Raw genomic sequence first — 55,023 nt, 5'->3', positions numbered from 1 at the left:
GCCCAGTCCCACGACATCACCGCGTCCGTCACGCGCGCCGGCGCCCGGGTGGTACGGGGACGAGGCCGGCTGGAGGGCATGCAGGCCCTGGACGGGTCGCGCAAGGTCGTCGTACGGGCCGCGGACGGCAGCGAGGAGACCCTCACCGCCGACGCGGTGCTCATCGCCACCGGCGGTCACCCGCGCGAGCTGCCCGACGCGCAGCCCGACGGCGAGCGGATCCTCAACTGGACCCAGGTCTACGACCTCGACGAGCTGCCCGAGGAACTCATCGTCGTCGGGTCCGGTGTCACCGGTGCCGAGTTCGCCGGGGCCTACCAGGCCCTCGGGTCCAAGGTCACGCTCGTCTCGTCGCGCGACCGGGTGCTGCCCGGCGAGGACCCCGACGCCGCCGCCGTCCTCGAGGACGTCTTCCGCCGTCGTGGCATGAACGTCATGGCCCGCTCGCGTGCGCAGTCCGCCAAGCGCGTCGGCGACCGGGTCGAGGTCACCCTCTCCGACGGGCGCGTGATCACCGGGTCGCACTGCCTGATGGCCGTGGGCGCCGTCCCCAACTCCAGTGGGATGGGCCTGGAGGAGGCCGGGGTCAAGCTGCGCGAGTCCGGTCATATCTGGACCGACAAGGTCTCCCGTACGACCGCTCCGGGCGTCTATGCCGCCGGCGACGTGACCGGCGTCTTCGCCCTCGCGTCCGTCGCCGCCATGCAGGGACGCATCGCCATGTACCACTTCCTCGGCGACGCGGTGACCCCCCTCAACCTGAAGACCGTCTCCTCGAACGTCTTCACCGACCCCGAGATCGCCACCGTCGGCTACACCCAGGCCGACGTGGACGCCGGCAAGATCGACGCCAAGGTCGTCAAGTTGCCGCTGCTGCGCAACCCCCGCGCCAAGATGCAGGGCATCCGCGACGGTTTCGTCAAGATCTTCTGCCGCCCGGGCACCGAGATCGTCGTCGGCGGTGTGGTCGTCGCACCGCGCGCTTCCGAACTGATCCATCCCATCTCGATCGCCGTCGACAACAATCTGACGGTCGAACAGATCGCGAACGCCTTCACCGTGTACCCGTCGCTGTCGGGCTCGATCGCCGAGGTGGCACGGCAGTTGCACACCCGGAAGGCCGGCGCCGAGGCCTGACGGCCGCTCGCGGGCGGCACAGCAGGTCCGGTCTGTCCCATGGCCGGTCCGGGACCCGTCGTACGGCCGTCACGGGGTGTGTCCGACGGTGCGTGCGGCATAGGCGGATGGAGTAGGCGCGTATACCACTTTCCGCCCTGCCGTGCGAACAACTTCTGTTATTCGGCGCAAACTGCTGAAAGCAGACGGTCGTTGGGGTTACTGTCAGTTTCGTGTTCGCTGCAGAACGTCGTCAATTGATCCTCGAAATGGTGCGTGCGAACGGAGCTGTGTCGCTCCGTGAGCTCGCCCGCGTCGTCCAGACCTCCGAAGTGACCGTACGGCGGGACGTGCGCGCGCTGGAGGCAGAAGGACTCCTGGACCGCCGGCACGGCGGTGCGGTCTTGCCGGGCGGGTTCACGCGGGAGTCCGGCTTTCCGCAGAAGTCACATCTCGCGACCGCCGAGAAGACGGCCATCGCCGACCTCGCCGCGGGCCTCGTCGAGGAGGGCGAGGCCATCGTCGTCGGGGCGGGGACCACCACCCAGGAGCTGGCGCGCCGGCTCGCACGGGTGCCCGGGCTGACCGTCGTCACCAACTCCCTGCTGGTGGCACAGGCGCTGGCCCACGCCAACCGCGTCGAGGTCGTGATGACCGGCGGCACTCTGCGCGGCTCCAACTACGCCCTGGTGGGCAGTGGTGCCGAGCAGTCGCTCCAGGGACTGCGGGTCTCCAGAGCCTTTCTGTCGGGAAGCGGACTCACCGCCGAGCGCGGGCTGTCCACGTCCAACATGCTGTCGGCGTCCGTCGACCGCGCGCTGGTCCAGGCGGCAGCCGAGGTGGTCGTCCTCGCCGACCACACCAAGCTCGGCACGGACACGATGTTCCAGACGGTGCCGACGGACGTGATCACCCGGCTGGTGACGGACGAGCCCCCCGCGCACGACGACCGCGCGGCCACCGAGTTGCAGGCCCTCGCCGATCAGGGTGTGCAGATCGCGATCGCGGGGGCGTCGGGCGGCGGTTCGGCGGGAGGTGATGCGGTCCCCGGGCGCCCGCCGCGCCGGGACGTGCCCCTGCCCGGCCCGCGTCGCAGCCAGGTCCCGGGCGGCGGGCCCCAGTTGCGCACCGCCACGGTCCTCGGTGAGCCGACCACGGGAGAGCGCGCACGCGTCGCGGACCTGCGCCGCCGATAGCGACCCGGCGGGCTTCGGGTCCGCCGCGCGGGTCGGGGACGGTCGTCGTCCCCGCTCGTCGACCATCCCCGCAGGTGCGATACCGGCGCCCGGCCCCGCGGGCACCGGTGACAGACGGCCCGGCGTCCCTGAACGGCTTCTGCGCCCCGCCTTCGCTCCACCGCGCACCGGCCCGAACGGCACACGCGCCGCGAACACGGCCCACAGCACCTCGAGCTGCCGGGGCCCTTCGCCAGGCGCTCCGCGACCGTCGCCGGCAGCGGCCAGGGAAAAGCGGCGAGGCGCCCCATCGACCGGCAGCTGCGGTCCGCGGGGCGCCTCGCCGATGTTCGTCTACGTCATTCCTTGATCTCGCAGATGGCGGCACCGGAGGTGATGGAGGCGCCGACCTCGGCGTTGAGGCCCTTGATGGTGCCGGCCCTGTGCGCGTTGAGGGGCTGTTCCATCTTCATGGCCTCCAGGACGACGACCAGGTCGCCTTCCTTGACCTCCTGGCCCTCCTCGACGGCGACCTTGACGATGGTGCCCTGCATGGGAGAGGCGAGGGTGTCGCCGGAGGCGACCGGGCCGGACTTCTTGGCCGCGCGGCGCTTCGGCTTGGCCCCGGCGGCGAGCCCGGTGCGGGCCAGCGACATGCCGAGGGAGGCGGGCAGGGAGACCTCCAGACGCTTGCCACCGACCTCGACCACGACGGTCTCGCGGCCCGACTCGTCCTCGGCCTCGGTGTCGGCGGGAGAGGCGAACGGCTTGATGTCGTTGACGAACTCGGTCTCGATCCACCGGGTGTGCACGGTGAAGGGGTCGCTGGAGCCGGTCAGTTCAGGGGCGAAGGCCGGGTCGGTGACGACCGCGCGGTGGAAGGGGATCGCGGTGGCCATGCCCTCGACCTGGAACTCGTTGAGGGCACGTGCGGCCCGCTCCAGGGCCTCCCTACGGGTCCGGCCGGTGATGATCAGCTTGGCCAGCAGGGAGTCCCAGGCCGGGCCGATCACGGAGCCGGACTCCACGCCGGCGTCCAGGCGCACACCCGGCCCGGAGGGCGGGGCGAAGGTGGTGACGGTGCCGGGGGCGGGCAGGAAGTTACGGCCGGGGTCCTCGCCGTTGATGCGGAACTCGAAGGAGTGGCCGCGCAGTTCGGGGTCGCCGTAGCCGAGTTCCTCGCCGTCGGCGATACGGAACATCTCGCGGACCAGGTCGATGCCGGCGATTTCCTCGGTGACCGGGTGCTCGACCTGGAGGCGGGTGTTGACCTCGAGGAAGGAGATCGTGCCGTCGTTGCCGACCAGGAACTCCACCGTTCCCGCGCCCACGTACCCGGCCTCCTTGAGGATGGCCTTCGAGGCGGAGTACAGCTGCGCGACCTGGTCCTCGCTCAGGAACGGGGCCGGGGCCTCCTCGACCAGCTTCTGATGGCGGCGCTGGAGCGAGCAGTCGCGGGTGGAGACCACGACCACGTTGCCGTGGCTGTCGGCCAGGCACTGGGTCTCGACGTGGCGGGGCTTGTCCAGGTAGCGCTCGACGAAGCACTCACCGCGGCCGAAGGCGGCGACCGCCTCCCGGACCGCGGACTCGTACAGCTCGGGGACCTCTTCAAGGGTGCGGGCGACCTTCAGGCCGCGTCCGCCGCCGCCGAAGGCGGCCTTGATGGCGATCGGCAGGCCGTGCTCCTTGGCGAAGGCCACGACCTCGTCGGCGCCGGAGACGGGGTCGGGCGTGCCGGCCACCAGGGGAGCGCCGGCGCGCTGGGCGATGTGCCGGGCCGCGACCTTGTCACCCAGGTCACGAATGGCCTGCGGCGGCGGGCCGATCCAGATCAGGCCGGCGTCCAGGACGGCCTGGGCGAAGTGGGCGTTTTCGGAGAGGAACCCGTAGCCGGGGTGGATGGCCTCGGCGCCGGAGTCCTTGGCGGCCTGCAGCACCTTGTCGATGTCCAGGTAGCTGGTGGCGGGGGTGTCGCCGCCCAGGGCGAACGCCTCGTCCGCCGCGCGGACGTGCAGGGCGTCCCGGTCCGGGTCAGCGTACACGGCCACGCTCGCGATCCCGGCGTCACGGCAGGCCCGGGCGACACGGACAGCGATTTCGCCACGGTTGGCGATCAACACCTTGCGCACGATGGCTCCCTCTCCTTGAAACAAGCCGAGTTTAGGGACTGCCGACACGACGTTTCGACCCGTCCCCACTGGTGAGCTTGCCCACACGGAGCGTGAAACCAGGCTCACTCAACCTGCGAAATCCCTTGTCGCGACGCCGCACATGGGAATCCACCGGAAAACCCTAGCCCTCAGATGTGGTCAAGGTCTCTATGAAGTAGTCCTGCCACCGGTCGTGTTTCTTTGTGGAGTCCCTACTAATGGCCCAACGAATCTTTGCCCCTGCCAGACCTCTTGTCCCCAGGTTTACCCGTTAGTAGCGTTCACGATGTCTCGAACGTACTGGGAGTAACACGCAAGCACGCGCGAAGGTGGGTGGGGGCCGGTGGTCCGCAGACCGGTGGCATGGCTCGTTGCGATCGTTCTTTTCGTGGAGGCGATAGGCATCGCACTGCTGAACTGGTTCCTGGGTGTCGTCGTGGACCGGCAGGACATGTCCCTGGCCGGTCTCGACCCGCACATGATGTCGGTCTCGTCGAAGGGGGGCGGTGTCGTCTTCGGGCTCTACTTCGCGCTGTGCGGGGTCGCCGCCCTGCTGGTCGCCCTGCGTGACCGCTCCCCGTCCGGCTTCTGGCGCATCGTCCTCATCAGCGCGGCCGTGGTACACGGTCTGCTCGGCGCCTTCACGGTCGGCCTGGTGGGCTGGGGCGCGTTCGCGTTCATGATGGTCGTGTTCGGACTCATCCTGCTCACCCTCATGACGTACGACCGCCCGCAGGGGCCGGTCGGCACGCCGCCCGAGGACGGTGCCCCGGACGGGGACGAGGGGACCGCGCACAAGACCGCGGAGCAGGGCGAGGCCCCGGAGAACGGCGGCCCCGCGCCGGTCACTCCCTGAACGCCTCGCCCGCGCCGGTCGCCCGGTCGGCCTTCAGGTCGTCTGCGGTGTCCACAAGTCCGTGATGCCGAGGCCCAGTTCGGCCAGCAGTCGGCGGATCAGCGGCAGCGAGATGCCGATGACGTTGCCGTGGTCGCCGTCGATGCCGTCGATGAAGGGCGCCGAGCGGCCGTCGAGAGTGAACGCCCCGGCGACATAGAGGGGTTCGCCGGAGGCGACGTACGCGGCGATCTCCTCGTCCGTGGGCTCGCCGAAGCGGACCACGGTGGACGCGATGGCGGAGGCGTACCGACCGCTGATGGTGTCGTAGACGCAGTGGCCGGTCTGGAGCGTGCCCGCCCGGCCGCGCATCGACTTCCAGCGGGCAGTCGCCTCTTCCGCGTCCGCGGGCTTGCCGAGGGCCTCGCCGTCCAGGTCGAGCACCGAGTCACAGCCGATCACCAGAGCGCCCTTGATCTCGGGTTTGGCCGCCACGACGGAGGCCTTCGCCTCGGCGAGGGCGAGCGCGAGCTCCGCGGGGGTGGGGGCGGTGACGGCATCCTCGTCGACCCCGCTGACGACGACCTCCGGATCGAGTCCGGCCTGCCGGAGCAGTCCGAGCCGGGCGGGAGACCCGGATGCGAGCACAAGGCGGCGACGCGGCTGATCGGTCATGGGCTCAGCCTATCGGCGCACCTCACCTGATGCCGATGACGATCATCGTGAGGACCATGGCCAGTGCCATGAGGACCCCCAGCCGCCGCAACATCTCCTGCGTGTCACGGAGTTCTTTCGGCGATTCGTTCTCGGGGTCGGACCACAACATGCCCTCGATCGTGCGCCGGTGATCGGCTCCGGCGCCTGAGTACGCGTACTCAACTCGGCCGAGGGGCCCTGCGCTCCCCGCCGGACGTACGACATGCGGGAGGCAGTGGCTGGGCCTAGCCGGGCCAGTACGTGCGGCTCCACGCCGTCGGGCCCGGCTGGGGCAGCCGGTGGGCGGCGATACGGGACGGGTCCGCCCAGGAGTCACGGTGCCGCGCCGCGCCGGGTGGCACTGCGGCCGCCGCCGCGGCGCGGGCTCGGACCACCGCGAGTGCGGCGGCGAGCTCCTCCGGGGTGGGGTTGCCCCGTACGACTTTGATCGTCATGTCGTCTCCCAGGGGGTGCGGGGGTCTACAGGGGGATGTTGCCGTGCTTCTTGGGGGGCAGGGATTCGCGTTTGGTGTGTAGCTGGCGCAGGCCGCGGACGATGTGGCGGCGGGTGTCGGAGGGCATGACGACCGCGTCGATGTAGCCGCGTTCGGCGGCGATGTAGGGGTTGAGGAGGGTGTCCTCGTATTCCTGGATCAGCCGGGTGCGGGTGGCCTCGGGGTCGTCGGCCTCGCCGATGGTGCGCCGGTGCAGGATGTTGACCGCGCCCTGGGCCCCCATGACGGCGATCTGGGCGGTGGGCCAGGCCAGGTTCAGGTCGGCGCCGAGGTGTTTGGAGCCCATGACGTCGTAGGCGCCGCCGAAGGCCTTGCGGGTGATGACGGTGATGAGGGGGACGGTGGCTTCGGCGTAGGCGTAGATCAGTTTGGCGCCGCGGCGGATGATGCCGGTGTGTTCCTGGTCGACGCCGGGCAGGAAGCCGGGCACGTCGACGAAGGTGATGACGGGGATGTTGAAGGCGTCGCAGGTGCGGACGAAGCGGGCGGCCTTTTCGGAGGCGTCGATGTCGAGGCAGCCGGCGAACTGCATGGGCTGGTTGGCGACGATGCCGACGGGGTGGCCCTCGACCCGGCCGAAGCCGGTGAGGATGTTCGGGGCGAACAGCGGCTGGGTCTCGAAGAACTCGGTGTCGTCCAGGATGTGTTCGATCACCGTGTGCATGTCGTAGGGCTGGTTGGCGCTGTCGGGGACGAGGGTGTCCAGTTCGCGGTCGTCGTCGGTGACCGTCGGGTCGGCTACGTCGGGGAAGACGGGGGGTTCGGAGAGGTTGTTGGAAGGCAGGTAGGACAGCAGTTGTTTGACGTAGTCGATGGCGTCCTTCTCGTCGCCGGCCATGTGGTGGGCGACGCCGGAGGCGGTGTTGTGGGTGCGGGCGCCGCCGAGTTCCTCGAAGCCGACGTCCTCGCCGGTGACGGTCTTGATGACGTCGGGGCCGGTGATGAACATGTGGGAGGTCTGGTCGACCATGACGGTGAAGTCGGTGATGGCGGGGGAGTAGACGGCGCCGCCTGCGCAGGGGCCGACGACCAGGCTGATCTGGGGGATCACGCCGGAGGCGTGGGTGTTGCGGCGGAAGATCTCGCCGTAGGCGCCGAGTGAGGCGACGCCTTCTTGGATGCGGGCGCCGCCGGAGTCGTTGATGCCGATGACGGGGCAGCCGGTCTTGAGGGCGAAGTCCATCACTTTGACGATCTTCTGGCCGTAGACCTCGCCGAGGGCGCCGCCGAAGACGGTGAAGTCCTGGGAGAACACGGCGACCGGACGGCCGTCGACGGTGCCGTAGCCGGTGACCACGCCGTCTCCGTAGGGGCGGTTCTTCTCCAGGCCGAAGTTGGTCGAGCGGTGCCGGGCGAACTCGTCCAGCTCGACGAACGAGTCCTCGTCCAGCAGCAGCTCGATCCGCTCACGGGCCGTCAGCTTGCCCTTGGCGTGCTGCTTCTCCACGGCACGCTCCGAGCCGGCATGCGTCGCCTCCTGCACACGGCGCTGCAGGTCCGCGAGCTTCCCCGCGGTCGTGTGAATGTCGATCTCTTCCGGCTCGGACATCGGGATGCGGCTCCCTGCCTGCTCAATGGGGACGTGAGGGTGAGGTGCTACGAGAATGCTCAGAAGAACGAACGGTTACTCATCCGTAGCGTAGTGGTGTGCCTACCGATCGGCAGTGCGGCGTTGACCACACCTAGGGTGGCTTGCATGATGCCCCGAGATGCCTCAGACGCGAACGACCCGTCGAGCGACTCCTCCGGCGGCGGCAGCCGCTGGTCCGACCTGGACCGCCCGCCCCTGAACGCCGACGCGCTGCGCCGGGCGCTGGTGCGGGAGGGGGGACTGTGGACGGCGATCGAGGTGGTGCAGCGCACCGGGTCGACCAACACCGACCTCGTCGCCCTCGCCGCGGCCGGCAAGGCCGCCGAAGGCACCGTGCTGGTGGCCGAGGAGCAGGACGCCGGGCGTGGGCGGCTCGACCGCACCTGGACCGCCCCGGCCCGCTCCGGACTGTTCTTCTCGGTCCTGCTCAGGCCCACCGAGGTGTCCGTCGCCCGCTGGGGCTGGCTGCCGCTGCTGGCCGGCGTGGCCGTCGCCACCGGGCTCGCGCGGGCCGCGGGCGTGGACACGGCACTCAAGTGGCCCAACGACCTCCTGGTCACCGTGGGCGACGAGGAACGCAAGACCGGCGGGATCCTCGCGGAGCGTGCGGGCGAGGACGGCGTGGTGGTCGGTATCGGCATCAACGTCACGCTCCGGGAGAACGAGCTGCCGGTGCCCACGGCGGGCTCCTTGGCTCTGGCGGGTGCCCGTGGCACGGACCGCGACCCGTTGCTGCGTGCGGTGCTGCGATCCCTGGAGGACCGGTACGGCCGGTGGCGCTCCGTGGGAGGCGACCCGGTGGCGAGCGGCCTTCAGGAGACCTACGCGGCCGGCTGTGCGACGTTGGGCCGGCTCGTACGGGCCGAACTGCCCGGCGACCGTTCCGTGACCGGGGAGGCGGTGGCGATCGACGGCGACGGCCGCCTCGTCCTGGCGACGGAGAACGGGGTGCAGGAGCCGGTGGGAGCGGGGGACATCGTGCACCTGCGGCCGGCGTGACCACCGGCGGGCGCAAGCGTCGGCGAGGGCGTGCGGCGACGGGCCCGGGCGGAGCCCGCGGAGCGGTCACTCCGCTGCCGTGTGACCGGCGATGCCGCTGAGGAGTGAGCTACCGCACACCTGCCGTAGAGTTGACCGCGGTCGATACCTGACCGCGGCAGATCGGAAGGGCAGCACGCGTGACCGTCGACGACACGGGCTCGGGCACGGGCGTACACCCTGCCCCCGACGGTGATCCCGGGCGGGACGCACACGCCGAGTTCGACGAGAACCCCCTGGCGCTCCGGCTCGAGCAGCTCATCCTGGGGGCGGAGCGTCGTTATACCCCCTTCCAGGCGGCCCGCAGCGCCGGTGTGTCCATGGAGCTCGCGTCCCGCTTCTGGCGGGCGATGGGCTTTGCGGACATAGGGCAGGCCAAGGCGCTCACGGAGGCCGACGTGCTGGCCCTGCGCCGGCTCGCCGGTCTGGTGGAGGCGGGCCTGCTGAGCGAGGCGATGGCGGTGCAGGTGGCCCGGTCGACCGGGCAGACCACCGCCCGCCTGGCCGAGTGGCAGATCGACTCCTTCCTGGAGGGCCTCACCGAGCCCCCCGAGCCCGGCATGACCCGCACCGAGGTGACCTATCCCCTGGTCGAGCTGCTCCTGCCGGAGCTGGAGGAGTTTCTCGTGTACGTCTGGCGGCGTCAGCTCGCCGCCGCGACCGGCCGGGTCGTCCAGGCCGGGGACGACGACGAGATGGTCGACCGCCGTCTCGCGGTCGGATTCGCCGACCTCGTCGGTTTCACCCGGCTGACCCGCCGCCTTGAGGAGGAGGAACTCGGCGAGCTCGTCGAGGCGTTCGAGACGACCGCGGCCGACCTGGTCGCCGCGCACGGCGGGCGGCTCATCAAGACCCTGGGCGACGAGGTGCTGTACGCGGCGGACGACGCCGGTACGGCCGCGGAGATCGCCCTGCGCCTCATCGAGACGATGGCGAACGACGAGACCATGCCGGAGCTGCGCGTGGGCATCGCCTTCGGAACGGTGACCACCCGGATGGGCGATGTGTTCGGTACGACGGTGAACCTGGCGAGCCGGCTCACCTCGATAGCCCCCCGGGACTCGGTCCTGGTCGACGGCGCCTTCGCGGAGGAGCTGATCCGCGTGAGCGAGGCGCCCGCCTCCGAGGCCGAGGCCTCCGAGGCGGCGGCCGCCGCGGAGAAGGAGGGCGAGGAGCCGCCCTCGTACCGCTTCGCGCTCCAGCCGATGTGGCAGCGCCCCGTGCGTGGCCTCGGAGTCATCGAGCCATGGCTGCTCACCCGGCGGGGCGGCTCGTCGTAGCCCGCGCGCCGGCCACGGGCCGCGTGGTCCGCCCCACGGGTACGGCTCCGATCAAGGGCCGAGGATCGGCAGGCCGCTGACGCACAGTCCGACGATCGGAACACACAGGCCGGACGGGTCCGGATCCGGTGCGGGCACCTGTGTGGTGGCGGTCGCGGACGGCGTGGGCCCGGGCGCGTCGGAGGTCGTGCCCGTCGGGGGCCAGGATGTACGGAAGGCCGTCAGCGCCTCGGGGATGCCGATGGCGGGGTCGGTGACCCGGGGAGCCGCCGAGGACGGGTGTGCGGAGGGACGCGCGGACGAGGTCGTGGCGCCCATCGCCGTCGCGGCCGAGACAGTGGTCGTGGCCCTCGAGCCGGCTGTCGCGGAGGGGTGCGTCCCGTCCGTGGCCGGCCCGCTCTCGACCGTGACCGCCGTGTCGGTGGCCTCTATCCTGGGCTCGGCCTCCGCGGTCCCGCCCCCGCCCGGGGCCGCGTCGGGCGTGAGGCGTACCAGGCTCAGGGCGCCGGCGGCGAGCGCGAACCCGCCGGTGGCGAGGACCGCCCGCCGGCGGCTCGGCTTGCGGTGCCGGCCCGCCGGACGGAGTCGGAAACGGCCCGCTTCGCCGTCCGTCGTCGCAGTGGCCTCGGTGGTGGTGGCTGTGTCCGTCGTCATGCTCGTCCCTCCCCGGTGTGGCCGCACGCCCCCGATGCGCCCCAGCGGTGGGCAGATTATGTGGCGATTGGGGGCGGGTGATGGGGAGACGGCCCGGATGTCACCCGAACGGGGTGGGGAGGCGCTGAGTGGCCCGCGCCGGGCGGGGCCCGTGGCGGCTTTCGCAGGGCCGCTTCGGCTGCGATGATCGAGGCGTCGTAGTTAACCCGCGTTAACCGGGAGGGTGTCATGACGGAGCAGGTGGACGAGCGGCGGTTCGGCGAGTACGTCGTCGTGCGGCGGCACGGGTCTGTCGCGGAGCTGGTACTCGACCGGCCCAAGGCGATGAACGCGGTGTCCACCGAGATGGCGCGCTCGATCACGGCGGCGTGCGCCCACCTCGCCGCGGACCGGGACGCCCGGGTGACGGTGCTGACGTCGACGCACGAGCGGGCGTTCTGCGTGGGTGCCGACCTCAAGGAGCGCAACTCCTTCACGGACGCCGATCTGGTGCGCCAGCGTCCGGTCGCGCGCGCCGCGTACACCGGTGTCCTGGAACTGCCGATGCCGACGGTCGCCGCCGTGCACGGCTTCGCGCTGGGCGGCGGCTTCGAGCTGGCGCTGTCCTGCGATCTGATCGTGGCGGACCGCACGGCGGTGGTCGGACTGCCCGAGGTGTCCGTCGGGGTGATCCCGGGAGGCGGCGGAACCCAGCTGCTGCCTCGCCGGGTGGGCGCGGCGCGCGCGGCGGAGCTGATCTTCACGGCGCGGCGCCTGGAGGCGGCCGAGGCGCATGACCTGGGTCTGGTCGACGAGCTCGTGCCGGAGGGCCGGGACCGGGAGGAGGCGCTCGCCCTCGCCGGCCGTATCGCGGCGAACTCCCCGGTGGGCCTGCGCGCCGCGAAGCGCGCCCTGCGGCTGGGGCACGGCCTCGACCTGCGAGCCGGGCTGGAGGTGGAGGACGCGGCGTGGCGTTCGGTGGCGTTCTCGAGGGACCGCGCCGAGGGCGTCGCCGCCTTCAACGAGAAGCGCAGCCCGCAGTGGCCGGGCGAGTAGTCGCGAAGCGCCGGCGCTCCCGGTGATGACACCGCCGTGCCGGCACCCCTATCGCCGCACCGATGTCTCATATTGTCCTGATCGTCCCTAGCCTGGATGCGTGGCTGAGGACAGTCGGCTGACGGCCGTGGTGGCGCTGGCGCAGGGGATGGCGGCGGCGCACAACCCGCGGGAGTCCTGGCGGGCCGCCGCGCTCGGCGCGTGCCGCGCGCTCGCCGGGAACTTCGCCGCGCTCTCCGTCTGGGAGCGTGAGGGCGGACGGCTGCGGGTCCTGGTCAATGTGGGCGAGCGGGCACTGGAGGAGGAGGAGTTCCCGGAGCACGAGACCTATCCCGTGCACCAGTTCCCGGAGATCACGGAGTTCCTGCACGAGCGCTGGGCGGGCGGTGGCGGGCCGACCGCCTGGGTGGAGACCGCGGAGGGTCCGGCCGCGGGGCACGCCGGATACTGCCACCAGCGGGTCGCCGCCCTGCGCCGGCGCGGCCGGGGCTGCTGCGTCGTCGCGCCCGTGCTGCTGCACGGCCGTGCCTGGGGCGAGCTGTATGTCGCCCGCAAGGCCGGTGCCCGCGTCTTCGGCGGAGCCGACGCGGACTTCGCCACCGTCCTCGCCTCCGTGGTCGCCGCCGGTATCGCGCAGACCGAGCGCCTGGAGGAGGCCCGCAGGCTCGCCTTCACCGACGCCCTCACCGGTCTCGCCAACCGCCGTGCCGTCGACGTCCGCCTGGACGAGGCGATCGAACGGCATCGCGAGGACGGGGTCGCGGTCTCGCTCGTCGTCTGCGATCTGAACGGCCTCAAGCGGGTCAACGACACGCATGGGCACGCCGTCGGCGACCGGCTGCTGGAGCGTTTCGGTTCGGTCCTCTCCCTGTGCGGCGCCATGCTGCCGGATGCCCTCGTCGCCCGTCTCGGCGGCGACGAGTTCTGCCTCCTCGCGGTCGGACCGACGGCCGACGAGGTGGTCCGGGCCGCCGACGAGGTCTGCCGTCGCGCCGCCCAGCTGGAGTTCAGCGACGGCGTCGCCTGCGGGGTCGCCTCGACCCAGGACCCGATCGGTCCCGTCCGCTCGGCTCGTCGGCTGTTCCGGCTCGCGGACGCGGCACAGTACCGGGCCAAGGCCGTGCGCGCCGCGAAACCCGTGGTCGCGGGTCGCGAGGGCCCGGACGACCCGGTCGTACGCCTGGCGGACGCGCCGCCGCCCGCCACCGGGGAGCGTCGCCGCTTCCGCGGACGTCACTGAGGGCGGCCCGGATCGCGGTAAGGGGTCAACCGGCCGTCCACTAGTGACATCAATGAATTCACTGCGTACGCTCCTGAATATGGATATGCACACTGTGGTGGTGGGGACATCCGGGGTCACCGCGTCCGACGTTCTCGCCGTGGCGCGCGCGGACGCCCGGATCGAGCTCTCCCAGGAGGCCGTGGCGGCCCTCACGGCGGCCCGCGAGATCGTGGACGCACTGGCGGCGAAGCCGGAACCCGTGTACGGGGTCAGCACCGGGTTCGGTGCGCTGGCCACCCGGCACATCAGCGAGGAGCTGCGCGTCCAGCTGCAGCGCAACATCGTCCGCTCACACGCGGCCGGAATAGGGCCGCGGGTGGAGCGCGAGGTCGTCCGCGCCCTGATGTTCCTGCGGCTGAAGACCGTCTGCTCCGGGCACACCGGCGTCCGCCCCGAGGTGGCGCAGACCATGGCCGACGTCCTCAATGCCGGCATCACCCCGGTCGTGCACGAGTACGGCTCGCTGGGCTGCTCCGGCGACCTGGCCCCGCTGTCCCACTGTGCGTTGACTCTCATGGGCGAGGGCGAGGCGGAGGGCCCCGACGGTGTCGTACGGCCGGCCGCGGAACTCCTCTCCGAGCACGGCATCGCCCCCGTCGAGCTGCACGAGAAGGAGGGTCTCGCGCTCCTCAACGGCACCGACGGCATGCTCGGCATGCTGATCATGGCCCTCGCGGACCTGGAGAAGCTGTACACGTCGGCCGACGTCACGGCCGCGCTGTCGCTGGAGGCGCTGCTCGGCACGGACAAGGTGCTCGCGCCGGAGCTGCACGCCATCCGGCCGCACCCCGGGCAGGGCGCCTCGGCCGCCAACATGCTGGCCGTGCTGAAGGGTTCGGGCCTGACGGGCCATCATCAGGACGACGCACCGCGCGTCCAGGACGCCTATTCGGTGCGGTGCGCCCCGCAGGTCGCGGGCGCCGGCCGGGACACGCTGGCGCACGCCCGTCTGGTCGCCGAGCGCGAGCTGGCCTCCGCGGTGGACAACCCGGTGGTGCTGCCTGGGGGCGCCTCCCGCTCGAGCGGAGCCGAGAGTGGGGGAGGCCGCGTCGAGTCGAACGGCAACTTCCACGGGGCGCCCGTGGCCTACGTCCTGGACTTCCTTGCGATCGCGGCGGCGGACCTCGCGTCGATCGCCGAGCGCCGCACCGACCGCCTGCTCGACAAGAACCGCTCGCACGGCCTTCCGCCGTTCCTCGCGGACGACGCGGGTGTGGACTCGGGTCTGATGATCGCCCAGTACACCCAGGCGGCGCTGGTGAGCGAGATGAAGCGGCTGGCTGTTCCGGCCTCCGTCGACTCGATCCCGTCCTCCGCGATGCAGGAGGACCATGTCTCGATGGGCTGGTCGGCGGCGCGCAAGCTGCGCACCGCGGTGGACAACCTCAACCGGGTCCTGGCGATCGAGCTGTACGCGGCGGCGCGGGCCATCGAACTCCGCGAGGGTCTGACCCCGGCCCCCGCCACCCGGGCGGCGATCACGGCCCTGCGTGAGGCGGGCGCCGAGGGTCCCGGTCCGGACCGCTTCCTCGCGCCCGACCTGGCGGCCGCGGACGCCTTCGTGCGTGACGGGCGGCTGGTCGCGTCGGTGGAGGCGGTCACCGGGGCACTGCAGTAGGGCGGGAGCCGGTCGTATGTGCGCATCGGGGCCCTGCCGCGCGGCAGGGCCCCGACGGATGACTCCGGCCGGTCCGGGTGGACCTGGATCACGACGTCCGGCACGGCGCGGTCCCTGCCGGACCTCGTGGCGCCGGGGTCCTTGGTGCGCTACGTCGGGCGATTCAGAGGTCCATGCGTTCCCGGCGCACCGAGTACGCGACGAACCCCGCCCCCAGGCACAGGAAGAGAGTGCCCCCCACCACGTACGGGGTCGTGTTCACGGCTCCCGTGTCGGCCAGTTGGGTGCCCGTCGCCGTGGTGTCCTCGGCCGTGTCCGTCTCCGTGGACGTGTGCAGGGACGTCGAGGTCTGCTCTCCTGGCGCGTGCTGCGTCGCGTTGGCGGACGGAACGAACCACAGGGCTCCCAGGAGGGTTCCCGCGGCGGTGGCGGTCAGCAACGTCCGGCGGGTGGTGGACGTCGATCGACGTGCGGCGGACACGAAATACCGATCCCCCTGTGGCGCTTGCGAATTGGCCGTGTGGGGCGATGCTAGTGAAAGACGCGGGTCGCGGGAAAGTCGCGCCCCCTCAGGGCCGTACGCTGCCCGCCATGAGCACTTCTGAGACATCACGTTTTGTCCGCCTTCGTGTGGATCTGGTCCTCGAGATCGAGGACGCCGACGCCGTCACCAAGGCCGCGCTGTGCCGCATCGCGGATGACGCGGACATGCCCGAAGGGGAACGTGCGTACACCGAGAGCGCAGTGACGGAAGACACAGCCGAGGCCCTGGCGTACCTGGTCGACCCGTCCGACCTGGTCAGCGAGGTGCCGGGGGTGGAACTCGCCCAGGCCTCCTGGAGCAGTGAGGAGATCGACTACGACGCGGACTCGCCGGACTGGCTCCTCGGCGGGGATGATGAGGCGGACGGCGACGAGGACGACGAGGAGGCCGGACTCCGCTGACGTGTCTTGGGGAAATCGTGACCCCGGGCGGCAACCGGCGCCCGGGGTTCCGTCGTCTTCAGGAGTGTTCCCAGGCGTCCCGCACGGCACGGACGCCCCCCTGCGCCCCCGTCGCACCGACGTGGCGTGGCCCACACGTCCAACGGATGTGGAACGGGGGCGGCCGGCCGTACCGTTGATGATTCCTGCGGGAACTCAAGGGGTTTGGGGATTTCGGCAACGATGGAGAAGCGTGTGATGACGAACAGTAAGCGGCGCAAGGGTCTCGTGACCGCGTCCGCACTGCTCGGCGGAATGCTCGTGCTCGCCGCGTGCAGCGGAGGCGGCGAGACGGCCGGTGGCAAGGGTGGCGACTCCACCTCGCAGGCCAAGGTCGACGAGGCGGCCGCCCGGAAGGCCTCCGAGGCACAGATCACGATCACGCCGTCGGACGGCTCCGACAACGCCTCCATCAACAACGCGGCCAAGGTGACGGTCGCCAAGGGCACCCTCACCGACGTCGCCATGACCACGGAGTCCGGCACCCCCGTCGACGGGCAGATATCCGCGGACAAGAAGAGCTGGGCGCCCAGCGGCCAGCTGGCGCGGGCGACCACCTACAAGGTCGCCGCGACCGCCAAGGACTCCCAGGGCCGTGACGCGCACGAGAACGCCTCGTTCACGACCGTAGCCCCGGCCCACTCCTTCATAGGCAACTTCACCCCGGAGAACGGCTCGATCGTCGGTGTCGGCATGCCGGTCTCGATCAACTTCGACAAGGCCATCACGAACAAGGCGGCCGTGCAGAAGGGGATCGACGTCACCTCCAGCAGCGGGCAGCAGGTCGTCGGGCACTGGTTCAACGCCAACCGGCTCGACTTCCGCCCCGAGCAGTACTGGCAGGAAGGCTCCACCGTCACCTTGAAGCTCAACCTCGACGGAGTCCAGGGCGCGAGCGGCGTGTACGGCGTGCAGCAGAAGACGGTCACCTTCAAGATCGGCCGCAACCAGGTCTCGTACGTCGACGCGAAGACCAAGCAGATGAGGGTCACCCAGGACGGCAAGGTCGTCAAGACCATCCCGATCTCCGCGGGCGCGCCCGACCACACCACCTACCAGGGCCAGATGGTGATCTCCCAGAAGTTCACCCAGACCCGGATGAACGGCGCGACCGTCGGCTTCAAGGACTCGGACGGCAAGGGCGAGTACGACATCAAGGACGTGCCGCACGCCATGCGCCTGACCACGTCGGGCACCTTCATCCACGGCAACTACTGGGGCGCGCCCTCCGTCTTCGGCAACGTCAACACCAGCCACGGCTGCGTGGGCCTGCAGGACAAGAAGGGCGCGAAGGATCCCGGCACCCCGGCCTCGTGGTTCTACGGCCACTCGATGATCGGTGACGTCGTGGTCGTCGCCAACACCGGCGACAAGACCGTCGCCCCCGACAACGGCCTCAACGGCTGGAACATGAGCTGGGCCCAGTGGACGGCGGGTTCGGCGGTCTGACGCCGAAGACCCCGCCCGTCACCACCACTTCACCGAGGCGCTCGCCGCCCCTCACGGGGCGGCGAGCGCCTCGGTCGTCTCGCAGGCCCCTCACAGGTCTTGCGGCAGCAGGAGGGCCGGCACAGGCTTTTCATCGTTCTCTTATGTCCGGCTTATGGGTTCATCAGGGTGCGTCCCTAGCTTGCGGCCATGTTCTTCACCTACCTGAGGCGCGAACTGCGCCGCCGGAGAAAGGCGGCCCTCGTCGTCGCCTCCGGGCTTGCGTTGGGCATCGCCCTGGTCATCGTGGTCAACTCCGTGTCCTCCGGCATGGGGAAGGCGCAGGACAAGGTTCTGCAGTCGCTGTACGGGCTCGGCACCGACATGACGGTCACGAAGGCGGCGGCCCCTCCGTCGAGCGGCTCACAAGGGCCGCGCTTCAACTTCGACGCCCGCAGTGACGACTCCGAGGCGACTCAGAGCAGCGACCGCGTCATGGTCCAGGGATTCGAGACCCTGGCCGACGGCACGGTCGGCAAGGTCGGGTCGCAGAGCGGTGTCTCGGACGCGGTGGGCGGACTGAGCCTGCGGGTCATCAAGATCAGTGGCCAGTTCACTCAGGGCCGGTTCAGGCAATTCCAGAACGGCGGCGGGCAGCGCGGCCGGGGCGGAGCCACCGGGGGGCCCGAGGGCCGCGTCGAGGGTGGCGGCGCCGACTTCGACGTCAACAACTACTCCGTCTACGGCACCGACGTCACCAAGCCCGCCCTGGGCCCGCTGACCTCTTCGAAGATCACCAGCGGCCGTACGTTCAAGACGACCGAGACGGACGCCGAGGTCGTCGTCGCGGACTCGGCGTACGCCAAGGAGAAGAAGCTCAAGGTCGGCAGCACCGTCACCATCAAGAACGTCAAGTACCAGGTGATCGGCATCGCCACGGCCGACAGCGGTGACTCGGCGGCCAACCTCTACATCCCGCTGAAGCAGGCCCAGACACTCGCCGACGCGAAGAACAAGGTCACCACGATCTACGTCAAGGCGACCGACTCCCAGCAGATCGCGGCCGTCAAGAAGACCATCCAGAAGAACATCTCCGGGACCACGGTCACCACCTCCTCGGACCTCGCCTCCACCGTCTCCGGCTCGCTGTCCACCGCCTCCAGCCTCGCCACGAGCGTGGGCAAGTGGCTGTCCATCGTGGTGCTCGTGGCCGCGTTCCTCGTCGCCGGACTCCTCACCTCCTCAGCCGTCTCCCGTCGAGTGCGGGAGTTCGGCACCCTCAAGGCGCTGGGCTGGAAGTCGGGCCGGGTGACCCGGCAGGTGGTCGGCGAAGCCGTCGTCAACGGCCTGGTCGGTGGGGCCCTCGGCATCGCGCTCGGCCTGGCGGGCGCGTACGTCGTGACCGCCGTCAGCCCGACGCTGCAGGCTCAGCTCGGCGGCGGAGCCGGTGGTGGCGGTTTCGGCGGGGGTCCCGGTCGACAGGCCGCAAAGACCCTGGAGGTCGCACTCACGGCGCCGGTCAGCGCCACCACCATCGTCCTCGCGGTCGCCCTCGCGGTGGCCGGCGGTCTGATCGCCGGCGCCTTCGGCGGCTGGCGCGCCTCGCGTCTGCGCCCCGCGGACGCCTTGCGCCGCGTCGAGTAGCACCCGCCCCGCACACCTTGCGCGGTCCGGGGCCTGTCGTCACGGCAGGCCCCGGCCCCCTTCCCATTCCAGGAGTTGCACCATGTACGAACTCAGAGGCGTCACCAAGCGCTACACGCGGGGCAAGGAGACCGTCCTGGCCCTGGACGGTGTCGACCTGATCATCGGCGACGGCGACCGCCTCGTCATCCAGGGACCCACCGGTGGCGGCAAGTCCACGCTGCTGCAGATGCTCGGCGGACTGGACAAGCCGACCGCCGGCAGCGTCGACCTCGACGGCGTCGACCTCGCCAGGCTCTCCGAGGCCAGGCTCACCAAGGTGCGCAGCGAGAACGTCGGCTTCGTCTTCCAGTCCTTCAACCTCGTTCCGACGCTCACCGCCCAGGAGAACGTGGAGACGGCCCTCGTGCCGCTCGGGGTGAAGGCGAAGAAGCGGCGCGAACGGGCCGCCGAGGCCCTGCGGTCCGTCGGGCTCGAAGAGCGGCTCGGGCACCTGCCGGGCGAGATGTCGGGTGGTCAGCAGCAGCGCGTGGCGATCGCCCGTGCGCTGGTGAAGCAGCCGAAGGTGCTGCTCGCCGACGAACCCACGGGGAACCTCGACGAGTCGATGCGCGACGAGATCATGGACGTGCTCGAACGCATGTGGAAGGAGCACGGGCTGACCTTCGTCATGGTCACCCACGACTCCTCCATCGCGAAGAAGGCCCCGCGTCTGGCGACCATCCGCAAGGGGCGGATCACGGTCAAGGAGAACGCGGCACGGTAGGCCGCTCGGCGCAAGATCATTTCTGCGCCGAGTGATCCGACGGCGGACGGACGGCCCGCAGAAGCGCAGCTTCCGGCGGGCCGTCCCTGTCTCCGGCGTACTCGGCTTCCCGGCGTACAGCGAGCGGGGCGCGCGGCCCCCGCCGTGGGCGGGGGTGGGTCAGCGGCGGGGCGCGGTCGTGCCCGCGCGAGTGGCGTCCGTACCCCAGCTCCCCAGCAGCCGCAGCGCCTCCGCCGACGTGGACCCCGGCTCTGCGTGGTAGGTCACCAGCGACAGCTCACTGTCGTCCGGCAGCCAGAACGACTCGCACTGCAGCGCAAGATCGCCCACCAGCGGGTGCCTCAGTTGCTTGAGCCCGTGGCTCTTCTCCTTGACGTCGTGCGTCGCCCACAGCCGCCGGAACTCCGCGCTCTTCACCGACAGCTCCCCGACGAGCGCCGACAGCCGTGGATCGTCGGGATGGCACCCCGCCTCGTAGCGCAGCTGGCACACGATGTCGATCGCCTTCTGCTCCCAGTCCACGAACAGATCGTGGTACTCCGGCCGCAGGAACATCATGCGCGCCCAGTTCCGCTCCTGCTGAGGCAGCTGGGCCCAGTCCCCGAAGACGGCCGCGGCCATCCGGTTCCACGCCAGGACCTCCGCGCGCCGCCCCCCGATGTAGGCCGGGACGCCGTCGAAGGCGTCCAGCAGCTGGCGCAGCGAGGAGCGCACCTGCTGCGACCGCGCCGATGGCTTCTTCTTGTGCGCCTTGGGCTTGGCGAGGTGCGTCAGATGTGCGTGCTCCGCGTCGCTCAGCCGCAGTGCGCGGGCGATGGCGTCGAGTACCTCCGCCGACACGTTCCGTCCGTTGCCCTGCTCCAGGCGCGTGTAGTACGCCACCGACACCCCGGCCAGCTGCGCCAGCTCCTCGCGCCGCAGCCCCGGCACCCGCCGGTGCCGGCCGAAGTCCGGCAGGCCCACGTCCTCGGGCTTGAGCCGGGCCCGCCGGGAGCGCAGGAACTCGCTGAGCTCCGCACGCCGGTCCAGGGCCTGACCGGTTCCGGCTGCGGGCCCCTGTACGGAGTCGGGCGTCACATCCATACGTCCAGTATTCCTGGTCGTACGACCAGGAGCCTGACCCCGTCAGTGGTACGAACGCCGGACGTACACAAAGCCGTGGCCTGGGTGGAGCCGGTGCACTCCGGCAGGCTGGACAGCGTGCCCGGTGGAAGGCAGCCGGGCACATGACCCCCCAAGGAGAAATTCCGGCATGACCACCGTTGCTGCGTATGCCGCACCCGCCGCCAAGGCCCCGCTCGAGCGCACGACGATCGAGCGCCGCGAGGTCGGTGAGTTCGACGTACTGATCGACATCAAGTTCGCCGGCATCTGCCACTCGGACATCCACCAGGCCCGCGAGGGATGGGGCGAGGCGATCTTCCCGATGGTTCCGGGGCACGAGATCGCGGGCATCGTCTCCGCTGTCGGTTCCGGCGTGACCAAGTTCAGGGTCGGTGACCGTGTGGGCGTGGGCTGCATGGTCGACTCCTGCCGTGAGTGCGAGAACTGCCGGGCGGGCCTCGAGCAGTACTGCCTCAAGGGCATGATCGGCACCTACAACGCCCTCGACAGGAACGGCGAGCCCACCTACGGCGGCTACTCCGAGAAGATCGTCGTCGACGAGAACTACACCGTGCGCATCCCGGACGGTCTCGCCCTCGACGTGGCCGCCCCGCTGCTGTGCGCCGGCATCACCACGTACTCCCCGCTCCGGCACTGGAACGCGGGCCCCGGCAGGAAGGTCGCCGTCCTCGGCATGGGCGGCCTGGGTCACATGGCCGTCAAGCTCGCGCACGCCATGGGCGCCGAGGTGACTGTGCTGTCCCAGTCCCTGCGCAAGAAGGACGACGGGCTCAAGCTGGGTGCCGACCACTACCACGCCACCAGCGACCCGCAGACGTTCGAGGAGCTGCGCGGCACGTTCGACCTGATCGTTTCGACCGTGTCGGCGCCGCTGGACTTCGGCGCCTTCCTCTCGCTGCTGAAGTCGGACGGCGCGCTGGTGAACGTGGGTGCGCCCGAGGAACCGATCTCGTTCAACCTGTTCTCGCTGATCTCGGGCCGCAAGACCCTCGCCGGCTCGGCCATCGGCGGGATCCGCGAGACCCAGGAGATGCTGGACTTCTGTGCGGCGCACGGTATCGGCGCGGAGATCGAGCTGATCAGCGCGTCCGAGATCAACGACGCGTACGAGCGGGTGCTCAGCAGCGATGTGCGGTACCGGTTCGTGATCGACGCGGCCACCATCTGAGGATCCGGTGACCACGGCGTGAGGCGGCCCCGTGGCCGCCTCACCCCGTTCGCGGGCCGTCGTGGCCGAGGCCCGTCGGCGCGGGCGATGGGACCACCGAGGAGCGCCCGCGCACCGTGCGTCGCCACCGGTCACGGCCATGCCTGGCTGTCCTCCCCCCGGTGGCCCACGGGCTCGGTCGCGAGTCGGAGCGGGACGGGACCAGAGACGGATGGATTCGGCCCGTGCGACCGCCTAGCGTGGAAAGTGGTCCTGGCACCGAGGGGGAAGGAGGCCCGACCGATGGCAGTCGAACTCAATCACACGATCGTCGCCGCCCACGACAAGACGGCATCCGCACAGTTCCTCGCGGATCTGCTGGGTCTGCAGGTGGAACCGCAGTACGGCCCGTTCATACCCGTGCAGACGCCGAACGGCGTGACGCTGGACTACATGGACACAGACGATTCGATCACGCCCCAGCACTACGCGTTCCTGGTCTCCGAGGACGACTTCGACGCGATCTTCGCCCGCGTGCGCGCCGCGGGCTTGACCTACTGGGCGGACCCGCACCACGACCACCCCGGCGAGATCAACCACAACGACGGCGGCCGGGGGGCGTACTTCGACGACCCGAACGGACACAACCTGGAGATCCTGACCAGGCCGTACGGCAGCGGCGAGGACTGATTTTTCTCCGCGGTCCCGGGGCCGGCGTACCGGGACCGGCCGCCCGCGGCCATCGTGTGCCCCGGGCCGTGCCCGGAGCGGAACTCCGTGAGCGCAGGCGCGACTTCCGGCCTGGTGCGCCGTGACCGCGCCGTGGGCGTCGTGATTATGCCCTCCAGCGCTCAGGGGTTTCTGCGGGAACTCGCGAACTCCCCTGTGGAGAGGGGGTGTTGCTGGGCTCGGTGGTCTTCCGGCGGCCGACCGCGGGAGCCGGCCCTTCCCCGATGGAGCCCAGCCGCCCGCACCTCGGCCGATGCGACGCGGCCGCGGAGCAGGGGGGTCGGCCCACCGTCCGTTGCCCGGGGCATCCGAACCGGGCGGACCGTCTGTTCCGGCGGTGACCTTCACCCGGGTGGCGGGAGATCCCGGGACGGTGCGCCCGGCCCTCCGGAGGCGACGCCGGGCCCTCGGAACTGCGCCTGCCAGGGAAACCACGCGCCGTGCACGTCCGTGCCCCGCCAGCGGCGTGTCCCCCGGAGGCGCCCATCCGATTGCGGTCGAGGCGGCGCCAACTTAGCTTCAGGGCGTCGGACTTCTCCCGACAAAGCCCACATAGATCCGTATGTCGGCTTCCCCTCCCATGATGCCGTGAATGGAGCATTCATGTCGGTGATGACCGGAGCCCAGCCCACGCAGCAGTTCGGCCCGCAGGTGGGCGGCCCGCAGCAGCAGATCACGCAGATCGTCCAGCAGTCGATCCAGCAGGCCTGTCAGCAGGCGAGCCAGCAGATCGCCCAGCGCATGCAGCACCAACTTCAGCAGGTCCAGCAGGTCCAGCAGCAGCTCCAGCAGCAGGGCTTGGCCCAGCAGGCGCATCCCTACCTGGCCATCGCGCTGCACCACACGCTGCACGCGGGCATCCGGCAGGCCGTGGAACAGTCCGTGCAGCAGGCGCTGCCGACCGCCATCGTGGCCCTGCTGCAGCAGAGCCAGCAGGGCCAGCAGCAGTGGGGCGGCCAGCAGTCGTTCGGGCAGTCCTTCCCGCAGTACCAGCAGCCGGGCTTCGGCTTCGGCCAGATGGGTCAGCCCTTCGGTATCGGCTGACCCCAGGCGGCGCGCGATGCGGTGTGCCCCGGGACCGGCTCCCGGGCACACCGCATCACCGTGGAAGCGCGAGCCGCCCGTCGCCGGATCAGGAGCAAGGACGACATTTCCGTGGTGAAGGTGGATGTCATGGTCAAGGAAAGGCCCGGAAACAACCGCGAGAGCGGGTCCGAGGGCGCGGCGGCGGGAGGGCCGGGGCCCGAGGGGAAGGACGCGGGGTCACGCAAGAAGGGCGCGCAGTCACCGATCACGGTGCAGCCGCGCCGGGAGCGGTACATGGTGACGCCGCTGCCGCAGCATCTGCTCCCACCGGGAGTGGCCGAACTCAGCATGGACGCGGTGTGCGATCGGCTGGAGCGGATTCCGGAGGTGAGGGTGATCCGCAGACTTCGGCCCTCCGAGCGGCTGCAGTCGGCCGGGGTGCACCCCTCCTGCCCGGAGATCGCGGTCGTCGAGGCGGCCGAGGCGCAGGTACCGGCGATGCGATCGCTGCATGTGCACATCGAACCGGATCCGCCGCTGTCCGGGACCGGACTCGCCGCCATGCCGACCGCGGGGACCCTGCCTCTGCGTGATCCGGGGCTGGTCGTGTCGCTGGAACAACCCGTGGAGATCACGTTGCGCGTCTGCGGCGCGGACGGTGAACCGCTCTTTGGTGCGGCGGTGTTCCTGATCGGGGCGACCTGGCCGGGCCAGGGCATCACCCGGGACGACGGGACGGTCACCATCAGCCTGGCGACGGACACCGTCGAGTCCGTTCAGTCGCTGTACGTCCGCCCCGCGGGCGGTTACAACGACCGCTGGATCCACCGCCCCGACCTCTCGGAGACCCAGGAGAACCTTGTCACCCTCACGCCGCTGTCCAAGGTGTACCCGGAGCTCGATGAGCGGCAGCAGTACGGCTGGGGTCAGCAGGCCATGCGACTGGACCGGCTGCCTCCCACGTTCCGCGCCTTCGGCGTCAGGATCGGGGTCATCTGTTCGGGCGTCAGTGCCGAGCACCCCGACCTGAAGCAGCGGGTGCGTTCCGGGGTCGATCTCGTCCGCGGCACGGCCGAGGGCTGGGCCCACGACGGGATGGGCAGCGGCACGCACGCCGCGGGCATCATCGCCGGGGCGGACACCGGCAAGGGTGTCATCGGCATCGCCGTCGACGCCGAGGTCGAGGTGTGCCAGGTGATGCCCGGCGGACACTTCAGCGACCTGATCGCGGCACTGGACCACTGCATCGAACGCGAGGTCGACATCGCTCACATCGACGTGGCGACGCCGTACCCGTCGGCGCTGGTCTCCCGCAAGCTGGCCGACGCCAACGCGGCGGGGATCGCCTGCGTCGCCCCCACGGGCGACACCGGAGGGCCGGTCGCCTTCCCGGGCTCGCTGCCCACCGTGTTCGCAGTGGGTGCGCTGGGGGTCTTCGGCTCGTTCGCTCCGGACACCTCCCAAGCGACCCACACCGGGCCGCCGTTGACTCCGGAAGGAATGTTCGCCGCGCCGTTCAGCTGTTACGGCCCCGGGGTCGACGCCGCCGCTCCCGGCGTCGCCGTCCTCTCGTGCGCGCCGGCGGGCGGATACGCGGCCCTCGACGGCACCGGCACGGCATCGGCCCATGTCGCCGGTCTCGCCGCCCTCGTCCTCGCCCACCACGAGGACTTCCACGGCCAACTGCTGCCGCGCGGGCCCGGGCGGGTGCAGCACCTGTTCGAGATCATCGCCGCGAGCTGCCGCCGGCTGGCCGCCCCGGGCACGATGGAGGCGGCGCGCGTCGGACGCGGTCTGCCCGACGCCCTCGTCGCCCTCGGTCTGGCCCCCGGGGTGCAGCTCGCACCGGCCCTGTCGCCGTTCGTCCCGACCCTGGCCGGTTAGGGCCTCGCACGGCGGACACACGGAACGGCACCCGCGCTCCCTGCGGGTGCCGTTCCGTGTGTCCGCCCGAAGTCCGTGGATCCCGCCGAGGGGCCCGGGGGGCGCGTCCCGGTGTCAGCCGCCGTTCGCCTGCTCCTTGCCGGGGGCGGCATGTCGGGGGCGGTGTTTGCACGAAACCTGGCCGACGAGCTCCCGGAAACAGACCAGCGCGGTGATCGGTGGAATTCCGACGATCACCATCGAGAGCAGAGTGTGGGCCGAGTTGCCGATGCACAGTGCCACCGCCGTGGCGGAGGCGACGAGGATGACCACCCACGACCGCCGAGCGGTCCGGTGCTGGAAGGAGGCCCGCAGAATGGACAGGGCCGCCACGAACCAGGGCCCGTACACCGTCAGTGGCCACCATTGCGCCAGCGGCTCCGGAAGCACCGTCGAGGCGATGGCGTGGAGCTGGTTGTACGAGTAGGCGATGGACCAGCCGAGCATGGCCACCGCGCAGGCGGCGATGGTGGCGACCAGAATCGTGCCAGGGGTGACTTTCTGGCCGCTGTCGAGGAGGTGGGCACCTGGCCGGGGGCGCCGCCGGTCGATCCTGTGGCGGTGCTGCCCGTCCAAGGGGGGCGGAGCGGGGGCCGCGCTGGACACCGTGGACAGCATCTGGGCCAGTTCCTCGTCCGGATCCCAGCCGTTCGGTGCCATGTCCGGACCGGGTGCGTTCCAGACATGATGCGCCTCGAGGGGATCGACGGTGTACGCATGCCGCCCCAGCGCGTCGTAGTCGTTTCTCAGGTCGAACTGAATGTCGTAGAGGCTCGGCTCGCCTTGAAGCCTGTCCATTCTCAGCTCCTCCGCGTCCTCGCTCAGGACGCTCCGTCCATGGCGCGCAGATATTCGCTTTCCATGTCGCCGATCTCCTTGAGGAAGTCTTCAAGAAGGTCCGAGCAGCCCTTGGCGAGTGCCTCACCGCCTGTCGGGTCGTGCCAGGCGGCTCCACTTCCGACGGGGATCTGATCTTCCGGTTCGTTCCAAGTCACGATCACCTAACGAGCGCCATACGGAGGAAGCTATCCGGCATTCGGGGGAAAAAATCGATGAAGAATCGTTCCTGCGATGTGATGACCGTATCTCTCCGACGAAATTCAGAAAATGCGCGCAAGCGCACGTCAGTGAATAGCATTTCACTCTCCGCGAGACCCCCAGGTGAACCGGCTCGGGGGCCGGTACACCGGGCCGGGTGCCGCGCGAGAGGTGGCTACGGGCGCGAGACGCCTGCAGGGCACCGTCGCTGTCTGGAGATCATCAATGACTGAGATTGCGGCGACGGGTGGTGGCTTGTCCCAGGAACGCCGCGGTGGCTGCCACGAACCGGTCCGCGTCGTCGAGCCACGGGAAGTGCCCGGCTCCGGGCTGGACGGCGAACTCGGCGTTCGGGAACAGCTCGGCAAACTCGGCCGTCGCGGGCGCAGGGGCGCCCGGATCGACCTCGCCGGCGAGCAGGAGTACCGGTGACTGGAACCGGGCGAGCGCCGCGCGGGTGGCGTCCGGGTCGTAGGCGCCTTCGGCGTTGAAGGCAGCCACGACCTCCGTGTTCATCCGCTCATCCTCAGCGGCCCTGTGGGCCCGAGCCGCTTCGTCCCAGCGGCCGTAGGAGAACGGCGCGATGGCCTGCCGGCTGTCGGCGGTGGCCTGGCCCGCCCCGATCGCCTCCAGGGCCGCGAATGCCTCAGGGAACCACGGCTCGTCCCGGCGCGGCTGGACGGTCTCGCGCCGCAGTTCTCCGGTGATCGCGATTCCGACGGCCCGGACGCTCGGCGTGATCAGCGCGAGCCGGCCCACGCGTTCCGGCCGGCGGCCCACGTACTGCACGGCCAGATTCGCGCCGGCGGAATGCGCGAGCAGGTCCATCCGGTCCAGGCCCAGATGCCCGCGAAGGGCCTCCACGTCGTCGACGAGCCGGTCGCAGCGGCAGGAGGCGATGTCCGCAGGCGTCGCGGACCGCCCGGTGCCGCGAAGGTCCAGCATGATCAACTGCCGGTGCGCGGACAGGCCGCCGAGTTCGCCCAGGTAGGCCGATTCCTGCGGTCCGCCCGGTAGGCAGATCACAGGCCGGCCGTCCCCGATTACGCGGTAGGCGAGTTTGGTTCCGTCGTATGAGGTGAAGAATTCCATGCCGGACAGCCTGGGGGTGGCGACGGGTGTCGGCCTATCGTTTAGCTACAGCTACATGATGGGGCGGCATGGATGGCGGTCGAGATCAGGTTCACCGCGGCGTCGGTCGCGAAGGTGCGGTTCGCCGTCTCGCCGCTGGGCGAGACCGTGCTGGCTCTCCGGATCCTGTTGGGTACGGCCGGGCATGCGGTGCATCAGCCGTGGGCGCGCAGGGCGCGGCCGCTGCTGGCAGGTGAGCGCGAGTTGCCGCTGCTGCGGGCGCTGATCGCCGGGTCGCTGCCGTCGTTCCTGTTCCCGGTGCCGCAGGAGCGGCTGCCTTCCATGTCGACAGAGCTGGAGCTGCTGCGGGCCACGGGAGAGGCCTTCTTCCGGCGGGAGTACGGCGCCGTTCTGGGCGTACCAGGCGAGGAGGTCCCCGAGCCGGCGGCGGTGCTGCCACGGCTTTCGGAAGCGCTCCACCGCTGCCACGAGCTGCTGATCGCTCCGCAGTGGGGCCGGATGCGCGCGGTGCTGGAAGCCGACGTCGGCAGGCGGGCGCTCACCCTGGTGGACGGTGGAGTCCAGGCGCTGTTCGCCGAGCTGCACCGGGATATCGCCTGGGACGGTGGCCAGTTGGTGGTGCACGGCCGGCGCACCCCCAACTCGGCCTACACGGTGGACGCCGGCGGACATGGCCTGGTCCTGCTGCCCAGCGTCTTCAACTGGCCGAATGTGGGCGTCGACAAGTCGCCGGTCACAGCCGCGTCGATCCGCTATCCGGCGGTGGGTGTCGGCCTGCTCTGGGAGCCGCCCTCTCAGGAGCTGACGGGTCTGGCCCCGGTGCTGGGCCACACCAGGACGGCGGTGCTCGCCGCCCTGGCTGAACCCCTGACAACGGCGGCCCTGGCCGGCCGCCTGGGCATCACCCCGAGCGCGGTCTCTCAACACCTGGGTGCGCTGCGTGGGGCGGGCCTGGTGTCGACACAACGCAAGGGCCGCACGGCGCTCCACCTGCGCACGGAACGAGCGAACCACCTGCTGGGTGACTCCGCCCCGTAAGTCGCGCTGTGCGAGAGGGATGGGGTAGCCGGCGCCCGCTGCAAGCCCGGTGCCGGCCGACTGCGGGCCTTGGAAGCGGTGTTGGACGCCGGCCTGGCCGCGTGCGGCTGGAGCGACCAGTGCTGGACCTCGGCCCGGATCGCGGAGGTTCCGTGGCCGGCTCAGCCGTGGCCGAGGGCACGCATGACAGCGATCTGCGCGCGGTCGCGTTCGGCGGCGAGTTCGTCGACAGTGCCGCCGAAGTCCTTGACCTGCTCGTTCAGCAGCTGCTTGGTGGGTTCGTCGAACGCGACGTCCTCCTTGACCATCGCGGCCCAGTGGCGCTCCATGCCGACGCCGAGGCGGTCCATGAAGTGGGCCAGGCCGCCCTCGCCGCCACCCAGGTGGAAGCTCCGGAAGGGGCCGGCGACGGCCCAGCGCTGGCCGATGGACGAGGTGACGATGTCATCCAGTTCCTGCATGGTGACCACGCCTTCGCCGACGAGATGCACGCACTCACGGAACATCGCCGCTTGCAGGCGGTTGGCGACGAAGCCCGGAACCTCCTTGCGCAGCACCTGGGGGCGCTTGCCCAGTCCGAGGTAGAAGGCGCGGGCGCGTTCGGTCGTCTCCTTCGACGTCCGGTCGCCCGGTACCACCTCCACCAGCGGCACCAGATGGGGCGGGTTGAAGGGATGCCCGATGACGAGCCTTTCCGGTGCCTTGAGGACAGTGGCGATCTCGGTGGCGGGGATGCCGGAGGTGGAACTGGTGAACAGGGCACCGGCAGGCGCGTTGGCCTCGATCACGCGCCACATCTCGTGCTTGACCTCCAACCGCTCCGGGCCGTTCTCCTGCACCAGGTCCGCCGTACGGACGGCGGTGGCGAGGTCCGGCTCGAAGGACAAGCGGGCGGTGAGCGCGGAGGTGTCCAGCCCGAGCGCCGTCAGCGCCGGCGTGGCCTCTGCGATGGTCCCCCGCACGGCATCATCGACGCCCGGCTGCGGGTCGCTGACGGTGACGGACAGGCCACGGGCCAGGAACAGCGCGGCCCAGGACGCGCCGATGACACCTCCCCCGACCACGGTGACGTTCCGGATTCCGGCGATGCCGGCGTTCTCGGACATACGGGATCCCTTCGGTGCTCGTCGTACGGGGGTCAGGCCAGGTGGTCGTGAACGACCTCGCCCCGGCCCGGGCCGAGGTCGGTGAGGATATGGGAGGCGGAGACGGTCTCCAGGACCGGCAGGTCCGCGAGCGGGGCCAGTGCATGGGCCAATAGCCGCAGCCGGGCCCGACCACTCCAGGAGCCCTTGACCGTGACGTCGGTGATCTGCGAGCGGACGGGTGCGCAGATTCGCGGCGACCCGTCGTGGTTCGGCGGCTTCTTGAGTATGAATGTCGGCTGTGTGAGCCTCGCGCACGCCTTCCCGGTGCCCGGCGGCGCGTGCTTGTGGCCCATGGTCGCCCGAGCGACGGGAAGGGAGCCGACATCCGCATGACCTCGAAGCAGACCAACGGCTCCACCGCCCGCAGCGGCTCGGGAACCACCCTGTCGAGGGCCTCGGGATCCGTTCGGCAGGTGATTCTCAGGTACTTGCGGTCCGTGAACCGGTAGGGGCCCCTGGGGAAGGTGGAGGCGTCCAGCGGTGCGGTCGGCGTTCGGCCGACATCCTCAGCCCGCATGGCTCACCCTTTCGCGTCACTCCTCAATAAATCGACGATAAGTGGATGATTCGCCAGGCACACCTTGCGCGATCCCAAGAACCGGCCGTCGTCCTGCGCCGGTCCCGATGCCTCCCCTCGCGGTTCGGGTAGATCAGGTAGTCCGGTCTGCCGCCGAAACGCTGCTCGATGAGGTCAGCGACCTGGTTCTTCATGGTGTCGGAGAACGCATCGCCGTTGAGGAAGACCGGATCCGGTCCGGCGGTACGGGCGATGTCGGCGGTGCGGTACCAGCCGGCCGTAGCGCTACGCCGTTCGGTGGGGCCTTTTCGAAGGAGACCATGCTGCCGCGGATGCCTGCGCGCATGAGTCCGGCGAGGGGGAGTCCGGTACCGCCGGCCGCTTCGCCCGGGCCGGAACCATGGGCCCCTCGTAGCCGCGCTCCCGGCACCAGCCGAGCCAGGACAGCACCCCCGCCCGGCGGGAGTTCCAGGTGTTGACCGCCGTGGTGCCCCAAGGCGGTTCGAGGGGCTTCGCCGGTCTCGTCGTCCGCCACCGACGACTGCGGCCGAGCCTCGCCGAGCCGTCCTGCCCACCCCGATCCCGTAGTTCCGGACCGTGTTCGGGTTGCCGAGCGAGTACGGCCCCGCGCCGCAAGAACCCGGTCGCGGCCTCAGAGCCGGCTGTACTTCTCGATGTCCTCGGTGAACTCCTCGATCGCCCGGGCGGTGAGCGTCGGCCGGGTGTCGGCGATGGCGGTCAAGTAGTCCTCGGTGCCGGCCGGTTCGCCCTGCCGAAGCGTCACCTCGCGTTCGAAGGCCGCCTGGGCTCCCTTGCGGGCGGCGAACTCGATGTCGGCCGGGGTGAACAGTTCGCTGGCCTCCACCAGCCGGGGCAGATCCACGGAGTCGACGGCGGCCCTGAGATAGCGGGTCCAGATGGCCCCGCGGGCAGTGGAGTCGGGGGGCCCGATCGGGATGACGTAGTCGAAACGGCCCGGCCGCAGAAACGCCGGGTCGAGCGAGCGGACCGAGTTGGTGGCACAGATCAGCAGCCGAGCGCCGTGCTCACGAAAGTTGGGGATGAGTTTGAGCAGTTCGTTGGTCACCCCGTGCCCCGGGTCGACCGCCCGCCCGGACCGCACGCCCGCGATCTCCTCGACCTCGTCGATGAAGAGCAGGACCGAGTCCAGTTCCACCAGGTCGGCGAAGACCTCCCGCAGTGCCGCGGCCAGCCCCTCACTCGTGTCGGCCGCCAGCCGGGACGGGAAGAGCTCCACGAACGGCCACGTGACCCGTGAAGCCACGGCCTTGGCGAAGCTCGTCTTTCCGGTGCCGGGCGGACCGAACAGGATGACCGCCTTCGGCGGGGCGACGCCGTAGCGGTCGGCCAGCGCCGGCTCCGTCAGCGGCAGCACGATCCGGCGTTCGACGACCTGTTTCTCCCGCTCCATGCCGGCCATCCGGTCCCAGAGGCCCTGGGCCAGGATGCGGCCTCCCAGCGCCCGCAGCACGTCGGTGTCGGCCGACTCCCGCGGTTCGAGCTTCTCGTAGTAGGTCAGATCGTCGCGGGACAGAAAACCTGAGTGATCCAGAGCCTTCGTCCCGGCAGCGGCGGCGGGCAGAAGGGCACTGATCCGGCGCACGCCGCGTGCCCGCAGGCGCCGTTCCAGCTCGGCGAGCAGGGCGCTGCCGATCCCGCGTTCGCGCCACCGGGAGGCGAGCGCGACCAGCAGGATCCAGGCCCGCTTGCCGTGTGCCTGCGCCACCGCCATGCCCACCAGCTCGTCGCCGACGACCGCGACGACCGCCGTGTGGCCGCCCTCGACCGCGGCCATCACTTCGGAGACCGGGAAGGCGGGGCGCTCGTCGGCGGGACGGCTCTGGTCCCAGATCTGGATGGCCTGGTCGAGGTCGTCGTCGTGATAGTCGCGCAGACGCCATGCGGGCATCGCCACCACCTCGCAGGTGCGGAGTGTCCATTGTCTCCCGCCGCCCCATAGGCCGCCGAACGGGGCGGCACGGCGCGCGAGAGCCCAGCGGTGCCGGCGCCCGGCTCGAAGAGCGGCCGGCCGCCGTTACGCCTGGTGAGAGGGCGGTCACCCGCAGGGAGTCGCCGGCTTCTTGGCGCAGCCTTTCGCAGATGGCCCGGGTCGCGAACTTGGTTCCGGCGTAGACCGCCATGGCCGGCACGATACGGAACGCGGCCGTGGACGCGGTGGTGACGAAATGACCCGAGCCCTGCGCCGGGAAGACCGGCAGCGCGGCGCCGATTCCGTGCAGCACACTCGTCAGCGGCCAGGGCGCTGAGCATGCCCACGGGCGCACCGGAATATCCGTGCCCCTGTGATGTTGGCCGAACAGCGCCGATCGGTGCCGAGCGTCCTTCTGCGGCAAGCCCTTCTCGGCCGGTGGGTGGGTGACTGAATGCGGTGCCCGCTCAACTGTGCGCTCCACCGGTGACTGCCTGGTGGTGGCTCCGTGTCCGCTCCGGGCGGGCTCAGTTTGCGCTTGCGCCACCTCGCCTCCACTAGGCTTCAGTCAGAGCAAGTGCCCTATCGCATCTCACAGTTAAGGTTGTTACGCAAGACACAGTGTTTGAGTCAACACCGGTGTCGATCTTGGCCGAGATGGATCGATAAGGCGACAATCATACAGACGGTCTGCCTGGACGCGGAGAACCACTGCCAGAAGGACGTCCCCGCATCCGAGGGGATGTGGAGCAGCGCGAAGGAGGGGTTGTGCAGCGGTACTTCACCAAGCCCTGGCACGATGATCTGCGGCAGCGTGTGAGGGAATTCGCCGAGCGTGAGATACGGCCCCGCATAGGGGAGATGGAGGCGTCCCGGGCCGTGGCCCACGAGGTGTCCCGGCTGATTGCGCGGCAGGGATGGATCGGTGTCACGATCGGCCGGGGTTACGGCGGCATGGGGGCCGGGCACCTGGCCAAGACGATCATCATCGAGGAACTCTCCCGGGTCAGCGGGGCCATGGGGGCAATGGTGCAGGCCAGCCAGCTCGGCGTGGCCAAGATCATCCATTTTGGCAACGATGTCCAAAGGAGAACCTGGCTGCCGAAGGTCGCCGCCGGGGACTGCCTACCCACGATCGCGACCACCGAGGAAGGGTCGGGCGGCCACGTCCTCGGGATGGCCTCGACCGCAGTGCGTGACGGCGACGACTACATTCTCAATGGCCACAAGGTCTTCGTCGGCAACAGCCATGTCGGCGACGTGCACGGTGTGGTCGTCCGTACCGGTGAGGGCTCCAAAGGGCTGTCGGCCTTCCTCGTCGAGAAGGACCGCCCTGGCTTCTCGCTGGCCCCGCACCAGCCCGCCATGGGCTTGCACGGTTTCTCTTTCGGCAAGCTGATCTTCAGGGACTGCCGGGTGCCGGCGGCGAATCTCCTCGGTGCTGAGGGCGACGGCCTGGCTGTGGCGTACTCATCCAGTGTGCTCTACGGCAGGCCCAACCTGACCGCCGTCAGCTTGGGCATCCACGCGGCGGTCTTGGAGGAGACGACCGCCTTGTGTATCGAGCGCGAGCGGTACGGCAAGCCGCTCGGTGCGCTGAGCAACATCAAAATCAAACTGGGCCAGATGCAGAGCCGCTTGATGACCGCCCGGCTGGCCGCGTACCACGCGGTGCATCTCCTGGACCAGGGCCAGCCTTGTGACGCGGAGCTGATGAACGCCAAGGTCCTCAACGTGGAGGCCGCCCGGGATTCGGCTCGCGACAGCATGGACATCCACGCCGCGAGCGGCCTGCGCACCGACCGCCCGGTGGAACGCTATCTGCGGGACGCCGAGCACATCCATGCACCGGCCGGCACGTCCGACGTTCAGTTCCTGCGCCTGGCCGAGCATGCGCTGGGTACGGCCAAGGGCCAGTGGTCCGAGCGTCTGACCGATCTGGTGCGGACCGATTCAGCAGAGCAACTGGGGCAGTTGGAGACGACTGCCGTATGACTACTGGGAGCCACGGACACAGCGTCGTGCCCGCGGCTCCCGATTCGCAGTGTGAGATGGGCTTTCACACCCAAAGCAGGTGCCCGGCCCGCTCAGAGCCGACCGCGCTCTTCTATCTCGCGCAGGCGGTCGACCATCCCCTGGGCGAAGCCCTTGATGGTCTCCAGTCCATCCCGCCCCCAGGGTGTGGGCTCGGGGGCAATGGCACAGACCGTGCCCAGAGCCATTCCCGTGTTCCAGTCGATCAGCGGTGCACCGATGTAGGCCCGGATGCCGAGCTCGTCGATGACCGGGTTGCCGGCGAACTTGCGGTAGGCGAAGACGTCCTCCAGCACCAGCGCCTTGCGCCGTACGACCACGTGCGGGCACCAGCCATGATCCCGCGCCATCACTCGGTCGTTGTCCTTCTGCTGGGGGCCCAGTTCCACGCCCTGCCCGTCGGCCGGGGTGAACAGACCGGCGAAGTACTGCTGCTCGGGTCCGATGAAATTGACCATGGCGTACGGGGTGCCGAGGGTGCGGGCCAGGTCCCGGGCGACGGCGTCGAACTCGGCGACGGGCGCGTTGCCGACGCCGATCGCGCGCAGGCGCTCTATCCGGGCCGGTGCGTCCAGGTCCTCGGGAGTCACCAGCATCTGGGAGGTCGGGTCGTACTGCGGGTGGGGGATTGGCGCGGTCATGTAAGAAGCAGCTCCTTCGACGGCGTGTATCAGTGCAGCGGGGTGGGCTCCGCCGGCGACATGCCGGGAGCCGGGGCGAGCAGGTGCTCTACGAGCTCGATCAGTACGGACGTGGCGGAGTTGCACTGCCGGGCGTCGCACAGCACGACGGGCACGTGCGGCTTGAGGGCCAGCGCGGCCCGGACTTCGTCGGGCTCGTAGTGGTAGGCGCCGTCGAACTGGTTGACGGCCACCACGAAGGCGATGCCGCGGCGCTCGAAGAAGTCGACCGCGGCGAAGCACGCGTCGAGCCTGCGGGTGTCGGCGAGTACCACCGCGCCGAGCGCTCCACTGGAGAGCTCGTCCCACATGAACCAGAACCGTTCCTGGCCGGGTGTGCCGAAGAGGTACAGGACGTGGTCCCGGCTGAGGGTGATGCGGCCGAAGTCCATCGCGACGGTGGTGGTCGTCTTGTCCTCGATGCCCTCCAGGCTGTCTGTACGCGCGCTGACCTGGGTCAGGAGCTCCTCGGTGCTCAGCGGTGCGATTTCGCTCACTGCCCCGACGAAGGTGGTCTTGCCGACGCCGAATCCTCCGGCGATCAGGATCTTCAGGGCAGTGGGAAAGGGCTCAGAGGCGCTTTCGTAGGCCATGGAGCACCTCCTCCAGGATCTTCCGGTCGGTGGGGGAAGCCGCCTCGATGGGGCGGGGCGCCTGCGTTGTCAGCGCGTTGTGCCCCACGAGGTCGGACAGCAGGACTTTGGTGACGGTTGCCGGCAGATGCAGATGAGCCGCAACCTCGGCCACAGAGATGGGGCGGGCTCCACACAGGTCCAGGACCAGGTCGCAGTCCGGGCCCAAATAGGTCTTCGGCCGGGTGCCGGTGGCCATCACAAGGCTGAGAAGGTCGAAATGCACGGTGGAGCGGGTGCGGCCGTTGCTGACGGTGTAGGGCCGGACTAACCGTCCGGCCTCATCGTCGAGCCACGCCCCGTCCTGTGACTCCGTCATCCTCAATGCCCCGTGCCGGGCGTCTGGGTCCTGGCAGGTGTCGCGAGATACGGGCGGACGCTCTTGACCAGCATCGCCATCTCGTAGCCCAGCACCGCCGCGTCGGCCTCCCGGTCGGCCATCACCGCCAGGCAGGCCCCGGAGCCCGCCGCGGACACGAACAGCAGGGCGGTATCCAGCTCGACGACCACCTGGCGCACATCGGCCCCGTCGGCGAACCGGACGCCGGCGCTGCGGGCGAGGGAGTGCAAACCGGAAGCCAGGGCGGCCATGTGGTCGGCCTCGTCGTCATTGAGCCCTTCAGCGGCCTTCCTCAGGCCGTCCGCGGACAGCAGGAGCGCGCTGCGAGTGCCAGGCACCCTCTCCACGAGGCCCTTCAACAGCCAGTCCAAATTCTGGGTCTGCGCGTCGCTCACCATGGTGGTGTCTTTCTCCTTGGGGGGTGGTATGAGATCGGCAGTTAGCGAGAGTCGTCGGCTGAGCCGTCGGAGGCCTCGTCGGCCAGGTCGAATCCTCGCCGGAAAGTGGCCATCAGTCCCGGATCGGCTTCTCCCGCCTGCTTGCCCCCCGTCGTGCGTGCAGCGGGCGTTACCCTGAGCGGCGCCACCAGGTGCTCCTGGGGCTGACGCTGTGGCAGCTGGGGCCGCCCGATGCGGGGATCCCCGTCGTAGGGTCCGAGGTCGTGGGACGTCGGGCGCCGGACGGGCTCGGTCGGCCGCTGGGGCTCCCGCTGCGGTCGAGGCGCCGATGCAGCCACAGGAGGGTGTGCCTGGGGCATCGGACGATGTGCAGGCATCGGCTCCGCGGTATTGAGCTGCGGGCGCACATACCCCGTCTCGCCTCCTGCGTGGAGAGCGGGAGGCTGGGGCACGGCAGGCGCCACGGGCTGGGGGGCCTCGACGGGCGCTTGGCGCTGAATCTCCGAGGACTCGTCACCGATGAGCCCGTGCGGCAGGACCAGAATCGCCTGAATGCCGCCGAAGATGTTGCTCTGCAGCCGGACGGCGATGCCGTGGCGGCGGGACAGCTCAGAGACCACGTACAGGCCGATACGGCCGTCGACGAGCAGCTTGCTGAGGTCGACGCGGTCAGGCTCGGTGAGCAGGGAGTTGAGCCGCGTCTGCTCCTCCGGAGAGATGCCCAGGCCCCGGTCCTCCACCTCGATGGCCAGCCCGGCCGTCACCCTCTGGGCGCGCAACATGACATGGGTGCTCGGATCGGAGAACTGGGTGGCGTTCTCCAACAGCTCCGCCAGCAGATGGATGACGTCGGCGACCGCGTGCCCGCGGAGCGACCCTTCGATCGGCGGGACCAGCTTCACCCGGGAGTAGTGCTCGATCTCGGAGATCGAAGACCGTAGCACCTCCATCAGGGTCACCGGCTTGCTCCACTGACGACGGGACACGGAGCCGCCGAGGACCGCCACGTTCTCCGCGTGCCGGCGGATACGGGTCGCCATGTGGTCGACATGGAAAAGCCCCGTCAACAGCTCGGGGTCCTCGACCTCGTTCTCCAGGGCCTCAAGCCTGCTGAGCTGACGGTGGGCGAGCGACTGGAGCCGCCGGGCGAGGTTGACGAAGACCTCGACCCTCTCCTCGGCGGCCGCCGGATCGGTGTTCTGAGCGAGCTGCGCGGCCTGGGCGAAGAAGGCGGCCCTGGCCTCGTACTGGGCAAGACCGATCTCGTAGGCAAGGTGGCCGAGGGCATCGGTCTCGGCGGGGGCCTGTTGCGGGAAGTAGGGCTGCGGCACCCGTTCTCCCCGGTGCAGTGCACCCGCCATCGCCTGGAGTTCATCGCGGCCCCTGGAGACGGTCCGCGCCAGGGAGGCCTGGCGACGGGCCGATCGGCGGGCCTCGCCCGCGGCAGTCCGTGCGGCGCCGATCAGAACACTGACGCCGAGCACGCCGACACCGGTGAGGACGCCCCAGGTGGCGGCATCGGCCGTGCCGGCCTGAGCACGCAGAACGTAGACGGCAAGGGCGGTTGCGAGCACACCCATGACGGCTGCGGGTACGACTGCGAGGCGAACCAGCCTGGCTCGGGCGGCGGGATCTGTCGTCTCATCCTCTGGCGGCCTGCCGTGCCTGCTTCGCGCCAGGCCTGCCACGGCTGGACGACCGGCTTCAGGGCGCGCTGCATATGCCGGAGATTCAGACATGAGAGTCCTCTCGATCAGCCCGGGGGTACACAGCAGTACACCGCCGTCCAACCGTCAACTCGGGTACTCGAACGGACAGTTAATAGCACCGTCAGCCTACGCCAAGCTCATGAATGTGCAGTAATCACATCCCGTCACTGATCACCGCAAAACACTCGACCTGACCTGCTGAAACGATTCCTCCGCTCTGCTGAGGGGTGTCCTACGTTTCAGACGCGGGCCTGATCCGATCATTCGTACGATCAGGGCCCCGGGTTCGGCTGCTCAAGGTGAGCCGCAGGACGCCTCGGCTGAGCCGCCAGAACGTGCGCTCGGCACCCCGGAAGCAGCCGAGGGCGAAGCCGGTGGTCGGGCGCCGCGCGCCGGTAGGCGGCGTCGGACCGCCGCTCCGCGGAGCGGCCACCGTACTCAGCGCGGCAGTGTCGCCGGGCTTCCGCCGTTCGCCTCGTACCCCGCCACCGCCAGGGCTCGGTACACCGCGTAGTCCGCGGCCGGGTCGGAGGTCAGGGTCCAGGGCAGCGCGCCCACATGGCCGTCGACATGGACCAGCTGGGCCATCGCCTCCGCCCAGCGTTCGCTGCGGACCAGGAAGAAGACCAGGAGGTGGCGGACGTGCGCCAGCATCGGGTCGTCGGAGCGGGCCGACTGCACCGCGAAGAGCGCGCCGTGGATCGCCTTCGTCACGACCTCGCTCTGGTAGAAGCTGCTGACCAGGTTCACCTCGGGGAGGTGCTCGAAGACCGCGAAGAGGGGCATCGCGGCCAGGAGCGAACCCTGCGGTGCGCGGGCCGCCGCCGACTCCGCGAAGGAGTACGCCAGCTCGCGCGAGCCGTGCCATTTTTTGCACCAGTACTGCAGTGCCGCCAGGTGCGCTCCCATGTGGGCCGGCGCGCGGTCCAGGATCTTCAGCCACAGCTGCTCGAACTCCGGCCTCAGGTAGCCGAGGCCACGGGCCACCGAGAGCTCGATGATGTAGGGGACCGGGTCACCAGGGGCCAGCAGCGCCGCTTCCGCGCAGGCGGACTTCGCCTCCTCCATGATGATCCGGAACTCGTCCGTCCCCGGAGTCGAGGTGCGCCACGCCTGCTGCACGAGGAACTCCGCCTGCACGGCCGCGCCGCCGGCGTCCTTGGGGGCCTCGGCCCGCCACACCCGCAGCCACTGGCCGCCCGGGATCTCGCTCACCCCTCCGGGCCGGTGCTGCAGCTCGAGGGACGCGGCCCCCGCGAATGCCTGCACCCGCTGCCAGCGCGTCTCGCCCTCCGTCTCCGTGCCGGCCAGGAGCTGCGCGGCGGCGCGGTAGTCCTGCGTGCGCTGCACCACGTCCAGGACGTCCAGCAGGTCCTGGTCGAGGCCGGGCATGCGGACGTCCAGCTCCTCCTGGCGCACGAAGCCGTAGTTCGCGGGGTCCGCCGCGTCCGGGTCGCCCGGCGCCACCTGCTGGATGCGCGCGCGCCTGCGCGAGAGGACGGGCAGCAGGACCACGCTGAACAGGGCCGCCGCCATCAGGACCCAGAGAATCTCCATGCCTCCAGCGAACCAGACGGGTCCGGCACTTGGCCAACCCGGTCGCCGGGCCTGTGGAAAACCGCTTCCGTCGTCCACCGTTCCGGGCAGCCGGCGCGGTCACCGCTCGGGTGCCCTCGCGCTCAGCCCTCCCCGTGCCCGTGCTCCCGGGCCCCGTTCGCCAGCGTCGGTGCCGAACTCGCGAGGCCCGTCATCAGCGCCGCCGGAGCACTACCCTCGGTGCTCATGAGCGACAGGCACATCAGTCAGCACTTCGAGACCCTCGCGATTCACGCGGGGAACACCGCCGACCCCCTGACCGGCGCGGTCGTCCCGCCGATCTACCAGGTGTCGACCTACAAGCAGGACGGCGTCGGCGGGCTGCGCGGCGGCTACGAGTACAGCCGCAGCGCCAACCCCACCAGGACCGCACTCGAGGAGAACCTCGCCGCCCTGGAGGGCGGCCGCCGCGGCCTCGCGTTCGCGTCCGGACTGGCGGCCGAGGACTGCCTGTTGCGTACGCTGCTCAGCCCCGGCGACCACGTGGTCATCCCGAACGACGCGTACGGCGGCACGTTCCGTCTCTTCGCCAAGGTCGTCTCGAGGTGGGGTGTGGAATGGTCGGTCGCCGACACCTCCGATCCGTCGGCGGTACGAGCCGCGCTCACCCCGAAGACCAAGGCCGTGTGGGTGGAGACCCCCTCCAACCCGCTGCTCGGCATCACCGACATCGCCGTCGTCGCCCAGATCGCCCGTGACGCGGGCGCCAGGCTCGTCGTCGACAACACGTTCGCGACCCCCTACCTTCAGCAGCCCCTCTCGCTCGGTGCGGACGTCGTCGTGCACTCCCTGACCAAGTACATGGGCGGCCACTCCGACGTCGTCGGCGGTGCGCTGATCGTGGACGACCAGGAGCTCGGCGAGCAGCTGGCGTACCACCAGAACGCGATGGGCGCGGTCGCCGGCCCGTTCGACTCGTGGCTGGTGCTGCGCGGCACCAAGACGCTCGCCGTCCGCATGGACCGGCACAGCGAGAACGCCGCCCGGATCGCCGACATGCTCACCCGGCACGCGCGCGTGACACGCGTCCTGTACCCGGGCCTGCCGGAGCACCCCGGTCACGAGATCGCCGCGAAGCAGATGAAGGCGTTCGGCGGCATGGTCTCCTTCCAGGTCGAGGGCGGTGAGGAGGCGGCGGTCGAGGTCTGCAACCGCGCCAGGGTGTTCACGCTCGGCGAGTCCCTGGGCGGTGTGGAGTCGCTCATCGAGCACCCGGGGCGCATGACGCACGCGTCCGCGACCGGTTCGGCCCTGGAGGTCCCCGCCGACCTGGTTCGTCTTTCGGTGGGCATCGAGAACGTCGACGACCTTCTGGACGACCTTCAGCAGGCCCTCGGCTGACCGCGCGATCTCACCAGCCGCTGATCGGTGGAGTCGTCGTGGACGGCGGCTCCGCCCAGGGCCGGGCGAACGACGCCCAGATCGCGAAGGCGAGGGCCGCGGCGAACAGCGCCAGCCACAGCAGCCGGCGCACAACCGTCCGGCGGCGCAGCATCCGGCTGCCGCGCCGCACCACCTCCGGGTACAGGTCGGGCGGCACCGGGGGCGGCGTCCGCTCCAGCATCCGCCGTACGGCGGCCTCACGGTCGCGCAGATGCATCGGTCACCTCGGTTCCCGTATTCGGTGCGGGCCGCACGGGAGGGCGTCGCCCGTTGTCCGGCACGGGCCGGTCACGACGGGGCCACCTTCGCGACGGGCACCGTGGGTGCCGGCCGGGCCGGCGGGTGCAGCAGCGTCGCCGTCGCCCGTGCGCAGATCGCGCGCACTCGCTCGGTGGGCAGTCCCAGCAGCGCCGCCGTCTGCTCCTCGGTCACACCTTCGTACAGCCTCAGCACGAGCATCAGCCGCTCCCGGGGGGTCAGCCCCGTGAGGATTCCGCCCCCCTTCGGTCGGTGCCGGCCGAAGGCCCCGTACCGGTGCCATGCCTCGCGTGCGAAGCGGGTGACGAGCTGCTGGCGCGCCCGGTCGTAGGGGTCGTCGCCGCGCAGCCGGTCCCAGGAGGCGTACGTCTCGGCGAGGGCCAGCGTCAGCAGACGCCGCGCGCGCGGGTTCTCGTCCGGGGCCTCCGCGGTGAGCAGGGTGGCAGCGTGCAGCAGCCGTCCGGCCGCGCCGGCGACGAACGCCTCGAAGTCCCGGGCCCGGCGGGCCTCTTGGGACGCATGCCGTTCTCGCACCGCGCCTCCCGCCTGAGGGCGACCATGAAAGGTTCGGTACCTCGCCGTGCGGCGGCAGCCGTGCCCGCACGGCGAGAGGACGCGTGCGGGATGCCGGAGCGCGTACGACAGGGACCCGATCTCATATGAGACCGGCGGCGCCCCCGGGGTCAAGAGCCGGGAGCGCACGCACGCGTGCGTGCGGGGAGATGACGTACGCAGTGCCCCGGGACTCAGGACGGCTGCTGTGCCTCGGTTCCCGGTACGACGTGTGATGTCTGCCGGGCCGAAAGGGCCGTGTTGAAGCGCGTGAGGAGCGTGCAGAATTCCTGGCGCTCCGCAGGCGTCCAGTCGTGTGTCAGTTCGGCCATGAGCTGTCGTCGCGAGGAGCGCACCTCCTCCAGGCGGGACAGTCCGCGCGGGGAGAGCTGGAGCACCACCGCGCGACCGTCCTCCGGGTGGGAGGTGCGCTTGACGAGACCGGTGTCGACCAGCGGGGCCACCTGCCGGGTGACCGTCGACGAGTCGATGCCCATGCTCGCGGCGAGCGCCTTGACGCCCATCGGGCCTTCCTTGTCGAGGCGGTTGAGCAGCAGGTACGCGGCACGGTCCATCGAGTTGCGCACCTGCCCGACCCCGCCGAGCCGCGTCTGTTCGGCGCGGCGCGCGAACACCGCGACCTCGTGCTGCAACGTGTCCAGAAGACCGGTGTCACCGACGGTCGACATGTCCATCGACATTTCAGGTGTTGTGGGCATGGCCGGGGGCTCAATTCATGCGTGGGAGCTGGGTTGGGGGACAGGGTACGCGGCCGGGGCGCGGGGCGTACCGGCGCTGCACAAACCCGTTCCGCGGCTTGGTCACACCCGCTGCGGGCAGGCGTGAACTGCGAGACTGGTGGTCATGAACTACAGCACGGCCGACTCCTTGCCCGCGGTGACGCTGGACGACGTCCGGGGCGCCCAGAAGATGCTCTCGGGCGTCGCGCGCGTCACTGCCATGGAGGGCAGCAGGCATCTGTCCCAGCTGGTCGGTACGCCGGTGCACTTGAAGTGCGAGAACCTCCAGCGGACCGGGTCGTTCAAGCTGCGTGGCGCGTATGTGCGCATCGCCGGGCTGCTGCCCGAGGAGCGGGCGGCGGGTGTCGTCGCCGCGAGCGCCGGCAACCATGCGCAGGGGGTGGCCCTCGCGTCCTCGCTGCTCGGGGTGCACTCCACGGTCTTCATGCCCAAGGGCGCTCCGCTGCCGAAGATCAGCGCGACCCGCGAGTACGGCGCCGAGGTCCGGCTGCACGGCCAGGTGGTGGACGAGACGCTGGCCGCCGCCCAGGAGTACGCGGCCGAGACGGGCGCGGTGTTCATCCACCCCTTCGACCACCCCGACATCATCGCCGGCCAGGGCACGGTCGGGCTGGAGATCCTGGAGCAGTGCCCCGAGGTGCGGACCATCGTCGTCGGGGTCGGCGGTGGCGGACTGGTCGCGGGCATTGCGACCGCGGTGAAGGCGCTGCGCCCGGACGTACGGGTGGTGGGTGTACAGGCGGAGGGCGCGGCCGCGTACCCGCCCTCGCTGGCGGCCGGGCGCCCGGTGTCGGTGGGGAACCCGGCCACGATGGCCGACGGGATCAAGGTGGGGCGGCCGGGGGAGGTGCCGTTCCGCATCGTCGAGGATCTGGTCGACGAGGTCCGCACGGTGTCCGAGGACGCCCTGTCCGCCGCTGTGCTGCTCTGCCTGGAGCGGGCCAAGCTGGTCGTCGAGCCGGCCGGCGCGAGTCCCGTGGCGGCGCTTCTGAGCGGTCCCGGCACCTTCGAGGGGCCGGTGGTGGCGGTGCTGTCCGGCGGCAATGTCGACCCGGTGCTGCTGCAGCGCATCCTGCGGCACGGCATGGCCGCGCAGGGCCGCTACCTCGCCGTCCGGCTGCGGGTGACCGACCGCCCGGGCGCCCTCGCGACGCTTCTCGGGGTGTTGTCAGTGGCCGACGCTAATGTCCTCGATGTGAGTCACGTACGGACCGACCCGCGGCTCGGGCTCACAGAGGCGGAGGTCGAGCTGCACCTGGAGACGATGGGCCCGGAGCACTGCGCCGAGGTGGGCCAGGCGCTGCGGGAGGCGGGTTACACCATCATCGACTGAGGTCGGGGGCGTCGTCGTAACCCGGTGGAAAAATGCATTGGCAGACGCGATACATCGCGTTACGGTGTGACCGTCTCGCCGTCTGCGCCCTCATCGCGGTTGTTCGCCGCCGCGCGGGCGGAAAACCCATCGAGCGGACGACGCCCGAATCGTACGCTCATTGCCCCGATTCCCAATGACGTGGAGAACTGATATGCCAGGCGCCATCTATGCCGAAGGTCTGGTGAAGACCTTCGGCGACGTAAGGGCTCTGGACGGCGTCGACCTAGATGTCCCCGAGGGCACCGTGCTGGGCCTCCTGGGTCCGAACGGCGCGGGCAAGACCACCACGGTCCGCTGCCTGACGACCCTGCTGCGCCCCGACAGCGGCACGGCGCTCGTCGCGGGGATCGACGTGCTCAAGCATCCCGACGCGGTGCGCCGCTCGGTCGGTCTGTCCGGCCAGTTCGCCGCCGTCGACGAGTATCTGACCGGCCGTGAGAACCTTCAGATGGTGGGGCAGCTCTACCAGATGAAGGCGAAGGCGGCGAAGCAGCGGGCCGCCGAGCTGCTCGAGCAGTTCCACCTCACGGAAGCCGCCGACCGCCCCACGAAGACCTACTCCGGCGGTATGCGGCGCCGCCTCGACCTCGCGGCCGCACTCGTGGTCCGGCCGCCCGTGATGTTCATGGACGAGCCGACGACCGGTCTCGACCCGCGCAACCGCCAGCAGCTGTGGGACGTCATCAAGCAGCTCGTCTCCGGCGGCACGACGCTCCTGCTGACCACTCAGTACCTCGAAGAGGCCGACCACCTGGCGCACGAGATCGCCGTGGTCGACCACGGCCGTGTCATCGCCCGCGGCACCTCCGACCAGCTCAAGGCGCGCACCGGCGGCGAGCGCGTCGAGGTCGTCGTGCACCAGCGCGAGCACATCGCGACCGCCGCCGAGGTCCTGCGCGGCTTCGGCAAGGGTGAGACCACGGTCGAGGACCACATCCGCAAGCTCACCGTCCCCGTCACCGGCGGCGCCAAGCTCCTTGCCGAGGTCATCCGGGAGCTGGACACCAACGGCATCGAGATCGACGACATAGGGCTGCGCCGTCCCACCCTGGACGACGTCTTCCTGTCCCTGACCGGCCACGTGGCCGACGAGAAGCCCGAGGACAACGGCGAGGCCGAGAACCCCAAGGCCCGCAAGCGCACAAAGGAGAGCGCCAAGTGAGTGCAGTCACCGACACCGTGGCCGCCGCGGCGCCGGCGAACCCGATCAGCCAGTCCATCCGCGACTCGCTGGTCGTCGCGAAGCGGAATCTGATCCGCATGACCCGGATCCCGGAGATGGTGATCTTCGGGCTGATCCAGCCGATCATGTTCGTGGTGCTGTTCAGCTACGTCTTCGGCGGTTCCATGCAGATCGGCGGCAGCACCAGCCCCGAGGCCTACCGCAACTTCCTGATGGCCGGGATCTTCGCCCAGACCGTCACGTTCGCCACGGCGGGCGCCGGCGCGGGCATCGCCGACGACATGCACAAGGGGCTCATCGACCGCTTCCGCTCCCTGCCCATGGCGCGGGGCGCGGTGCTCACCGGGCGGACGCTGGCGGACCTTGTGCAGACCGCACTGACCGTGTTCGTCCTCTCGATCGTCGCCCTGCTGGTCGGCTGGCGCGTGGGCTCCGACGGCGACACCAACGTCGGCAAGGTGCTGGCCGCGTTCGGCCTGCTGCTTCTGACGGGGTACGCGTTCACCTGGATCGGCGCGCTGATCGGACTCTCGGTGCGCACGCCGGAGGCGGCCACCTCGGGCGGGCTGATCTGGCTGTTCCCGGTCACGTTCATCTCGAACTCGTTCGTGGACACCACCCATATGACGCCCTGGCTGCGGCACATCGCCGAGTGGAACCCGTTCAGTGCCACCGTTCAGGCCTGCCGCACGCTGTTCGGCAACCCGGGGGTCTCGCCGTCGGACGCCTGGCCCATGGCCCACCCCGTCCTGGCGTCACTGATCTACTCGGTCGTGATCATCGCGATCTTCCGGACGCTGGCGGTGCGGAAGTACCGCTCCGCGACGGCTTGACGCGACGCGTCCCCGGGGCCGCCCCGGGGACGGCGATGCCCCCGGTGCCGCAAGGGCGCCGGGGGCATCGTCAAAGGTGTCAGGGGAGGCTCATCCCTGGTAGGGCTCGGCCTTCAGGATCTTCACCGAAGCCTTCTTGCCGTTCGGCAGCTCGTACTGCGCGTCCTCGCCGACCTTGTGGCCGAGGACGCCGGCGCCCAGCGGGGACTGCGGCGAGTACGTCTCGATCTCGGCGCTCGCGTACTCGCGGGAGGCGAGCAGGAACGTCAGCGTGTCGTCCTCGTCACCGTCGAAGGCGATCGTCACGACCATGCCGGGCGCCACGGCACCATCGGCCGAGGTCGGAGCCTCGCCGACCTTGGCGTTCTCCAGGAGCTGGGTCAGCTGGCGCACACGGAGCTCCTGCTTGCCCTGCTCCTCCTTGGCCGCGTGGTACCCGCCGTTCTCGCGCAGGTCGCCCTCCTCGCGCGCAGCCGCGATCTTGGCGGCGATCTCCGTGCGCGCAGGACCAGTAAGGTACTCAAGCTCGTCCTTGAGCTTGTTGTACGCCTCCTGAGTCAGCCAGGTGACGTTCTCGCTGGTCTGGGTCACAGGTGCTCCTCGTCGGTACTGGGAATACAAAGCATCGCCCTACCCAGAAGAATGGTCCTTCACGAGTGGGCGAAACCACGAGCCTAACAATTCAACGGCCAAAGGGGGAGGACATAAGCCATCAGAATTATGTCAACGCAGGTCAGCGCCTACGCGAGAAGGGTGACGTCAGTCCGCGTGGCAGCCGAGCAGCTCCGCCGTGGTGCCCAGGGACGTGGTGCGCAGGGTGACGACCTTGTCGATGCGCGTGGCATGCCCGCCGAACCGGAAGTCCGCCCGGCCCACCTCGGAGCCGTCCGCCGCCTGCGAGCGCAGGGTGCAGTAGCCGGCGGCGTCCGCGTCCTTGCGCACCTCCAGATGAACCTTGACCGCGTCCTGTGAGGCCTCGAAGGTGATCACCTCGCCGCTGATCTTGCTCTGGACGACGTAGTGATAGGCGAACAAACCGACGACGATCAGCAGTACCGCGCCCAGCGCGCTTCCGGCGATCTTGAGAGTGCGATCGGCGCGTTCGTCCGCGGAGCGGCCGTAGCGGCCCTGGGGCAGCCCCGTGCTCGCCGTGCTCATGATCGTCCTCTCGGCAGGGACCAGGACAGACGTCCCGGATGGGGCGCTCCGGGACCGGACCCGGAATTTTTCACCCCCCCGATTCGGTCACTATAGAAGCCGCTCATCGCGCCGAAACACACAGGGCGCCCACTTGTCGACTTACTGAGGATCGAGTCTTGACTGACCAACTGCGACTGATGGCCGTGCACGCCCACCCCGACGACGAGTCGAGCAAGGGCGCGGCCACCATGGCGAAGTACGTGTCCGAGGGGGTGGACGTGCTGGTGGTGACCTGCACGGGCGGGGAGCGCGGCTCCATCCTCAACCCCAAGCTCCAGGGCGACAAGTACATCGAGGAGCACATCCACGAGGTACGCCAGAAGGAGATGGACGAGGCCCGGGAGATTCTCGGCGTCAAGCAGGAGTGGCTGGGCTTCGTCGACTCCGGACTGCCGGAGGGCGACCCGCTGCCTCCGCTTCCCGAGGGCTGCTTCGCCCTGGAGGACGTCGACAAGGCGGCCGGCGAGCTGGTCCGCAAGATCCGCGCGTTCCGTCCGCAGGCGATCACCACCTACGACGAGAACGGCGGTTACCCGCACCCCGACCACATCATGACCCACAAGATCTCGATGGTGGCGTTCGAGGGCGCCGCGGACACGGAGAAGTATCCGGAGGCGGAGTTCGGCCCGGCGTGGCAGCCGCTGAAGCTGTACTACAACCAGGGCTTCAACCGCCCCCGCACCGAGGCCCTGCACCAGGCGATGCTCGACCGCGGCCTCGAGTCGCCCTACGGGGACTGGCTCAAGCGCTGGAAGGAGTTCGAGCGCACCGAGCGCACGCTGACCACCCACATCCCGTGCGCGGACTTCTTCGAGATCCGTGACAAGGCGCTGATCGCGCACGCCACACAGATCGACCCCGACGGGGGCTGGTTCCGGGTCCCGATGGACCTTCAGAAGGAGGTCTGGCCGACGGAGGAGTTCGAGCTCGCGAAGTCCCTCGTGGACACCTCCCTCCCGGAGGACGACCTCTTTGCAGGCATCCGCTAGCCCTGAGGGACAATGCCTGACATGAGCGCAAGCGCGAGCCTGGCAATGACGCACCTCGTCACCTTCGCCGAGGTGGACCAGAACAAGGTCACCCCCGGTGTCCTCGGCTTCATCGTCTTCGCGGCGATGGCGCTGGTGGTGTGGCGCCTGATGCGGTCCATGAACAAGCACATGGGCAGGGTGGACTTCCAGGTGAAAACCGAGGAGGACGCCTCCGGCGCCGCCGGTAAGGCCGGCGAGAAGGGCCCCGGCTCGGTCGGGGGGACGCCCAAGGCCCAGCGGGGCTGAGGGCTCCCACGAAGGGTTTCCCCAGGGGCTGTGCGCGACGGATGCCGGGCGCAGCCCCCGTTCAGGGTGTCCGTCAGCTGCCGGCGGTCACTGTCACCCCCATGACCTCGCGCGCGTGCCGCCCCGGCACCATCCCCAGGCGCCACGCCTGCCAGCCGCCCTCCAGGTTCACGCCCCGCTCCAGCAGCAGCCCGTACGCCCCGACGTAGTCGTCCAGCTTCTCGTCCCTCGCCGGGTGATACGTGCGCGAGAGCTGGGCCAGTTCCTCCTGGGCGACCGCCGCGCCGACCTCGGCCCCTCCCGGTGAGGCATAGGGCAGGAGGGAACAGCGCAGGAAACGGGCCCAATCCTCGCCCCTGCGGTCACCGTAGGAGGTGAACAGGTCCAGCGCCTCGTCGCACAGGGCCAGCGCCTGCTGCGTACGGGCGTTCCCGGCGTCCACCACCGCCAGCTCCAGGCACGTCCAGGCCTCGCCATGGGCCACACCGATGCGCTGGAAGTCCGCCTTCGCGTCCACCAGCAACTGGCGGGCGAAGCCGGAGTTGCGCAGCGAGCCGGTCCGGGCCGCCCGCTGATCCCGGGTCACCCGCGCCGAGTGATGCCGGGCGCAGGCCAGCCCGTACACGTCCCGCATCCGCGAGAACATCGTGCGCGCGCGCTCCAGATCGCGGACCGCCTGGTCGAGGTCACCGGCCTCCTCCAGGGCCTGACCGAGGTAGTAGACCGTCCAGGCCTCGCCGCGCGCGTCCTCGTTCTCGCGGTGGCGCGTGGCGGCCCGGCGCAGGTCCTCGGCAGCCGTGGAGGTGTCACCGGCGAACAGGCGGGCGCGGGCCAGCTGGGTCAGGGCCCAGGCTTCGCCGCGCACGTCATGGGTGCGGGCGTGCAGATCCAGCGCGGTACGCAGCTCGCTCTCCGCACGTGGCACGTCCCCCATGCGGAGGACGAGCTGGCCCAGCTGGAAGTGCGCCCAGGCCTCGCCGTGCACCGACGCGTTCTCCCGGTGCAGCACCAGGGCCTCGGTGAGCAGCTCCAGCGCCTGGTTCAGCCGCGCACGGTCGCGCTCCACCGCGGCCAGCGCGTGCATCGTCCACGCGCGGTCGGCCGCCAGCTCGGGGGAGGCCTGGAGGTCCATCGCCTCCTGGAGCTTCGACGCCGCCTCGGTGAGATTGCCCTGGTGATGGAGGGTGATGCCGAGGGAACACAGCGCCGTGGCGGCGCCCGCGTCGTGGTGCGCCTCGAAGTAGAGGTCGACCACGGAGGCCAGGGTCGTCCGCGCCTTGTCCAGCTCGCCCAGCTGGCGTGCCGCGATGCCCGTGCGCCACTGCACCGAGCGCACCAGAAGCCCCTGGCCGACGGCCTGCGTCAACTCGCTGATCTCACCCAGGCGGTAGAGGTCGCCACGCAGCAGGCAGTAGTCGCACAGGGCGCCGAGAAGGTTCAGCACCGCCGCCTGGTCGACGCCCTCCGCGTGCCGCAGGGCCGCGGTGATGAAACTCGACTCGTCGTCGAGCCAGCGCAGCGCGGCGTCCAGGGACGTGAAGCCATGCGGTCCGAAGCGGTCCGAACGGGTCGACATGTTGCCGTCCACCAGGCGCAGCACCGAGTCCGCCAGCTCCGCGTGGTTCACGATCAGACGTTCCTGCGCCGCCGTGCGCTCGGCGGGCTCCTCCTCGTCGAGGAGCCGCGCCTGGGCGAAGTCCCGTACCAGGTCGTGCAGGCGGTACCGGCTGCCGCGGACGTGATCGATCAGGCCGGCGCGGGCCAGCGTCTGCAGATGCCGGGCCGCGTCCTGATCGTCCGTGGCCAGCAGGGCCGCCGCCGCGGCCGCACCCAGTGAGGCACGGCCCGCCAGCGCCAGCCGTCGCAGCAGACGCCGTGCCGCCTCAGGCTGGTCGGTGTAGCGCAGCCACAGGGCACGCTCCACCGGTCCCACCGGCCCGTACGCGGCGAGGTCCGCGGCCAGTTGGCGCGGAGTGCGCGGGCCGAGCGACGAACCGGCGATGCGCAGCGCCAGCGGCAGACCGCCGCACAGCTCCCTGGTGCGGTCGGCGGCCTCGGCGTCGTACGGCCCCGAGCCGTCCTGGGCCGCCGCGGTGAGCAGTTCCTCCGCGCCCGCCTCGTCCAGTGCCCCGACCGGGAGCTGGTGGACGTACGCCGGCACGTCCTCCGGCAGGTCCAGCGGTTCCCGGGCCGTGACGAGCACCAGGCTCTCGGACCGTTCGGGGAGGAGGGTGCGCACCTGCTCCGGGTCGGAGGCGTCGTCCAGCACGATCGTGACCGGCAGGTCCGTCAGATGCTGGTGGTACAGCTCGCTCAGCCGCTTGACCTGGTGTTCGGGAGCGGAGCGCTCACGGAACAGGAGCTGTTCACGGGGTGCGCCGAGCCGGTTGAGCAGATGGAGCAGGGCGTCGCGGGTGGACAGCGGTTGCCCCTCGGCGCTGTCCCCGCGCAGGTCCACCACGCATGCGCCGCGGAAGTGGTCCCTGAGATCGTGTGCGGCGCGGACCGCGAGCGAGGAGCGGCCCGAGCCGGGCGGCCCGTGCAGGACGACCACCGTCGGCTTGGTCTCCGTGCTCGCGCGGGCCGACTGGACCCACTGCCGGATCTGTGCCAGCTCCTTGCGCCGGCCCGCGAACGGGCCCACCGGGTCGGGAAGTTGTCCGAAGGACTGCTCGAGCACCGTGCGCCTGAGGGCCGCGGCGCTCTTGTCGGTGCGGCGCAGCCGGGGCGAGCCCTTCGTCGGGGTGCTCGAGGTGATCACCCGCTGCTGGTCGAGGAAGGGGCGGATGCCGCGGACCTCCAGGGCGGTCAGCCACTGCAGGCGCAGCTGCTCGGGGCCGCCGGGCCGGCCGAGCTCACCGGCGCGCCGGCTGGCCGCCGGCAGATGGGACGCCGTCACCTTCGCCACCGTGGCCGCCGCGCCCACCACCGCGACGGTCACGCCGGTGCCCAGTGCCGTGCCGCCGTCCGTGCCCAGCGCGAGATCCGCGACGCAGGCCGCGACCGCGGCGACGGCGGCCACCAGGAGCGCCGTTCCGGCACCCTCCTTCGCATACCGCTGCCCGAAGGTCAGCCGGCCGGCGTCCGCCTCGTCGAGGGCCCGCGTGTACGCCTCGTACTCCTCCGAGGCCGTCTGCGCCATGGCGTCGAGCGCTTCGCGCGCTCGCGACAGCAGTACGGTCCCCTCGGTGCGGCCGCCCGAGCGGCGCACCTCCTCCTCCACGGCCCGTGCCAACAGCCGCTCGGCTTCCGCTCGATGGCTGTTCCACATGTCACGTCCCCCTCCGGCGTCAACTCCATTGTTTTTCAGTGTCCTTCGAGGAGGGCGTCCGCGCGAGGGTGCCGACGATCACGGATCCGGTTCGGTCACGTCGCCATGGTCCGCTCGTCCGTGTGACCGGCGCGCCGGCCCCGGGGCACTCTCGTGAACGATCTTGTCGCGCAGCGGATCTCCGAGGTGCTCCGGCCGCATCGAGGAGGATCACGCCGTGGTGCGACGGCCCGGGCCGTGTCGGGCAGGATGGAGGTATGCCGAACCGACTGGCTCATGAAACATCCCCCTACCTTCTCCAGCACGCCGACAACCCGGTCGACTGGTGGCCCTGGTCGGAAGGGGCTTTCGACGAGGCCCGGGCGCGCGATGTCCCCGTACTGCTGAGTGTCGGCTATTCGAGCTGCCACTGGTGCCATGTCATGGCGCACGAGTCCTTCGAGGACGAGACGACGGCGGCGTATCTGAACGAGCACTTCGTGAGCATCAAGGTCGACCGCGAGGAGCGACCGGACGTCGACGCCGTGTACATGGAGGCCGTCCAGGCCGCCACCGGGCAGGGCGGCTGGCCCATGACCGTCTTCCTCACCCCGGGCGCCGAGCCGTTCTACTTCGGCACCTACTTCCCGCCCGCTCCCCGCCACGGCATGCCCTCCTTCCGCCAGGTCCTCGAAGGCGTCCGGCAGGCCTGGGCCGAGCGGCGGGAGGAGGTGGCGGACGTCGCCGGGAAGATCGTGCGGGATCTCGCCGGGCGGGAGCTGCAGTACGGCGACACGAGGACCCCCGGCGAGGCGGAGCTCGCCCAGGCGCTCCTCGGTCTGACCCGCGAGTACGACCCGCAGCTCGGCGGCTTCGGCGGTGCTCCCAAGTTCCCGCCGTCCATGGTCCTGGAGTTCCTGCTGCGCCACCACGCCCGCACCGGCTCCGAGGGCGCCCTTCAGATGGCGCAGGACACCTGCGAGCGCATGGCCCGCGGTGGCATCTACGACCAGCTCGGTGGCGGCTTCGCCCGCTACTCCGTCGACCGCGACTGGGTGGTCCCCCACTTCGAGAAGATGCTGTACGACAATGCCCTGCTGTGCCGTGTGTACGCCCACCTGTGGCGGGCCACCGGATCCGGGCTCGCCCGGCGGGTCGCCCTCGAGACCGCCGACTTCATGGTGCGCGAACTGCGCACGAAGGAGGGCGGGTTCGCCTCGGCGCTCGACGCCGACAGCGACGACGGAAGCGGTCGGCATGTCGAGGGCGCCGCCTATGTGTGGACACCCGCGCAGCTCGCGGAGGTCCTCGGCCCCGATGACGCCGAACTCGCCGCACGGTACTTCGGCGTCACCGACGAGGGCACCTTCGAGCACGGCGCCTCTGTCCTCCAACTCCCCTCGCAAGAGGGTGTGTTCGACGCCGAGCGGATCGAGTCGATCAGGCGACGCCTGCTCGGGAGCCGGGCGGAACGCCCCGCCCCGGGTCGCGACGACAAGGTGGTCGCCGCCTGGAACGGCCTGGCCGTGGCCGCCCTCGCCGAGACCGGCGCCTACTTCGGCCGTCCGGACCTCGTGGAGGCCGCGATCGGCGCCGCCGACCTCCTCGTACGGCTGCACATGGACGAGCGCGCCCGTCTCGTCCGTACGTCGAAGGACGGCCGGGCCGGCGCCCATGCGGGTGTGCTGGAGGACTACGCCGATGTGGCCGAGGGGTTTCTGGCGCTGGCCTCCGTCACCGGGGAGGGTGTCTGGCTGGAATTCGCCGGGTTCCTGCTCGACCATGTGCTCATCCGTTTCACCGACGACAGCGGTGCGCTGTACGACACCGCGGCCGACGCGGAGAAGCTCATCCGCCGTCCTCAGGACCCCACCGACAACGCGACCCCCTCCGGCTGGACCGCCGCCGCGGGCGCCCTTCTGTCGTACGCGGCACAGACCGGATCCGAACCCCATCGCGCCGGGGCGGAGCGGGCGTTGGGCGTGGTGAAGGCACTCGGGCCGCGTGTGCCGCGCTTCGTCGGCTGGGGGCTCGCCGTCGCCGAGGCGTTCCTCGACGGCCCCCGCGAGGTCGCGGTCGTCGGTCCGGCTCTCGACGATCCGGCCACAAGGAGCCTGCACCGCACGGCACTTCTGGGCACCGCACCGGGTGCGGTGGTGGCGGTGGGGACCCCGGGCAGTGAGGAACTGCCGCTCCTCGGTGACCGAATTCTGGTCAATGATGAACCGACCGCCTATGTCTGCCGTGACTTCACCTGTGACGCCCCGACCACCGATCCGGAGCGGCTCCGCAGGGCTCTGAGCAGCCAGAACACCTGATGGAGCGCCGCGTTCCGGCGGCGTGACCGGTCACGGTGCCGAGCAGATCCCGCCAGATGGGCACCCGCCCCGAAACAAACTATTTATCTGAAGAGCTCCCGGACTTCACAGTTCCCACTTAGTCTCTCCATCGTGCCGCGACAGGTGTGCCACCCTGTCGCGGTAGGGGGTTTTGGGGATCTGGGGGGATCTGTTGCTGACGTCTGTCTTCATCGCTGCCGTTTCACTGGCCTTGTTCTGGATGGCGGCTTTCACCCTGTGGTGGCAGATGCACGCGTGGCGTACGCCCGAAGTGCTTGCCTCCACCCGGTTCGGCAGCCCGGACGGTGGTGAGCACCTGTCCTTCTCGCTGCTGCTGCCCGCGAGACATGAACAGGCCGTGCTCGACCACACGATCCAGCGGCTGCTGGAGTCCACGCACACCGACTACGAGATCGTCGTCATCGTGGGGCACGACGACCCGGGGACCGCCGAGGTCGCCCGGCAGGCCGCGGCCCGGGACGGGCGCGTCCGCGTCGTCGTCGACCACCATGAGAAGAAGAACAAGCCGAAGGCCATGAACACGGCGCTGCCGCACTGCCGCGGCGACGTCGTGGGGGTCTTCGACGCCGAGGACCAGGTTCATCCGGAGCTGCTCGCCCACGTCGACCACGCGTTCCGCACCACGGGTGCGGACGTCGTCCAGGGCGGGGTGCAGCTC

General features: G+C 70.3%; 53 protein-coding genes and 4 pseudogenes (1 of these 57 only partly in view). 27 read left to right on the top strand and 30 right to left on the bottom strand.

Features of this window, described 5'->3' with window-relative positions; translation table 11 throughout:
• A protein-coding gene (locus tag VXC91_RS06740; RefSeq protein ID WP_329505853.1) for an NAD(P)H-quinone dehydrogenase crosses the window boundary here: on the top strand, positions 1 to 1,137 show its 3' portion. The gene continues 312 nt to the left of window position 1, outside the view; only the last 1,137 of its 1,449 coding nucleotides appear in the window; its start codon lies beyond the left edge, outside the window; its stop codon occupies positions 1,135 to 1,137.
• A gap of 212 nt (positions 1,138 to 1,349) precedes the next feature.
• Entirely contained in the window at positions 1,350 to 2,312 is a 963-nt protein-coding gene (locus VXC91_RS06735) for a DeoR/GlpR family DNA-binding transcription regulator (protein WP_329505851.1), read from the top strand.
• A gap of 338 nt (positions 2,313 to 2,650) precedes the next feature.
• Here the strand turns inward: VXC91_RS06735 and VXC91_RS06730 are convergent, their stop codons facing one another.
• Positions 2,651 to 4,423 carry an acetyl/propionyl/methylcrotonyl-CoA carboxylase subunit alpha gene (locus VXC91_RS06730; protein WP_329505849.1) on the bottom strand — a complete coding sequence of 591 codons (1,773 nt, stop codon included), beginning with the start codon at positions 4,421 to 4,423 and terminating at the stop codon, positions 2,651 to 2,653.
• Positions 4,424 to 4,787: 364 nt separating this feature from the next.
• Between VXC91_RS06730 and VXC91_RS06725 the strand changes: the two genes are divergently transcribed.
• A complete protein-coding gene (locus VXC91_RS06725; protein ID WP_329505847.1) occupies positions 4,788 to 5,300 on the top strand; it encodes a hypothetical protein in 513 nt (170 codons plus the stop codon).
• Positions 5,301 to 5,333: 33 nt separating this feature from the next.
• On the opposite strand, the gene VXC91_RS06720 is transcribed toward VXC91_RS06725, so the two are convergent.
• From VXC91_RS06720 to VXC91_RS06705, 4 genes are all read right to left on the bottom strand, one after another.
• Positions 5,334 to 5,954: a Maf family protein gene (locus tag VXC91_RS06720; RefSeq protein ID WP_329505845.1), complete on the bottom strand. Its 621-nt coding sequence runs from the start codon at positions 5,952 to 5,954 to the stop codon at positions 5,334 to 5,336.
• Between the two features lie 22 nt (positions 5,955 to 5,976).
• The gene (gene mmpB, locus VXC91_RS06715; protein WP_329505843.1) at positions 5,977 to 6,105 is read right to left on the bottom strand and encodes a morphogenic membrane protein MmpB; all 129 of its coding nucleotides are present in this window, start codon (positions 6,103 to 6,105) and stop codon (positions 5,977 to 5,979) included.
• Between the two features lie 115 nt (positions 6,106 to 6,220).
• Positions 6,221 to 6,430 (bottom strand): acyl-CoA carboxylase epsilon subunit, encoded by a 210-nt coding sequence (locus tag VXC91_RS06710; protein WP_329505841.1) that lies wholly within the window; start codon positions 6,428 to 6,430, stop codon positions 6,221 to 6,223.
• Positions 6,431 to 6,455: 25 nt separating this feature from the next.
• Positions 6,456 to 8,039, bottom strand: coding sequence for an acyl-CoA carboxylase subunit beta (locus VXC91_RS06705; RefSeq protein WP_329505840.1), 1,584 nt, complete (start codon positions 8,037 to 8,039; stop codon positions 6,456 to 6,458).
• A 147-nt stretch (positions 8,040 to 8,186) separates the two neighbouring features.
• Here VXC91_RS06705 and VXC91_RS06700 point away from each other — a divergent pair, with 147 nt between their 5' ends.
• Positions 8,187 to 9,080, top strand: a complete 894-nt coding sequence (locus VXC91_RS06700; protein WP_329505838.1) for a biotin--[acetyl-CoA-carboxylase] ligase — start codon at positions 8,187 to 8,189, stop codon at positions 9,078 to 9,080.
• A 179-nt stretch (positions 9,081 to 9,259) separates the two neighbouring features.
• On the top strand, positions 9,260 to 10,399 hold the full coding sequence (locus VXC91_RS06695; protein ID WP_329505837.1) for an adenylate/guanylate cyclase domain-containing protein: 1,140 nt from the start codon (positions 9,260 to 9,262) through the stop codon (positions 10,397 to 10,399).
• A 51-nt stretch (positions 10,400 to 10,450) separates the two neighbouring features.
• Here the strand turns inward: VXC91_RS06695 and VXC91_RS06690 are convergent, their stop codons facing one another.
• Positions 10,451 to 11,053, bottom strand: coding sequence for a hypothetical protein (locus tag VXC91_RS06690; RefSeq protein WP_329505835.1), 603 nt, complete (start codon positions 11,051 to 11,053; stop codon positions 10,451 to 10,453).
• Positions 11,054 to 11,293: 240 nt separating this feature from the next.
• Here VXC91_RS06690 and VXC91_RS06685 point away from each other — a divergent pair, with 240 nt between their 5' ends.
• From VXC91_RS06685 to hutH, 3 genes are all read left to right on the top strand, one after another.
• Complete coding sequence (locus VXC91_RS06685) at positions 11,294 to 12,088, top strand: enoyl-CoA hydratase/isomerase family protein (RefSeq protein WP_329505897.1); 795 nt, start codon at positions 11,294 to 11,296, stop codon at positions 12,086 to 12,088.
• Positions 12,089 to 12,188: 100 nt separating this feature from the next.
• Positions 12,189 to 13,328 (top strand): GGDEF domain-containing protein, encoded by a 1,140-nt coding sequence (locus VXC91_RS06680; RefSeq protein WP_329505833.1) that lies wholly within the window; start codon positions 12,189 to 12,191, stop codon positions 13,326 to 13,328.
• An 85-nt stretch (positions 13,329 to 13,413) separates the two neighbouring features.
• A complete protein-coding gene (hutH, locus tag VXC91_RS06675; protein ID WP_329505896.1) occupies positions 13,414 to 14,988 on the top strand; it encodes a histidine ammonia-lyase in 1,575 nt (524 codons plus the stop codon).
• A gap of 163 nt (positions 14,989 to 15,151) precedes the next feature.
• Here the strand turns inward: hutH and VXC91_RS06670 are convergent, their stop codons facing one another.
• On the bottom strand, positions 15,152 to 15,469 hold the full coding sequence (locus VXC91_RS06670) for a hypothetical protein (protein ID WP_329505832.1): 318 nt from the start codon (positions 15,467 to 15,469) through the stop codon (positions 15,152 to 15,154).
• A gap of 110 nt (positions 15,470 to 15,579) precedes the next feature.
• Here VXC91_RS06670 and VXC91_RS06665 point away from each other — a divergent pair, with 110 nt between their 5' ends.
• From VXC91_RS06665 to VXC91_RS06650, 4 genes are all read left to right on the top strand, one after another.
• Positions 15,580 to 15,933 (top strand): hypothetical protein, encoded by a 354-nt coding sequence (locus VXC91_RS06665; RefSeq protein ID WP_329505830.1) that lies wholly within the window; start codon positions 15,580 to 15,582, stop codon positions 15,931 to 15,933.
• 237 nt (positions 15,934 to 16,170) lie between these two features.
• Positions 16,171 to 17,421 (top strand): L,D-transpeptidase, encoded by a 1,251-nt coding sequence (locus VXC91_RS06660; protein ID WP_329505829.1) that lies wholly within the window; start codon positions 16,171 to 16,173, stop codon positions 17,419 to 17,421.
• Between the two features lie 189 nt (positions 17,422 to 17,610).
• Complete coding sequence (locus tag VXC91_RS06655) at positions 17,611 to 19,044, top strand: ABC transporter permease (RefSeq protein WP_329505827.1); 1,434 nt, start codon at positions 17,611 to 17,613, stop codon at positions 19,042 to 19,044.
• An 82-nt stretch (positions 19,045 to 19,126) separates the two neighbouring features.
• Positions 19,127 to 19,810, top strand: coding sequence for an ABC transporter ATP-binding protein (locus VXC91_RS06650; RefSeq protein ID WP_329505825.1), 684 nt, complete (start codon positions 19,127 to 19,129; stop codon positions 19,808 to 19,810).
• A gap of 159 nt (positions 19,811 to 19,969) precedes the next feature.
• Here VXC91_RS06650 and VXC91_RS06645 read toward each other — a convergent pair whose 3' ends face one another.
• On the bottom strand, positions 19,970 to 20,893 hold the full coding sequence (locus tag VXC91_RS06645) for a helix-turn-helix domain-containing protein (protein ID WP_329505823.1): 924 nt from the start codon (positions 20,891 to 20,893) through the stop codon (positions 19,970 to 19,972).
• A gap of 169 nt (positions 20,894 to 21,062) precedes the next feature.
• Between VXC91_RS06645 and VXC91_RS06640 the strand changes: the two genes are divergently transcribed.
• From VXC91_RS06640 to VXC91_RS06625, 4 genes are all read left to right on the top strand, one after another.
• Positions 21,063 to 22,103 (top strand): NAD(P)-dependent alcohol dehydrogenase, encoded by a 1,041-nt coding sequence (locus tag VXC91_RS06640; protein ID WP_329505821.1) that lies wholly within the window; start codon positions 21,063 to 21,065, stop codon positions 22,101 to 22,103.
• Positions 22,104 to 22,385: 282 nt separating this feature from the next.
• Positions 22,386 to 22,772 carry a VOC family protein gene (locus tag VXC91_RS06635; RefSeq protein WP_329505820.1) on the top strand — a complete coding sequence of 129 codons (387 nt, stop codon included), beginning with the start codon at positions 22,386 to 22,388 and terminating at the stop codon, positions 22,770 to 22,772.
• A 642-nt stretch (positions 22,773 to 23,414) separates the two neighbouring features.
• The gene (locus tag VXC91_RS06630; protein ID WP_329505818.1) at positions 23,415 to 23,855 is read left to right on the top strand and encodes a hypothetical protein; all 441 of its coding nucleotides are present in this window, start codon (positions 23,415 to 23,417) and stop codon (positions 23,853 to 23,855) included.
• 129 nt (positions 23,856 to 23,984) lie between these two features.
• Entirely contained in the window at positions 23,985 to 25,721 is a 1,737-nt protein-coding gene (locus VXC91_RS06625; protein WP_329505816.1) for a S8 family serine peptidase, read from the top strand.
• A 114-nt stretch (positions 25,722 to 25,835) separates the two neighbouring features.
• Here VXC91_RS06625 and VXC91_RS06620 read toward each other — a convergent pair whose 3' ends face one another.
• From VXC91_RS06620 to VXC91_RS06610, 3 genes are all read right to left on the bottom strand, one after another.
• Positions 25,836 to 26,558 carry a DUF2637 domain-containing protein gene (locus tag VXC91_RS06620; protein WP_329505815.1) on the bottom strand — a complete coding sequence of 241 codons (723 nt, stop codon included), beginning with the start codon at positions 26,556 to 26,558 and terminating at the stop codon, positions 25,836 to 25,838.
• A gap of 23 nt (positions 26,559 to 26,581) precedes the next feature.
• Complete coding sequence (locus VXC91_RS06615; RefSeq protein WP_329505814.1) at positions 26,582 to 26,755, bottom strand: hypothetical protein; 174 nt, start codon at positions 26,753 to 26,755, stop codon at positions 26,582 to 26,584.
• 265 nt (positions 26,756 to 27,020) lie between these two features.
• Positions 27,021 to 27,890 carry an alpha/beta fold hydrolase gene (locus tag VXC91_RS06610; RefSeq protein WP_329505812.1) on the bottom strand — a complete coding sequence of 290 codons (870 nt, stop codon included), beginning with the start codon at positions 27,888 to 27,890 and terminating at the stop codon, positions 27,021 to 27,023.
• 72 nt (positions 27,891 to 27,962) lie between these two features.
• On the opposite strand from VXC91_RS06610, the gene VXC91_RS06605 reads away from it, so the two are divergent.
• Both VXC91_RS06605 and VXC91_RS47430 read left to right on the top strand, forming a co-directional pair.
• Positions 27,963 to 28,928 (top strand): ArsR/SmtB family transcription factor, encoded by a 966-nt coding sequence (locus VXC91_RS06605; RefSeq protein WP_329505811.1) that lies wholly within the window; start codon positions 27,963 to 27,965, stop codon positions 28,926 to 28,928.
• 21 nt (positions 28,929 to 28,949) lie between these two features.
• Positions 28,950 to 29,078: pseudogene (locus VXC91_RS47430) on the top strand (IS630 family transposase); the annotation flags it as partial.
• An 11-nt stretch (positions 29,079 to 29,089) separates the two neighbouring features.
• Here VXC91_RS47430 and VXC91_RS06600 read toward each other — a convergent pair.
• The 7 genes and pseudogenes from VXC91_RS06600 to VXC91_RS06570 form a co-directional block, all read right to left on the bottom strand.
• On the bottom strand, positions 29,090 to 30,034 hold the full coding sequence (locus VXC91_RS06600) for a 3-hydroxyacyl-CoA dehydrogenase NAD-binding domain-containing protein (protein ID WP_329505810.1): 945 nt from the start codon (positions 30,032 to 30,034) through the stop codon (positions 29,090 to 29,092).
• A 32-nt stretch (positions 30,035 to 30,066) separates the two neighbouring features.
• The gene (locus tag VXC91_RS06595) at positions 30,067 to 30,369 is read right to left on the bottom strand and encodes an acetoacetate decarboxylase family protein (RefSeq protein ID WP_329505809.1); all 303 of its coding nucleotides are present in this window, start codon (positions 30,367 to 30,369) and stop codon (positions 30,067 to 30,069) included.
• 60 nt (positions 30,370 to 30,429) lie between these two features.
• Positions 30,430 to 30,593: pseudogene (locus VXC91_RS06590) on the bottom strand (acetoacetate decarboxylase family protein); the annotation flags it as partial.
• Positions 30,594 to 30,616: 23 nt separating this feature from the next.
• A complete protein-coding gene (locus VXC91_RS46935) occupies positions 30,617 to 30,847 on the bottom strand; it encodes a hypothetical protein (RefSeq protein WP_408057339.1) in 231 nt (76 codons plus the stop codon).
• Between the two features lie 97 nt (positions 30,848 to 30,944).
• Positions 30,945 to 31,249: pseudogene (locus tag VXC91_RS06580) on the bottom strand (hypothetical protein); the annotation flags it as partial.
• Positions 31,246 to 32,532: an ATP-binding protein gene (locus VXC91_RS06575; protein ID WP_329505808.1), complete on the bottom strand. Its 1,287-nt coding sequence runs from the start codon at positions 32,530 to 32,532 to the stop codon at positions 31,246 to 31,248. The pseudogene VXC91_RS06580 and the gene VXC91_RS06575, both read right to left, overlap by 4 nt.
• Before the next feature lie 112 nt (positions 32,533 to 32,644).
• Positions 32,645 to 32,905, bottom strand: a pseudogene (locus tag VXC91_RS06570) (SDR family oxidoreductase); the annotation flags it as partial.
• Between the two features lie 407 nt (positions 32,906 to 33,312).
• Here VXC91_RS06570 and VXC91_RS06565 point away from each other — a divergent pair.
• Positions 33,313 to 34,539 carry an acyl-CoA dehydrogenase family protein gene (locus VXC91_RS06565; RefSeq protein ID WP_329505807.1) on the top strand — a complete coding sequence of 409 codons (1,227 nt, stop codon included), beginning with the start codon at positions 33,313 to 33,315 and terminating at the stop codon, positions 34,537 to 34,539.
• Between the two features lie 92 nt (positions 34,540 to 34,631).
• On the opposite strand, the gene VXC91_RS06560 is transcribed toward VXC91_RS06565, so the two are convergent.
• From VXC91_RS06560 to VXC91_RS06535, 6 genes are all read right to left on the bottom strand, one after another.
• The gene (locus VXC91_RS06560) at positions 34,632 to 35,219 is read right to left on the bottom strand and encodes a GAF domain-containing protein (protein WP_329505806.1); all 588 of its coding nucleotides are present in this window, start codon (positions 35,217 to 35,219) and stop codon (positions 34,632 to 34,634) included.
• Between the two features lie 29 nt (positions 35,220 to 35,248).
• Positions 35,249 to 35,851, bottom strand: a complete 603-nt coding sequence (locus VXC91_RS06555; RefSeq protein WP_329505805.1) for a GTP-binding protein — start codon at positions 35,849 to 35,851, stop codon at positions 35,249 to 35,251.
• Positions 35,829 to 36,209, bottom strand: coding sequence for a DUF742 domain-containing protein (locus VXC91_RS06550; protein ID WP_329505804.1), 381 nt, complete (start codon positions 36,207 to 36,209; stop codon positions 35,829 to 35,831). Before VXC91_RS06550 ends, VXC91_RS06555 begins: the two co-directional genes overlap by 23 nt.
• 2 nt (positions 36,210 to 36,211) lie before the next feature.
• Positions 36,212 to 36,628, bottom strand: a complete 417-nt coding sequence (locus VXC91_RS06545) for a roadblock/LC7 domain-containing protein (protein WP_329505803.1) — start codon at positions 36,626 to 36,628, stop codon at positions 36,212 to 36,214.
• Positions 36,629 to 36,669: 41 nt separating this feature from the next.
• Positions 36,670 to 38,208 (bottom strand): sensor histidine kinase, encoded by a 1,539-nt coding sequence (locus VXC91_RS06540; RefSeq protein ID WP_329505801.1) that lies wholly within the window; start codon positions 38,206 to 38,208, stop codon positions 36,670 to 36,672.
• 567 nt (positions 38,209 to 38,775) lie between these two features.
• Complete coding sequence (locus VXC91_RS06535) at positions 38,776 to 39,894, bottom strand: hypothetical protein (protein WP_329505800.1); 1,119 nt, start codon at positions 39,892 to 39,894, stop codon at positions 38,776 to 38,778.
• Positions 39,895 to 40,119: 225 nt separating this feature from the next.
• Between VXC91_RS06535 and VXC91_RS06530 the strand changes: the two genes are divergently transcribed.
• Positions 40,120 to 41,274, top strand: a complete 1,155-nt coding sequence (locus VXC91_RS06530; RefSeq protein ID WP_329505798.1) for a cystathionine gamma-synthase — start codon at positions 40,120 to 40,122, stop codon at positions 41,272 to 41,274.
• A gap of 10 nt (positions 41,275 to 41,284) precedes the next feature.
• On the opposite strand, the gene VXC91_RS06525 is transcribed toward VXC91_RS06530, so the two are convergent.
• The 3 genes from VXC91_RS06525 to VXC91_RS06515 all read right to left on the bottom strand — a co-directional run bounded on the left by VXC91_RS06525 (position 41,285) and on the right by VXC91_RS06515 (position 42,827).
• Positions 41,285 to 41,533, bottom strand: coding sequence for a hypothetical protein (locus VXC91_RS06525; protein WP_329505797.1), 249 nt, complete (start codon positions 41,531 to 41,533; stop codon positions 41,285 to 41,287).
• Positions 41,534 to 41,604: 71 nt separating this feature from the next.
• The gene (locus VXC91_RS06520) at positions 41,605 to 42,108 is read right to left on the bottom strand and encodes a sigma factor-like helix-turn-helix DNA-binding protein (RefSeq protein ID WP_329505796.1); all 504 of its coding nucleotides are present in this window, start codon (positions 42,106 to 42,108) and stop codon (positions 41,605 to 41,607) included.
• Between the two features lie 212 nt (positions 42,109 to 42,320).
• The gene (locus tag VXC91_RS06515) at positions 42,321 to 42,827 is read right to left on the bottom strand and encodes a MarR family winged helix-turn-helix transcriptional regulator (protein WP_329505895.1); all 507 of its coding nucleotides are present in this window, start codon (positions 42,825 to 42,827) and stop codon (positions 42,321 to 42,323) included.
• Between the two features lie 163 nt (positions 42,828 to 42,990).
• On the opposite strand from VXC91_RS06515, the gene ilvA reads away from it, so the two are divergent.
• The 3 genes from ilvA to VXC91_RS06500 all read left to right on the top strand — a co-directional run bounded on the left by ilvA (position 42,991) and on the right by VXC91_RS06500 (position 46,278).
• Complete coding sequence (ilvA, locus tag VXC91_RS06510; RefSeq protein ID WP_329505795.1) at positions 42,991 to 44,220, top strand: threonine ammonia-lyase; 1,230 nt, start codon at positions 42,991 to 42,993, stop codon at positions 44,218 to 44,220.
• A gap of 193 nt (positions 44,221 to 44,413) precedes the next feature.
• Positions 44,414 to 45,424: an ATP-binding cassette domain-containing protein gene (locus VXC91_RS06505; protein ID WP_329505794.1), complete on the top strand. Its 1,011-nt coding sequence runs from the start codon at positions 44,414 to 44,416 to the stop codon at positions 45,422 to 45,424.
• Entirely contained in the window at positions 45,421 to 46,278 is an 858-nt protein-coding gene (locus VXC91_RS06500) for an ABC transporter permease (RefSeq protein WP_329505793.1), read from the top strand. The genes VXC91_RS06505 and VXC91_RS06500 overlap by 4 nt, the downstream gene beginning before the upstream one ends.
• A 90-nt stretch (positions 46,279 to 46,368) precedes the next feature.
• On the opposite strand, the gene greA is transcribed toward VXC91_RS06500, so the two are convergent.
• Together greA and VXC91_RS06490 are read right to left on the bottom strand one after the other, a co-directional pair.
• Positions 46,369 to 46,869 carry a transcription elongation factor GreA gene (gene greA / locus VXC91_RS06495; RefSeq protein ID WP_329505792.1) on the bottom strand — a complete coding sequence of 167 codons (501 nt, stop codon included), beginning with the start codon at positions 46,867 to 46,869 and terminating at the stop codon, positions 46,369 to 46,371.
• A 168-nt stretch (positions 46,870 to 47,037) separates the two neighbouring features.
• A complete protein-coding gene (locus VXC91_RS06490; protein WP_329505791.1) occupies positions 47,038 to 47,436 on the bottom strand; it encodes a DUF4307 domain-containing protein in 399 nt (132 codons plus the stop codon).
• A 158-nt stretch (positions 47,437 to 47,594) separates the two neighbouring features.
• On the opposite strand from VXC91_RS06490, the gene mca reads away from it, so the two are divergent.
• Positions 47,595 to 48,467 (top strand): mycothiol conjugate amidase Mca, encoded by an 873-nt coding sequence (gene mca / locus VXC91_RS06485; RefSeq protein ID WP_329505790.1) that lies wholly within the window; start codon positions 47,595 to 47,597, stop codon positions 48,465 to 48,467.
• Between the two features lie 12 nt (positions 48,468 to 48,479).
• A complete protein-coding gene (locus VXC91_RS06480; RefSeq protein ID WP_329505789.1) occupies positions 48,480 to 48,755 on the top strand; it encodes a hypothetical protein in 276 nt (91 codons plus the stop codon).
• 73 nt (positions 48,756 to 48,828) lie between these two features.
• On the opposite strand, the gene VXC91_RS06475 is transcribed toward VXC91_RS06480, so the two are convergent.
• Positions 48,829 to 52,026, bottom strand: coding sequence for a tetratricopeptide repeat protein (locus VXC91_RS06475; protein WP_329505788.1), 3,198 nt, complete (start codon positions 52,024 to 52,026; stop codon positions 48,829 to 48,831).
• 257 nt (positions 52,027 to 52,283) lie between these two features.
• Between VXC91_RS06475 and VXC91_RS06470 the strand changes: the two genes are divergently transcribed.
• Positions 52,284 to 54,323 (top strand): thioredoxin domain-containing protein, encoded by a 2,040-nt coding sequence (locus tag VXC91_RS06470; RefSeq protein WP_329505787.1) that lies wholly within the window; start codon positions 52,284 to 52,286, stop codon positions 54,321 to 54,323.
• A 193-nt stretch (positions 54,324 to 54,516) separates the two neighbouring features.
• The coding region (locus VXC91_RS06465) for a glycosyltransferase family 2 protein (RefSeq protein ID WP_329505786.1) at positions 54,517 to 55,023 on the top strand (507 nt) is incomplete at its 3' end.

Source organism: Streptomyces chiangmaiensis, assembly GCF_036281785.1.
Classification (GTDB): domain Bacteria; phylum Actinomycetota; class Actinomycetes; order Streptomycetales; family Streptomycetaceae; genus Streptomyces; species Streptomyces chiangmaiensis.
Note: the sequence above shows the minus strand (reverse complement) of the source record. Positions and strands in the feature narration are given on the sequence as shown.

Excerpts from the sequence above, each read along its gene's own strand:
- VXC91_RS06720 (WP_329505845.1), bottom strand. The coding sequence starts at position 5,954 with ATGACCGATCAGCCGCGTCGCCGCCTTGTGCTCGCATCCGGGTCTCCC.
- mmpB (WP_329505843.1), bottom strand. The coding sequence starts at position 6,105 with ATGTTGTGGTCCGACCCCGAGAACGAATCGCCGAAAGAACTCCGTGAC.
- VXC91_RS06710 (WP_329505841.1), bottom strand. The coding sequence starts at position 6,430 with ATGACGATCAAAGTCGTACGGGGCAACCCCACCCCGGAGGAGCTCGCC.
- VXC91_RS06705 (WP_329505840.1), bottom strand. The coding sequence starts at position 8,039 with ATGTCCGAGCCGGAAGAGATCGACATTCACACGACCGCGGGGAAGCTC.
- VXC91_RS06700 (WP_329505838.1), top strand. The coding sequence starts at position 8,187 with ATGATGCCCCGAGATGCCTCAGACGCGAACGACCCGTCGAGCGACTCC.
- VXC91_RS06690 (WP_329505835.1), bottom strand. The coding sequence starts at position 11,053 with ATGACGACGGACACAGCCACCACCACCGAGGCCACTGCGACGACGGAC.
- hutH (WP_329505896.1), top strand. The coding sequence starts at position 13,414 with ATGCACACTGTGGTGGTGGGGACATCCGGGGTCACCGCGTCCGACGTT.
- VXC91_RS06665 (WP_329505830.1), top strand. The coding sequence starts at position 15,580 with ATGAGCACTTCTGAGACATCACGTTTTGTCCGCCTTCGTGTGGATCTG.
- VXC91_RS06660 (WP_329505829.1), top strand. The coding sequence starts at position 16,171 with ATGACGAACAGTAAGCGGCGCAAGGGTCTCGTGACCGCGTCCGCACTG.
- VXC91_RS06655 (WP_329505827.1), top strand. The coding sequence starts at position 17,611 with ATGTTCTTCACCTACCTGAGGCGCGAACTGCGCCGCCGGAGAAAGGCG.
- VXC91_RS06650 (WP_329505825.1), top strand. The coding sequence starts at position 19,127 with ATGTACGAACTCAGAGGCGTCACCAAGCGCTACACGCGGGGCAAGGAG.
- VXC91_RS06645 (WP_329505823.1), bottom strand. The coding sequence starts at position 20,893 with ATGGATGTGACGCCCGACTCCGTACAGGGGCCCGCAGCCGGAACCGGT.
- VXC91_RS06640 (WP_329505821.1), top strand. The coding sequence starts at position 21,063 with ATGACCACCGTTGCTGCGTATGCCGCACCCGCCGCCAAGGCCCCGCTC.
- VXC91_RS06635 (WP_329505820.1), top strand. The coding sequence starts at position 22,386 with ATGGCAGTCGAACTCAATCACACGATCGTCGCCGCCCACGACAAGACG.
- VXC91_RS06630 (WP_329505818.1), top strand. The coding sequence starts at position 23,415 with ATGTCGGTGATGACCGGAGCCCAGCCCACGCAGCAGTTCGGCCCGCAG.
- VXC91_RS06625 (WP_329505816.1), top strand. The coding sequence starts at position 23,985 with ATGGTCAAGGAAAGGCCCGGAAACAACCGCGAGAGCGGGTCCGAGGGC.
- VXC91_RS06620 (WP_329505815.1), bottom strand. The coding sequence starts at position 26,558 with ATGGACAGGCTTCAAGGCGAGCCGAGCCTCTACGACATTCAGTTCGAC.
- VXC91_RS06610 (WP_329505812.1), bottom strand. The coding sequence starts at position 27,890 with ATGGAATTCTTCACCTCATACGACGGAACCAAACTCGCCTACCGCGTA.
- VXC91_RS06605 (WP_329505811.1), top strand. The coding sequence starts at position 27,963 with ATGGCGGTCGAGATCAGGTTCACCGCGGCGTCGGTCGCGAAGGTGCGG.
- VXC91_RS06600 (WP_329505810.1), bottom strand. The coding sequence starts at position 30,034 with ATGTCCGAGAACGCCGGCATCGCCGGAATCCGGAACGTCACCGTGGTC.
- VXC91_RS06595 (WP_329505809.1), bottom strand. The coding sequence starts at position 30,369 with ATGGGCCACAAGCACGCGCCGCCGGGCACCGGGAAGGCGTGCGCGAGG.
- VXC91_RS06560 (WP_329505806.1), bottom strand. The coding sequence starts at position 35,219 with ATGACCGCGCCAATCCCCCACCCGCAGTACGACCCGACCTCCCAGATG.
- VXC91_RS06555 (WP_329505805.1), bottom strand. The coding sequence starts at position 35,851 with ATGGCCTACGAAAGCGCCTCTGAGCCCTTTCCCACTGCCCTGAAGATC.
- VXC91_RS06550 (WP_329505804.1), bottom strand. The coding sequence starts at position 36,209 with ATGACGGAGTCACAGGACGGGGCGTGGCTCGACGATGAGGCCGGACGG.
- VXC91_RS06545 (WP_329505803.1), bottom strand. The coding sequence starts at position 36,628 with ATGGTGAGCGACGCGCAGACCCAGAATTTGGACTGGCTGTTGAAGGGC.
- VXC91_RS06540 (WP_329505801.1), bottom strand. The coding sequence starts at position 38,208 with ATGGGTGTGCTCGCAACCGCCCTTGCCGTCTACGTTCTGCGTGCTCAG.
- VXC91_RS06535 (WP_329505800.1), bottom strand. The coding sequence starts at position 39,894 with ATGGAGATTCTCTGGGTCCTGATGGCGGCGGCCCTGTTCAGCGTGGTC.
- VXC91_RS06530 (WP_329505798.1), top strand. The coding sequence starts at position 40,120 with ATGAGCGACAGGCACATCAGTCAGCACTTCGAGACCCTCGCGATTCAC.
- VXC91_RS06525 (WP_329505797.1), bottom strand. The coding sequence starts at position 41,533 with ATGCATCTGCGCGACCGTGAGGCCGCCGTACGGCGGATGCTGGAGCGG.
- VXC91_RS06515 (WP_329505895.1), bottom strand. The coding sequence starts at position 42,827 with ATGTCGATGGACATGTCGACCGTCGGTGACACCGGTCTTCTGGACACG.
- ilvA (WP_329505795.1), top strand. The coding sequence starts at position 42,991 with ATGAACTACAGCACGGCCGACTCCTTGCCCGCGGTGACGCTGGACGAC.
- VXC91_RS06505 (WP_329505794.1), top strand. The coding sequence starts at position 44,414 with ATGCCAGGCGCCATCTATGCCGAAGGTCTGGTGAAGACCTTCGGCGAC.
- VXC91_RS06490 (WP_329505791.1), bottom strand. The coding sequence starts at position 47,436 with ATGAGCACGGCGAGCACGGGGCTGCCCCAGGGCCGCTACGGCCGCTCC.
- VXC91_RS06480 (WP_329505789.1), top strand. The coding sequence starts at position 48,480 with ATGCCTGACATGAGCGCAAGCGCGAGCCTGGCAATGACGCACCTCGTC.
- VXC91_RS06475 (WP_329505788.1), bottom strand. The coding sequence starts at position 52,026 with ATGTGGAACAGCCATCGAGCGGAAGCCGAGCGGCTGTTGGCACGGGCC.
- VXC91_RS06470 (WP_329505787.1), top strand. The coding sequence starts at position 52,284 with ATGCCGAACCGACTGGCTCATGAAACATCCCCCTACCTTCTCCAGCAC.